The 56,350-nt window shown below is 71.3% G+C and carries 56 protein-coding genes (2 of these 56 cut by a window edge); 34 read left to right on the forward strand and 22 right to left on the reverse strand.

Going from position 1 to position 56,350, the window contains the following annotated elements:
• Positions 1-196, forward strand: the final stretch of a protein-coding gene (locus ABD333_RS05565; protein WP_344538258.1) for an IclR family transcriptional regulator. Its footprint begins 509 nt before the window's first position; the window shows 196 of its 705 coding nt (coding positions 510-705); its start codon lies off the left edge, out of view; it ends in the stop codon at positions 194-196.
• A 32-nt stretch (positions 197-228) separates the two neighbouring features.
• Here ABD333_RS05565 and ABD333_RS05570 read toward each other — a convergent pair whose 3' ends face one another.
• Entirely contained in the window at positions 229-1,443 is a 1,215-nt protein-coding gene (locus tag ABD333_RS05570) for a hypothetical protein (RefSeq protein WP_344538260.1), read from the reverse strand.
• A 156-nt stretch (positions 1,444-1,599) separates the two neighbouring features.
• Here ABD333_RS05570 and ABD333_RS05575 point away from each other — a divergent pair, with 156 nt between their 5' ends.
• Positions 1,600-2,154 carry a hemerythrin domain-containing protein gene (locus ABD333_RS05575; protein ID WP_344538261.1) on the forward strand — a complete coding sequence of 185 codons (555 nt, stop codon included), beginning with the start codon at positions 1,600-1,602 and terminating at the stop codon, positions 2,152-2,154.
• Between the two features lie 15 nt (positions 2,155-2,169).
• Here ABD333_RS05575 and ABD333_RS05580 read toward each other — a convergent pair whose 3' ends face one another.
• A complete protein-coding gene (locus tag ABD333_RS05580) occupies positions 2,170-2,328 on the reverse strand; it encodes a hypothetical protein (RefSeq protein ID WP_344538876.1) in 159 nt (52 codons plus the stop codon).
• 18 nt (positions 2,329-2,346) lie between these two features.
• On the opposite strand from ABD333_RS05580, the gene ABD333_RS05585 reads away from it, so the two are divergent.
• Positions 2,347-2,982, forward strand: coding sequence for a hypothetical protein (locus tag ABD333_RS05585; protein ID WP_344538263.1), 636 nt, complete (start codon positions 2,347-2,349; stop codon positions 2,980-2,982).
• Positions 2,983-2,990: 8 nt separating this feature from the next.
• Here the strand turns inward: ABD333_RS05585 and ABD333_RS05590 are convergent, their stop codons facing one another.
• The gene (locus ABD333_RS05590) at positions 2,991-3,584 is read right to left on the reverse strand and encodes a DUF4126 domain-containing protein (protein ID WP_344538265.1); all 594 of its coding nucleotides are present in this window, start codon (positions 3,582-3,584) and stop codon (positions 2,991-2,993) included.
• A gap of 145 nt (positions 3,585-3,729) precedes the next feature.
• Here ABD333_RS05590 and ABD333_RS05595 point away from each other — a divergent pair, with 145 nt between their 5' ends.
• Positions 3,730-5,196, forward strand: coding sequence for an SGNH/GDSL hydrolase family protein (locus ABD333_RS05595; protein ID WP_344538267.1), 1,467 nt, complete (start codon positions 3,730-3,732; stop codon positions 5,194-5,196).
• Here ABD333_RS05595 and ABD333_RS05600 read toward each other — a convergent pair.
• The 4 genes from ABD333_RS05600 to ABD333_RS05615 are packed head-to-tail and all read right to left on the reverse strand — an operon-like array spanning position 5,180 to position 8,964.
• Positions 5,180-6,334 (reverse strand): NAD(P)H-dependent flavin oxidoreductase, encoded by a 1,155-nt coding sequence (locus tag ABD333_RS05600; protein ID WP_344538269.1) that lies wholly within the window; start codon positions 6,332-6,334, stop codon positions 5,180-5,182. The genes ABD333_RS05595 and ABD333_RS05600 overlap by 17 nt on opposite strands.
• Before the next feature lie 46 nt (positions 6,335-6,380).
• On the reverse strand, positions 6,381-6,779 hold the full coding sequence (locus tag ABD333_RS05605; RefSeq protein WP_344538271.1) for a Zn-ribbon domain-containing OB-fold protein: 399 nt from the start codon (positions 6,777-6,779) through the stop codon (positions 6,381-6,383).
• A gap of 3 nt (positions 6,780-6,782) precedes the next feature.
• Entirely contained in the window at positions 6,783-7,949 is a 1,167-nt protein-coding gene (locus ABD333_RS05610; RefSeq protein ID WP_344538272.1) for a thiolase family protein, read from the reverse strand.
• A 31-nt stretch (positions 7,950-7,980) separates the two neighbouring features.
• Positions 7,981-8,964 carry a GlxA family transcriptional regulator gene (locus ABD333_RS05615; protein ID WP_344538274.1) on the reverse strand — a complete coding sequence of 328 codons (984 nt, stop codon included), beginning with the start codon at positions 8,962-8,964 and terminating at the stop codon, positions 7,981-7,983.
• 70 nt (positions 8,965-9,034) lie between these two features.
• Between ABD333_RS05615 and ABD333_RS05620 the strand changes: the two genes are divergently transcribed.
• Positions 9,035-9,688 carry an HD domain-containing protein gene (locus tag ABD333_RS05620; protein WP_344538276.1) on the forward strand — a complete coding sequence of 218 codons (654 nt, stop codon included), beginning with the start codon at positions 9,035-9,037 and terminating at the stop codon, positions 9,686-9,688.
• Between the two features lie 79 nt (positions 9,689-9,767).
• Here ABD333_RS05620 and ABD333_RS05625 read toward each other — a convergent pair whose 3' ends face one another.
• The 10 genes from ABD333_RS05625 to pip form a co-directional block, all read right to left on the reverse strand.
• Positions 9,768-10,373: an RICIN domain-containing protein gene (locus ABD333_RS05625; RefSeq protein ID WP_344538278.1), complete on the reverse strand. Its 606-nt coding sequence runs from the start codon at positions 10,371-10,373 to the stop codon at positions 9,768-9,770.
• A 167-nt stretch (positions 10,374-10,540) separates the two neighbouring features.
• Positions 10,541-11,407, reverse strand: coding sequence for an ectoine/hydroxyectoine ABC transporter ATP-binding protein EhuA (gene ehuA, locus ABD333_RS05630; protein WP_344538280.1), 867 nt, complete (start codon positions 11,405-11,407; stop codon positions 10,541-10,543).
• Positions 11,394-12,047 (reverse strand): ectoine/hydroxyectoine ABC transporter permease subunit EhuD, encoded by a 654-nt coding sequence (gene ehuD / locus ABD333_RS05635; RefSeq protein ID WP_344538282.1) that lies wholly within the window; start codon positions 12,045-12,047, stop codon positions 11,394-11,396. Before ehuD ends, ehuA begins: the two co-directional genes overlap by 14 nt.
• A complete protein-coding gene (ehuC, locus tag ABD333_RS05640; protein WP_344538284.1) occupies positions 12,044-12,772 on the reverse strand; it encodes an ectoine/hydroxyectoine ABC transporter permease subunit EhuC in 729 nt (242 codons plus the stop codon). Before ehuC ends, ehuD begins: the two co-directional genes overlap by 4 nt.
• 5 nt (positions 12,773-12,777) lie before the next feature.
• Positions 12,778-13,671, reverse strand: a complete 894-nt coding sequence (gene ehuB, locus ABD333_RS05645; protein ID WP_344538286.1) for an ectoine/hydroxyectoine ABC transporter substrate-binding protein EhuB — start codon at positions 13,669-13,671, stop codon at positions 12,778-12,780.
• 165 nt (positions 13,672-13,836) lie between these two features.
• Positions 13,837-14,745 carry an ectoine hydroxylase gene (thpD, locus tag ABD333_RS05650; protein WP_344538288.1) on the reverse strand — a complete coding sequence of 303 codons (909 nt, stop codon included), beginning with the start codon at positions 14,743-14,745 and terminating at the stop codon, positions 13,837-13,839.
• Positions 14,742-15,149, reverse strand: a complete 408-nt coding sequence (locus ABD333_RS05655; protein ID WP_344538290.1) for an ectoine synthase — start codon at positions 15,147-15,149, stop codon at positions 14,742-14,744. Before ABD333_RS05655 ends, thpD begins: the two co-directional genes overlap by 4 nt.
• An 11-nt stretch (positions 15,150-15,160) precedes the next feature.
• Positions 15,161-16,423 carry a diaminobutyrate--2-oxoglutarate transaminase gene (gene ectB / locus ABD333_RS05660; RefSeq protein WP_344538292.1) on the reverse strand — a complete coding sequence of 421 codons (1,263 nt, stop codon included), beginning with the start codon at positions 16,421-16,423 and terminating at the stop codon, positions 15,161-15,163.
• 44 nt (positions 16,424-16,467) lie between these two features.
• Positions 16,468-17,004 carry a diaminobutyrate acetyltransferase gene (gene ectA, locus ABD333_RS05665; RefSeq protein WP_344538293.1) on the reverse strand — a complete coding sequence of 179 codons (537 nt, stop codon included), beginning with the start codon at positions 17,002-17,004 and terminating at the stop codon, positions 16,468-16,470.
• 412 nt (positions 17,005-17,416) lie between these two features.
• Positions 17,417-18,385 carry a prolyl aminopeptidase gene (pip, locus tag ABD333_RS05670; RefSeq protein WP_344538294.1) on the reverse strand — a complete coding sequence of 323 codons (969 nt, stop codon included), beginning with the start codon at positions 18,383-18,385 and terminating at the stop codon, positions 17,417-17,419.
• Positions 18,386-18,503: 118 nt separating this feature from the next.
• Here pip and ABD333_RS05675 point away from each other — a divergent pair, with 118 nt between their 5' ends.
• The 14 genes from ABD333_RS05675 (at position 18,504) to ABD333_RS05740 (ending at position 31,571) form a co-directional block, all read left to right on the forward strand.
• On the forward strand, positions 18,504-20,072 hold the full coding sequence (locus tag ABD333_RS05675) for a coiled-coil domain-containing protein (protein ID WP_344538296.1): 1,569 nt from the start codon (positions 18,504-18,506) through the stop codon (positions 20,070-20,072).
• 283 nt (positions 20,073-20,355) lie between these two features.
• Positions 20,356-22,026: a CTP synthase gene (gene pyrG / locus ABD333_RS05680; RefSeq protein ID WP_344538297.1), complete on the forward strand. Its 1,671-nt coding sequence runs from the start codon at positions 20,356-20,358 to the stop codon at positions 22,024-22,026.
• Positions 22,027-22,124: 98 nt separating this feature from the next.
• On the forward strand, positions 22,125-22,739 hold the full coding sequence (locus tag ABD333_RS05685; RefSeq protein WP_410557275.1) for an NUDIX domain-containing protein: 615 nt from the start codon (positions 22,125-22,127) through the stop codon (positions 22,737-22,739).
• 56 nt (positions 22,740-22,795) lie between these two features.
• Positions 22,796-23,842 (forward strand): site-specific tyrosine recombinase XerD, encoded by a 1,047-nt coding sequence (gene xerD / locus ABD333_RS05690; RefSeq protein WP_344538300.1) that lies wholly within the window; start codon positions 22,796-22,798, stop codon positions 23,840-23,842.
• Between the two features lie 142 nt (positions 23,843-23,984).
• Positions 23,985-24,851 (forward strand): ParA family protein, encoded by an 867-nt coding sequence (locus ABD333_RS05695; protein WP_344538862.1) that lies wholly within the window; start codon positions 23,985-23,987, stop codon positions 24,849-24,851.
• Positions 24,833-25,216 (forward strand): hypothetical protein, encoded by a 384-nt coding sequence (locus ABD333_RS05700; RefSeq protein ID WP_344538302.1) that lies wholly within the window; start codon positions 24,833-24,835, stop codon positions 25,214-25,216. Before ABD333_RS05695 ends, ABD333_RS05700 begins: the two co-directional genes overlap by 19 nt.
• 101 nt (positions 25,217-25,317) lie before the next feature.
• Positions 25,318-26,184: a segregation and condensation protein A gene (locus ABD333_RS05705; RefSeq protein ID WP_410557246.1), complete on the forward strand. Its 867-nt coding sequence runs from the start codon at positions 25,318-25,320 to the stop codon at positions 26,182-26,184.
• Complete coding sequence (gene scpB / locus ABD333_RS05710) at positions 26,177-26,755, forward strand: SMC-Scp complex subunit ScpB (RefSeq protein WP_344538304.1); 579 nt, start codon at positions 26,177-26,179, stop codon at positions 26,753-26,755. The genes ABD333_RS05705 and scpB overlap by 8 nt, the downstream gene beginning before the upstream one ends.
• Positions 26,752-27,483, forward strand: coding sequence for a pseudouridine synthase (locus ABD333_RS05715; RefSeq protein WP_344538306.1), 732 nt, complete (start codon positions 26,752-26,754; stop codon positions 27,481-27,483). Before scpB ends, ABD333_RS05715 begins: the two co-directional genes overlap by 4 nt.
• 12 nt (positions 27,484-27,495) lie before the next feature.
• Complete coding sequence (aroH, locus tag ABD333_RS05720) at positions 27,496-27,858, forward strand: chorismate mutase (RefSeq protein ID WP_344538308.1); 363 nt, start codon at positions 27,496-27,498, stop codon at positions 27,856-27,858.
• Positions 27,859-27,905: 47 nt separating this feature from the next.
• Positions 27,906-28,988 (forward strand): prephenate dehydrogenase, encoded by a 1,083-nt coding sequence (locus ABD333_RS05725; RefSeq protein ID WP_344538309.1) that lies wholly within the window; start codon positions 27,906-27,908, stop codon positions 28,986-28,988.
• 79 nt (positions 28,989-29,067) lie between these two features.
• The gene (gene cmk / locus ABD333_RS05730) at positions 29,068-29,760 is read left to right on the forward strand and encodes a (d)CMP kinase (RefSeq protein WP_344538311.1); all 693 of its coding nucleotides are present in this window, start codon (positions 29,068-29,070) and stop codon (positions 29,758-29,760) included.
• Between the two features lie 114 nt (positions 29,761-29,874).
• Positions 29,875-31,266: a ribosome biogenesis GTPase Der gene (gene der / locus ABD333_RS05735; RefSeq protein ID WP_344538313.1), complete on the forward strand. Its 1,392-nt coding sequence runs from the start codon at positions 29,875-29,877 to the stop codon at positions 31,264-31,266.
• A 104-nt stretch (positions 31,267-31,370) separates the two neighbouring features.
• Entirely contained in the window at positions 31,371-31,571 is a 201-nt protein-coding gene (locus ABD333_RS05740) for a hypothetical protein (protein ID WP_344538315.1), read from the forward strand.
• Between the two features lie 22 nt (positions 31,572-31,593).
• Here the strand turns inward: ABD333_RS05740 and ABD333_RS05745 are convergent, their stop codons facing one another.
• Complete coding sequence (locus ABD333_RS05745; protein ID WP_344538317.1) at positions 31,594-32,247, reverse strand: hypothetical protein; 654 nt, start codon at positions 32,245-32,247, stop codon at positions 31,594-31,596.
• Positions 32,248-32,430: 183 nt separating this feature from the next.
• Between ABD333_RS05745 and ABD333_RS05750 the strand changes: the two genes are divergently transcribed.
• From ABD333_RS05750 to soxR, 9 genes are all read left to right on the forward strand, one after another.
• Positions 32,431-33,543 carry a nitric oxide synthase oxygenase gene (locus ABD333_RS05750; RefSeq protein WP_344538319.1) on the forward strand — a complete coding sequence of 371 codons (1,113 nt, stop codon included), beginning with the start codon at positions 32,431-32,433 and terminating at the stop codon, positions 33,541-33,543.
• Between the two features lie 100 nt (positions 33,544-33,643).
• Positions 33,644-34,039, forward strand: coding sequence for a TOBE domain-containing protein (locus ABD333_RS05755; RefSeq protein WP_344538321.1), 396 nt, complete (start codon positions 33,644-33,646; stop codon positions 34,037-34,039).
• Between the two features lie 16 nt (positions 34,040-34,055).
• Complete coding sequence (gene modA, locus ABD333_RS05760; RefSeq protein ID WP_344538323.1) at positions 34,056-34,838, forward strand: molybdate ABC transporter substrate-binding protein; 783 nt, start codon at positions 34,056-34,058, stop codon at positions 34,836-34,838.
• 4 nt (positions 34,839-34,842) lie between these two features.
• Entirely contained in the window at positions 34,843-35,661 is an 819-nt protein-coding gene (locus ABD333_RS05765) for an ABC transporter permease (protein WP_344538325.1), read from the forward strand.
• Positions 35,658-36,710 carry an ABC transporter ATP-binding protein gene (locus ABD333_RS05770; protein WP_344538327.1) on the forward strand — a complete coding sequence of 351 codons (1,053 nt, stop codon included), beginning with the start codon at positions 35,658-35,660 and terminating at the stop codon, positions 36,708-36,710. The genes ABD333_RS05765 and ABD333_RS05770 overlap by 4 nt, the downstream gene beginning before the upstream one ends.
• 180 nt (positions 36,711-36,890) lie before the next feature.
• On the forward strand, positions 36,891-38,708 hold the full coding sequence (locus tag ABD333_RS05775; RefSeq protein WP_344538329.1) for a phosphoenolpyruvate carboxykinase (GTP): 1,818 nt from the start codon (positions 36,891-36,893) through the stop codon (positions 38,706-38,708).
• A gap of 212 nt (positions 38,709-38,920) precedes the next feature.
• Positions 38,921-39,514, forward strand: coding sequence for an HdeD family acid-resistance protein (locus ABD333_RS05780; protein WP_344538331.1), 594 nt, complete (start codon positions 38,921-38,923; stop codon positions 39,512-39,514).
• A gap of 120 nt (positions 39,515-39,634) precedes the next feature.
• The gene (locus tag ABD333_RS05785) at positions 39,635-42,181 is read left to right on the forward strand and encodes an ATP-dependent Clp protease ATP-binding subunit (protein WP_410557277.1); all 2,547 of its coding nucleotides are present in this window, start codon (positions 39,635-39,637) and stop codon (positions 42,179-42,181) included.
• Positions 42,182-42,235: 54 nt separating this feature from the next.
• Complete coding sequence (gene soxR / locus ABD333_RS05790) at positions 42,236-42,793, forward strand: redox-sensitive transcriptional activator SoxR (protein ID WP_410557252.1); 558 nt, start codon at positions 42,236-42,238, stop codon at positions 42,791-42,793.
• 23 nt (positions 42,794-42,816) lie between these two features.
• Here soxR and ABD333_RS05795 read toward each other — a convergent pair whose 3' ends face one another.
• Positions 42,817-45,228 carry a glycoside hydrolase family 65 protein gene (locus ABD333_RS05795; RefSeq protein WP_344538336.1) on the reverse strand — a complete coding sequence of 804 codons (2,412 nt, stop codon included), beginning with the start codon at positions 45,226-45,228 and terminating at the stop codon, positions 42,817-42,819.
• Positions 45,225-45,992, reverse strand: coding sequence for a beta-phosphoglucomutase family hydrolase (locus ABD333_RS05800; protein WP_344538338.1), 768 nt, complete (start codon positions 45,990-45,992; stop codon positions 45,225-45,227). Before ABD333_RS05800 ends, ABD333_RS05795 begins: the two co-directional genes overlap by 4 nt.
• 167 nt (positions 45,993-46,159) lie before the next feature.
• Here ABD333_RS05800 and gndA point away from each other — a divergent pair, with 167 nt between their 5' ends.
• Positions 46,160-47,587 carry an NADP-dependent phosphogluconate dehydrogenase gene (gene gndA, locus ABD333_RS05805; RefSeq protein WP_344538339.1) on the forward strand — a complete coding sequence of 476 codons (1,428 nt, stop codon included), beginning with the start codon at positions 46,160-46,162 and terminating at the stop codon, positions 47,585-47,587.
• Positions 47,588-47,608: 21 nt separating this feature from the next.
• Here the strand turns inward: gndA and ABD333_RS05810 are convergent, their stop codons facing one another.
• Positions 47,609-48,457: a hypothetical protein gene (locus tag ABD333_RS05810; protein WP_344538341.1), complete on the reverse strand. Its 849-nt coding sequence runs from the start codon at positions 48,455-48,457 to the stop codon at positions 47,609-47,611.
• 127 nt (positions 48,458-48,584) lie between these two features.
• Here ABD333_RS05810 and ABD333_RS05815 point away from each other — a divergent pair, with 127 nt between their 5' ends.
• The 5 genes from ABD333_RS05815 to ABD333_RS05835 all read left to right on the forward strand — a co-directional run bounded on the left by ABD333_RS05815 (position 48,585) and on the right by ABD333_RS05835 (position 56,021).
• A complete protein-coding gene (locus ABD333_RS05815) occupies positions 48,585-51,098 on the forward strand; it encodes a DEAD/DEAH box helicase (protein WP_344538343.1) in 2,514 nt (837 codons plus the stop codon).
• A gap of 2 nt (positions 51,099-51,100) precedes the next feature.
• Positions 51,101-51,901 carry a class I SAM-dependent methyltransferase gene (locus tag ABD333_RS05820; RefSeq protein WP_344538345.1) on the forward strand — a complete coding sequence of 267 codons (801 nt, stop codon included), beginning with the start codon at positions 51,101-51,103 and terminating at the stop codon, positions 51,899-51,901.
• Positions 51,902-51,984: 83 nt separating this feature from the next.
• Entirely contained in the window at positions 51,985-53,094 is a 1,110-nt protein-coding gene (locus ABD333_RS05825; protein WP_344538347.1) for a sensor histidine kinase, read from the forward strand.
• Positions 53,095-53,097: 3 nt separating this feature from the next.
• Positions 53,098-53,814, forward strand: a complete 717-nt coding sequence (locus ABD333_RS05830; protein WP_344538349.1) for a response regulator — start codon at positions 53,098-53,100, stop codon at positions 53,812-53,814.
• A 92-nt stretch (positions 53,815-53,906) separates the two neighbouring features.
• Entirely contained in the window at positions 53,907-56,021 is a 2,115-nt protein-coding gene (locus tag ABD333_RS05835) for an MMPL family transporter (RefSeq protein WP_344538351.1), read from the forward strand.
• Between the two features lie 47 nt (positions 56,022-56,068).
• Here ABD333_RS05835 and srmL read toward each other — a convergent pair whose 3' ends face one another.
• Positions 56,069-56,350, reverse strand: the end of a protein-coding gene (srmL, locus tag ABD333_RS05840; RefSeq protein WP_344538353.1) for a PheS-related mystery ligase SrmL. 897 nt of this gene lie beyond the right edge of the window; only the last 282 of its 1,179 coding nucleotides appear in the window; the start codon falls outside the window, past its right edge — the gene reads right to left on this strand; the stop codon is at positions 56,069-56,071.

The raw sequence follows: 56,350 nt of genomic DNA on the forward strand, positions 1-56,350 counted from the left end.
CGAGCTCCGCGCGGGCGTCAGCGGCATGGCCGCCCCGGTCTTCTCGCCCGCCGGAGTCGAGGCCGCCCTCAGCGTCGTAGTCCCGGTGAGCCGCGACAAGGACCTCACCACCTGGCTCCCCGCCCTCACCACCGCAGCCCGCAAAATCACAACCCGCCTAGGAACTGAGACGTACGAGCGCAGCTCCGCGGTGTGACTCTCCAGCGTGGCGAGGCAATGCCGGCGGTGTCAGACGCCCGTGCTGACCTCCTCGCGCAGGCTCCTGACCGGGTGCGGGCCGTCGGGCTCGGAGCGGTACTCGTGGCCGAAGACCTCGCGGTGCTCGTCGATGACGCGTTCGCTCGGCGGCTTCTGCCCGCCCATGAGCTCCTGCTGCATCCGCTCGAAGCGCTCGTGGGCCTCGCGCACGTACCCGGCGCCGAGCGTGGTGAGGTCGATCTGCGTGGCCAGGAGCTCGCGCAGGTACTCCTTGTTGGGCTCGAACGTGACCGGCGCGGGCAGCTCGGGGGCGAGGATGCTCTCGGGGTCGCGGCCGTCGTGCCTGCGCATGAGGTCGCAGGCGAGCCGGAGGTGTTCGAGTTCCATGTTGAGGTGGAGTTCCCAGATCGCCTTCACCTTGGGGTCGGACTCGGTCTCCATGAACGAGTGGTAGAGGTAGCACTCGTTGTACTCGTGGTTGACCAGCCGCTCCCACCACGTCTCGCCGGGGTCGACGAGGGATTCGTAGTGGGTGACGTGCTCCTCCTCGATGAGCCCGATCTCCTGGTAGAGCTGCCGGGCGATCGGCTCCATGTAGAGCGGGCCGACGTTCATGTAGAAGTTCATCGTCTGCTGCTCGGCCGACATGACGGTCAGCGCGTGCAGCTTGGACACCGGCTGGGCGGTGTTCTTGTCGTAGGGATCGCGGACGTTGTCGGCCGGATGCCGGTGCTCCACCACGGTCGGACGGCCGGGCATGATCTCGGTGAGCTCCCCGACGATCTTCTCGGCCTTGCGGTGCTCGATCATCTCGTAGAGGTTGGCGTACCGGTAGAGGTGGTCGAAGTCCTCCAGCACGCCGAACTCGTACGCCTGCTTCAGGTACGCGTCGGGCTCCATCCGGGCGATCCAGGCGGTGAGGTCCACGGCGACCTGCTCGTAGGAGATCGTCGTCTCCAGCGTCGAGGCCTGCCCGGGGAGCAGCCAGTTGACGACCTTCTGCTGTTGCTGCTCGATGTAGCGGATCTCGGCCATCTGGCGTCTGATCTCAGGGTCGGGACAGACGCGGTTGAAGTGGTGGCTGAACATGATCGCCTCCACCTCGATGCCGTTCATCGTGATGATCCGGCACTTGGTGTACGGGTCGCTCTTGTCGGGGTCGACCGGCTCCACGTCGAGCTCGCGCCAGTTACGCACCTGGCGTTCCAGCGGAATGCCTCTGTGTTCGAGTGGATTGAAAGACATTGCTCCCCTGACCTCTCCCTGGATGAATGTCTCTCGCCTACCCGCGAAGCGTGCGGACACTCACGTCCACCCCAAGAAACAGGCACATTCCTGGCCGAGAGATTGGTCCGATATGACGTGGGTAGGCCTCCCGCTGCCTAATCAGTTGGGGGAGACATGAAGACGGCGATGGAGCAGGACGTCATCGATCTGCTGCGCGAGCAGCACGGCGAGATCAGGGATCTCTTCGATCTGGTCCGCACGTGTGAGGGAGGCGAGCGCAGGGAGGCCTTCCAGCGTCTCGTGCGGCTGCTGGCCGTGCACGAGACCGCCGAGGAGGAGATCGTTCATCCCGCCGCGCGGCGGAGCCTGCCAGGTGGCGACGGCATCGTGGACGACCGGCTGGCGGAGGAGCGTTCGGCGAAGGAACTGCTCTCCGAGCTGGACGGTATGGACACCGACGACCCGCAGTTCATGGTCAAGCTCGACAAGCTGCGCACGGACGTGCTGACGCACGCCCGCGCCGAGGAACGCTACGAATTCGCGAAACTCCAGGCCGAGTTCAGCGAAAAGGAACGCCGGTCACTCGCCGCGGCCGTCAAGGCGGCGGAGGCGACGGCTCCCACGCACCCGCACCCGGGCACGGAGTCGGCGGCCAAGAACCTGCTCGCCGGCCCGCCGATGGCGATCATGGACCGCGTCCGCGACCTGATCCGGAACGCCAGGAAGTGACAGAGCGAGCAGGCGTCAGCGGGACTCCGGCGGCTCGTTCACACGCTCGTGGAGGCGCCGCCTGATCTCGTCCGGCGTGTAGGAGCGGCGGCGGCGCTCGTTGCGCGCGATCACGACTCCGGTCGCGGCGACTCCGGCCAGTCCGGCCGCACCCAGCACCTTCCACCAACGCATATGCCTAGGCTAACGGCCATGAGCGGCACGAGCATCCCACTGGCCAAGGCGGTGGACCTGACCCGGACCGGCGACGTCTGGCTCTTCCGGGGCCGCACCGTCGCCGACCGCGCGATCCAGACGATGACCAACAGTCCCGTCAACCACGTCGGCATGGCCATCGTGGTGGAGGACCTGCCGCCGCTGATGTGGCACGCGGAGCTGGGCAGATCCCTGCCCGACCTGTGGTCGGGCGGTCACCATCGGGGCGCCCAGCTGCACGACCTGCGCGACGCGGTCCTGGTGTGGGCGGGACGGTACGGGCAGCGCGCGTGGCTCCGCCAGCTCGATCCGCCCGCCTCGCGTGAGATGGAGAACGCGGCGCTGCGCGCGGTCGCGCGGCTCGACGGCACGCCCTTCCCCTCAACGTCGCGGATGGCGTCCCGCTGGATTCGCGGCCGGATCCCGTTCCGCCGTCCCGCCGAACGCGACCCCGACCTGGAGACCGCGTTCTGCGCCGAGATCGTGGCCGTGACCTACCAGGCCATGGGGCTGCTGCCGAAGGGGCGCCGGCCCAGCTGGTTCGACCCGGGCCGTTTCTGGAGCGGCGACGACCTGGACCTGGACCTGGGCGCCCGCCTGGGCGGCGAGATCCGCGTCGACCTTCCCGGCTGACCGAACGATCAGGCGCCGGAGCGCTCGGCTCTCCGGCGTCTGCGGCGGAGCGTCCTGAGCATGCGGAACGAGACGAACGCCAGCATCACGACCCCGATCAGCGCGATGACCGGGGCCAGGATCGCCAGGACGCTCATCCCGAGGGAGACGGTGTCCTCGACCATGCTCACGACCGGCGCGCCGGTGCCGAGGGTGCCGGCGTTGACGATCGGGCGGATGGAGGTCTTGGTGAGGTGGACGACGAGGGCGACCACGATCCCGAGGACCCAGCCGATCCACGGATGGTCGGTCATGAACGACGACGAGTCGAGCCGGCCGGCCGCGTCGGTGGCGGCGAACACGGCGCCGCCCGCGGCCGGCCGGACGAACGTCTGCACCGCGTCGTTGACGCTGTCGACGACGGCGACCTTGTCCAGGACGACCTCGGCGGCGAGCAGGACGCCCAGGAGCGCCAGGACCCAGCCGTTGGTGAGCCAGCCGAACTCGGCCGGCAGCCGAACGAGGTCGGTGTGGCGGTCCAGCAGCCCGACCACCAGCATCGGGATGTAGGCGTTGAGGCCCGCCGCCGCGGACAGCCCGAGACCGGTCAGCACCGCCAGCATGATTCCCCCGGAAGTATCGTGTCCCCCTTGGACGTGAGATTCCCCGTTCGTGTTCCGCCAGACATTGATCTACAACGTAAAGGTGGGAACCCAGGGGAACCCATGAACGTCTGCACATTCGGGCGGCGGGACGGAAGGGCGAGCGATGACGGGGCCGGGACCGGAGCTGGGACCCGACGACACACCGGAGCCGCGCATCGAAACGACGCCGGAACCGGCAACGACGGCACCCCCGAACACCGCCACGGCAGAGCAGGCGGCGGCCGGGACGACGGCGCAGCCGGGCGTCGGGACGACGGTACGGCCGGACGCAGGGACGGCCGCGCAGGCCGGTGCGGCGGTGCAGCCGGGCGCAGGCGCGGCGGCGCAGCCGGGCACCGGCACGGTAGAGCAGGCGGCCGGGACGACGGCGCAGCCGGGCACGACGGCGCAGCCGGGTGCTGGGACGGCAGTGCAGGCCGGCGCGGCGGCGCAGCCGGGGGCGGCGGTGCGGTCGGGCACCGGGGTCACGGTGGTTTTGGAGCCGGATGATGTGGTCGGGCGTGGGAGCGTTCGTGGCCTTGTTACGGGGCTGCCCGGGCGGGCGCGGGAACGGTTCGGTGATCGGGGGGTGGCGCTGGGAGTGCTCCTCGGGCTGGTCCTGATGATGGTCGTTCCGCTGGTGGCGCTGCCCGCCGTCCGGTGCGAGACGTTCGGGGACGGCAACGGCTGCCGGCCCAGGGTCCACGAGCCGCGGGCCGAGCCGGTGCGGGGAGCTCCGCAGGTCAGCCCCGCCCAGGTCGCCGTGCAGGGGGCGTACGTGGCGTTGGGCGACTCGTACTCGGCGGGCGTGGGGGCCGACCTCACCGCCGCCGACCTCAACCCGCTCAACCGCTGTCACCGCACCGGGCAGGCTTACTACCACGCGGTCGCCAAGTCGTTCGGCTTCGCCCGGGGGAGTGCGTTCTGGGCGTGCTCCGGCGCGACGACGGGCGACGTGATGCAGGGCAAGTCGGGCGAGCCGCCGCAGATCGGCCGGATCGACCAGAACACCAGCCTCGTCACGATCAGCATCGGCGGCAACGACGTCGGCTTCTCCAAGGTGCTGGCCGGTTGTGTGATCAAGCTGCCATGGAGCAAGGGCTGCCAGGACCAGGGCCGCGGCATCGCCGACCGGATGGCCGGGTTGCGGCGCGACCTGCCCACGGTGCTGAGGGAGATCCGCGCCCGGGCGCCGCAGGCCCGGGTGATCGTGCTCGGCTATCCGCGCGCGTTCAAGGAGACGTCCGGCACCGACGGCGACAACATCAGCGTCGCCGACCAGCAGTGGCTGAACGCACGGGCCCGCGACCTCAACGAGCTGATCCGCCAGGCGGTCACGGAGGCCGACGCCCACATCGCCGGCGCCCGCGCGCCGGGGAGCGTGGAGTTCGTCGACGCCTACAGCGCGTTCGCCGGGCACGAGGTGGGCACCGCCGACCCGTACATGAACGGGCTGGCGGTCAACCTGGCGGCGCTGGCCCCCGAGTCGCGCAGCTACCACCCCACGGCGAACGGCTACAAGGCGCTCGCCAGGCTCTTCGTCGACCAGATCAACCGGGGTCCCGGACGTCCGCTCAATCCGCCCCGGTGATGGCGTTGAGGCGTTCCACGGCCTCGGCGAACTCCTCGATCATGTCGTAGACGACCTGGCGCGCGGGCCGGACGGTGTTCATCAGCCCGACGCACTGGCCGACGAAGTAGTTGGCCAGCTCGCGGGCGCCCTCGTTGCCGCTCTCGGCGACCTTGTTGATCTGCCGCATCGCGCCCTCGGCGACGATCATCTGCAGCGGCATGCCGAGGGCCCCGGGGCTGGCGGGGCCCTCCCACTCGTCGGTCCAGGCGGACTTCAGCTGCCGGGCGGGCTTGCCGGTGCGCGACCGCGACCGGACGGTGTCGCGCGAGGTGGCGGCGAGCATCTTCGCCTTCACGTGCGGCGGCGTCTCGGCCTCCTCGGTGGTCAGCCACACCGAGCCGCACCAGACGCCGGAGGCGCCGAGGGCCATCGAGGCCGCCATCTGGCGGCCGGTCGCGATGCCGCCCGCGGCCAGCACGGGGATCGGGGCGACGGTGTCGACGACCTCGGGCACCAGGACCATGGTGGAGATCTCGCCGGTGTGGCCGCCGGCCTCGCCGCCCTGGGCGACGATGAGGTCGACGCCCGCGGCGACCTGGCGGCGGGCGTGTTCGGCGGTGCCGACGAGGGCCGCCACGGGAACCCCGGCGGCCTTGGCCTTGTCGACCATGAGGGGCGGCGGCGTGCCGAGCGCGCTGGCGATGAGGCCGATGGGGTGGCCGAGCGACACGTCGATGAGCGCGGTCGCGCCCTGCGAGGTCACCTGCGCTCCGGCGCCCTTGGCGTCCCGGGTCTTCTTGGCCTTCTCGAAGTCGGGCAGCGGCACCCCGTACTTCTCGAACAGCTGGAAGAGGAACGTCCAGTGCTCCTGGGGGACGGCGGCGAGCATGGTGTCGAGCCCGCCCTCGCCCCGTCCGGCCTTCTCCGCGGACTCATCGATCTTGCTGGGCACGAGGACGTCCACGCCGTACGGGCGGCCGCCGACGTGGTCGTCGATCCAGCGGAGTTCTTCTTCCAGCCGGTCGGGGGTGTAGGCGACGGCCCCGAGCACGCCGAGGCCTCCGGCGTTGGTGACGGCGGCGACCACGTCGCGGCAGTGGCTGAAGGCGAACAGCGGGAACTCGATCCCGAACCTCTCACACACCTCGGTACGCATGCCCCGACGCTAATGGACCGAACGTCATTCGGTCCATAGTGCCGGCTCACACGGGCCGGAACAGCACGTACGCCTCGCCCTCGGCCGGATGCTCGAACGTCACCCGCAACGGAAGGCCCTCACGCAGTGTCCCGGTGTCCACGCCGTTCAGCCGCGCGTGCAGCCACGGTCCTTCGGTGAGCTCGACCAGCGCCAGGTAGGCGGGCGGTGGCGCGTTCCCCTCCTCGTCGGGGCGGCCGTGCGTGACCGTCCAGGTCACCAGCGTCGCGTCCCCGGCGGCCTGCGCCCAGGTCAGCTCCTCCTCGCCGCAGCCGGGGCAGCCGCCCGCGTCCGGCGCGAACCACAGGTCGCACGCCTCGCACCGCTTGATCATCAGGCGGTCGGCGGCGGTGCCGTCGAAGAACGGGTCGGTACGGCCGTCGCGCCGCAGGATGCCGATCTCCATGGGTCAGGCCCCCTTCGCGTGCGGACTGAGGATCAGCGTCGAGTGGTGGTCGAGGATGCCGCCGTTGCCGCTGACGAGGATCACGTCGTTCGTGGCCGCCTGGCGTTCGCCGCCCTGCCCGCGGGCCTGGATCACGGCCTCCGACAGCGGCGTCATGCCCCACATGTAGTAGGCCGACAGCTGGCCGCCGCCGGTGTTGGTCGGCAGCGCGCCGCCGGGGCCGAGCGCGCCGGACGCGGCGAACGCGCCGCCCTCGCCCTTGGCGCAGAAGCCGTAGTCCTCCAGCGACACCAGGACCGTGTAGGTGTAGCAGTCGTAGAGCTGGCACACGTCGATGTCGTCGATGGTCACGCCCGCCATCTTCATCGCGATCGGCCCGGACGTGGCCGCGCCGGTGGTCAGGCCGAACTCGCTCCCGCGTTCCTTGCGGTGGCCCGGATGCCCCTGGCCCCAGCCCCACAGGTGCACGGGCGGCTGGGCGAGGTCGCGGGCGCGTTCCGCGGCGGTGACGACGACGGCGATGGCGCCGTTCGAGACCAGGCAGCAGTCGAGCAGGTGCAGCGGCTCGGCCACCCATCGCGAGTCCTGGTGGTCGGCGAGCGTGATCGGCTCGCGCATCTGCGCGAGCGGGTTGCGCGTGGCCCACTCGCGCGTGCTGACCGCGATCGCGCCGAGCTGCTCGCTGGTGGTGCCGTAGTGAGCCATGTGCCGCTGCGCCGCGAGCGCGTAGAACGCGTTGACGCTGCGGAAGCCGAGCGCGGCCGTCATGCCGCCGAAGCCGTACCATTCGGGCGCGTCGCGGTGGTAGGCCGAGCCAGCCGACTGCTTGGGCTGGAGGGGCGCGTCGGCGAAGACGCACACCACCGTGGACGCGGCACCGCTGAGCACCGACAGCGCCGCGTACGACACCATCGCGCCCGCCGTGGCGCCGAAGGCGTCCATCTTGGTGAGCAGCTGGAGGTCGCGCAGCCCGAGGGTGTCGGCGAGCTCGATGCCGGGGGAGCCGCCCATCCCGTGGCTGACCAGCAGCCCGTCCACGTCGTCGAGGGCCAGGCCCGCGTCGGCGACCGCGAGCCGGACCGCGTCGGCCGCCAGCCGGCGCGGGCTGCGCCCGTACACCCGGCCGAGCTCGGTCATGCCGAGCCCCACGATGCTCGCGCCGTCAACCATGGATCACCGCCACCTCCCGATGAGTGACGCCCTACGTTACCGAACCCGATTCGGACTCGTCCGCGCGGGTGCGGAAGGCGTGGCGGTAGGCCAGCGGCGAGGCGCCCACCATGCGGGCGAAATGCGCCCGCAGCGTCACCGGCGAGCCGAACCCGGCCTCCGCCGCGACGCGTTCGACCGGCAGGTCGGTGCTCTCCAGCAGCTGCTGCGCACGATGGATGCGCGCACGCAGGAGCCACTGCAGCGGCGTCGTGCCGGCCTGCGCCCGGAACCGCCGCGTCAGCGTGCGGACGCTCACCGCCGCCTCCCTGGCGATCTCCTCCAGGGTGAGCGGCCGGTGCAGGTTGGCCTCCATCCACGCCATGGTCGGCTGCAGGGCCGTCCCGGTGTCCTGCGGGTCCTCGTGCTGGATGAACTGGGCCTGCCCGCCGTCCCGCTGCAACGGCATGACGATGCCCCGCGCCGTACGCGCAGCCACGGCCGACCCGTTGTCGCGGCGGACGATGTGCAGGCACAGATCGATGCCCGCCGCGACCCCGGCCGCGGTCAGCAGGGAGCCGTTGTCCACGAACAGCACCGCGGGGTCGACCTCGATGCGCGGATGGCGGCGTGCCAGCTCGGCCGCCTGCATCCAGTGCGTGGTCGCCCGCATGCCGTCCAGCATCCCGGTCGCGGCCAGGACGAACGCGCCGACACAGATGGAGGCGATCCGCGATCCGCGCCCGGCGGCCTCGCGCAGCGCTTCGAGCACCTCGGCGGGCGGCTCGTCCAGGAACGTGTCGTGGGCGGGGATCACGATGGTGTCGGCGGTGGCCAGCGTCTCCAATCCCCACGGCGTCTCCAGCCTCATCTGCCCGAAGAAGCCCGTGGTGATCGCCTTGCCCGGCACCGTGCAGACCCGCGTCTCGTACAGCGGTTCGCCGTTCTCCCCGACGGCGGACCCGAAGACCTGGCAGGGCACCGTCAGCTCGAAGGCGACGGCGCCCTCAAGGGCGAGAACGGCCACAACATGCATGGCCAGAATCTAGCGCACCCCGGCATTCTGGACACTGTCGGGTGCCTCCCGGAACGCCGACGATCTACGCATGGCAGATCACTTCACCGACTTCGACATGCCCGACACCGAGCTGACCCGCAAGGCGCTGGCGTTCGCCGAGGAACTGGAGACACCGGCCCTCGTCAACCACTGCGTGCGGACCTATCTCTTCGGGCGGGCCGCAGGGGAGGCGCAGGGCCTGCGTCCTGGCGCCGACTACGACGACGAGCTGCTCTTCCTGGCCGCCGTGCTCCACGACGCCGGCCTCAGCGAGCGCGGCGACGGCGACCAGCGCTTCGAGGTGGACGGCGCCGACGTGGCCGCTGCGTTCCTGCGCGACCAGGGTGTCGCCGAGGACCGGATCGACATCGTCTGGCAGGCGATCGCGCTGCACACCACCCTCGGGGTCGCCCACCGCCTGCGCCCGGAGATCGCCCTCACCCACCTCGGCGCCGGGGCCGACGTCGTCGCCCAGGGCATCGAGGCGTTCCCCGAAGGTCTCGTCGACCGGGTGCACGCCGCCATCCCGCGGTTGCTGCCGGACGCGGGCCTGGGCGACGCCATCCTCGACCAGGCGCTCCGCAACCACGACAAGGCGCCGCCTGCGTCGCTGGCCTTCGAGCTCCTCCGCAAGGTCAAGCCCGACATCCCCGTCCCCAACTTGCGCGAAGAGGCCGCCGAGGCCTGGCCAGGAGTCGCCTAACGGCCGCCGCGAAGATTCATCCCGCTCGGCGTCGCGGCGGCGCCGGCCTCCGCCCGACGCCGCCGCGCCCCACTCGGGCTCAGACAAGCGTGGCGTAGATGTACTGGTTCTTGACTCGCTTGACGGTCCAGACGACGACCGGCGCGTTGTCGGCCTTGGAGCCGCCCGTTACGTCCAGCGCGTAGTTCTTGAAGGACCTGATCCAAGGATTCATGAGGGCGAACTTCTGGTTGTTCTTGCCATGGCACTTCCACTGCCAGAGCTTTGTGCCCTTCTTGCCGCCGCGGCCCAGGTCAAAGCACTTGCCGCTGTGGGCATTGCGGATGACCCCGAAGAAGCCGGCGACACGTTCGAACTGCCACTGCTGGTTGCGCCGCCAGAGGCATCGGTACTGGTTGATGTACGCCCCGTTCCTCTTGCTGGCGCCCATGACGGTCAGGCACTTGTTGCTGTGCTTGAACCGCAGATAGCTCCACCTGCCTGGAGCCTTCTTGGTGCCGTTGGCCGGGATCAGCTCAAGCTCGCTGAGGTCATTGCCGGTGCGTGCCCATCCGGGGTCCTGCGCAGCCGTTGCGGCTCGGTCGGTGTCCGCCGGTGGGGAGGTGGCCGCGTTCACCGGACCGGCCGGGACGAGTGCCGCGAGCAGTGCCGCCGCTCCGGTGGCGGTGGCCAGGGACCTGTTCATGGTCCTCCTCGGGAGGGTTTCCTGATGGACGCCCCATGAAAGACCAGGCACGTCTCCGGCACGTCGCCGGATCGTCTCCGCCCCGTCTCCCGGGGGGAACCGCGATGATCGGGCCCGCACCCGGCCGGAACGGAGTGCGGGCCCCGGAGAGCCGGCAGCGGGAAGTCTCAGGAGGCGAGGATCGCCTGGAGGAAGTCCTTGGTGCGCTGTTCGGTGGGCTCGCCGAAGATCTGGTCCGGCGGGCCCTCCTCGACGATCTGGCCCTGGTCGAACATCAGGACCCGGTCGGAGATGTCCCTGGCGAAGTGCATCTCGTGGGTCACGCAGAGCAGGGTCAGATCGCTCTCGCGGGCGATGTCGCGCAGCAGGTCCTGGACGCCCACCACCAGCTCGGGGTCGAGCGCCGAGGTGACCTCGTCCAGCAGCAGCACCTTGGGCTGCATGGCCAGCGCCCGGGCGATCGCCACGCGCTGCTGCTGGCCGCCCGACAGCTGCGACGGGTGTGCATCGATCTTGTCCGACAGGCCGACCATGTCGAGCAGCCCGCGGACACGCTCCACGGCCTCGTCCTTCGACAGTCCGAGGACCCGGACCGGCCCCTCGATGAGGTTGCGCAGCACGTTCATGTTCGGGAACAGGTTGAACTGCTGGAAGACCATGCCGACCTGCTTGCGCATCTCGTGCAGGTGCTTTTCGTTGGCGGGCGCGAGGCTGCCGCCGCGGTCCATGTGCCACAGCGGCCGGTCGCCGATCCAGATGACACCGCCGTCGGGCTTCTCCAAGGTCATCAGGAGCCGCAGGATCGTGGTCTTGCCCGAGCCGCTCGGCCCGATCAGCGTCACCCGTTCCCCGGCCGAGACGGTGAAGTCCAGCTCTCGGAGCACGACGTTGTCGCCGAACCGCTTGACCACCTTCTCGAACAGGATGCCGGGCGCCGTGCCGTGCGGCAGCGGTGAGCCGGTCGCGGTCGTGGCCGTGGCCTCGGGGGAGTCCTCCGGTGTGGGGGCCTCGGGTGTGGCGCTAGATGGCGGCATAACGCCCCTCCATGCGTCGGATCAGAACAGATGACAGGATGCTCACGATGACGAAGATCGCGGCCGCGATGGTGAGCGGTTCGAGGTATTGCGCGGTCTTCCCGCCCTCGGTGGTCGCCACGGACATCATCTCCGGGACGGTGATCACAAGCATCAGCGGCGAGTCCTTGAACAGCGCGATCAGGTAGTTGCCCAGCGTCGGGATCACCTTGCGCACCGCCTGGGGCAGTACCACTCCGAACCAGACCCGGCCGCGCGGGAGGTTGAGGGCGGTGCACGCCTCCCACTGCCCGCGCGGCACGTCCTCGATGCCCGCGCGGTAGACCTCCGAGATATAGGTGGAGTAGTGCACACCGAGTCCGATCACGCCGGTCCAGAAGGCGCTGAACTGGATCCCCGCCTGCGGCAGCGCGTAGAACAGGAAGACCAGCTGCACCAGCAGCGGTGTGCTCCGGACGAACTCGACCACCCAGCGGACCACCTGGTTCAGCAGGATGTTGGGCGACCGGCGGAGGACCGCCCAGACGAGGCCGAGCACCAGCGCCAGCACGTAACCCAGCACGGTGGCGCCCAGCGTGTACCTCAGGCCATCCAGGAGCGGCGACACCAGGTCGCCCGCGTAGTTCCAGTCCCAGGTCATGTGCCCGTCCTTCCTACGCCGGTCAGGCCGCCCGCGCCCGCGGTGCCCGCGATGGCCGTCGCGGCACGCCGCTGCGGCCGGCGGCCGAGGATGCGCTGGCTACGACGCTCCAGGAAACGGACGAGCAACTGGAGCACCTGCGCGATCACGAAGTAGACGACCAGCACGATGAGGTACACCGTGACGCTCTTGCCGGTGGAGGCGCGCAGCTTCTCGGCCCCGAACATCAGGTCGCTGATGCTGATCAGCGAGACGATGGCGGTGGCCTTGAGCAGCTCGATCAGCAGGTTGCCGAAGGGAGGCAGCATGAGCGGGAACGCCTGGGGCAGCAGAACCCGCCACATGCGCTGGTGCGGTCGCATGTTGAGCGCGATGGTCGCCTCGAACTGGGCCTTGGGCACGGCGTTGATCGAGCCGCGCACCACCTCGGCGCCGTAGGCCCCATAGTTGAGCGCCAGCGCCAGCACACCGCAGAACAGCGTCTCGATCTTGAAACCCACGAGCGGGAGGGAGTTGAAGAACCAGAACATCAGGACCAGCGCGGGCAGGCCGCGGAAGAACTCCACGTAGGTCCGGCCTGCCGCACGGGCCGCGAGGTGGCTCGACGTGCCCATCACTCCGAAGACGAAGGCCAGGACCAGCGCGATGACCGCCGAATACAGCGTGAGCTGCAAGGTCTTCACCGCCCCGTCCCACAGGAGCGGGCTCTTGAGGATCTCCGACACGAGGATCAGGCCTTGCAGAACTCAGCGGCCGTACGGTCGCCGGGCATCTCGGCCTGGCTGAACCCGAACGGCTGGAGGATCTGCAGCAGGCGGCCGCTCTTCTTGAGCTCGGCGAGCTTGCCGTTGAACGCCTGGACGAGATCGGTGTCGGCCTTGCGGAAGCCGAAGCCGCCCGCACCGGACTGCTCCTTGCCGTTGATGATCACGTCGAACGCCGGCGTGACCTCGAACGGGTCGTTCTTGTGCTTGGACAGCAGGTCCATGAGCGAGATACGGGTGAGCGCGATGCAGTCGCAGCGGCCGGCCCTGAGGCCGTCGAAGGCGCCGGGCCCGTCGGGGAAGGGCTTGATGTTGCCTTTCGCGACACCGAGCTTGGCGGCGTAGTCGGCCTCGGCCGCCCCCTTCATCACGCCGACCCTGACCTTCTGCTTGATGGCGTCGTCGAAGTTCTTGAGCCCCTTGGGATTGCCCTTGGGGACCATGAAGGCGGTCTTGGCGATGTACTCGGGGTCGGCGAAGATGATCTTGCTGCACCGATCAGGGTTGATGAACATGCCCGCCGCGATGGCGTCGAAGCGTCTGGCCTGGACGGCGGGGATGAGCCCGTTGAAGTCCACCTGGACGCCGCGGACCTCGTTGATGCCGAGCTCCTTGAAGATCACCTTGGCGAGTTCGGGGGCCTCGCCGGTCAGCTTGCCGTCGCTGGTGGTGAAGCCGTACGGCGACTCGTTGGCGTAGCCGACCTGGATGTAGCCCTGCTTCCTGGCCCTCTCCAGCGTGCCGCCGCTGGCCTTCTCCTTCTTGGGGTCGGTCGTGGTACACGCGGTGGCGCCGAGGACGGGGACCGCGCCGGCGAGCAGGACGCCGTTGCGCAGGAAATCGCGACGGGAGGAAGTCATCTTTGAACTCCTGTGAGTTGCGCCGCCGCGCCCGCCGGGGGCTCGGAGCCTCCGGCGGGCGCGGGGATGGGGTGGTGGGGATCGGGGGGACGGGGGTCGGGCCGGGGACTGGGAGCGGGGGGAGCGGCCGGTCCCCGGGATGGCCGGATCAGTAGGGCGGTCGGATCAGTCGGTGATGGGGGTGAAGTCGCGTGCCCCGATGAACGAGGGGCGCGGCGAGGGTGCGGAGAACGGTTCCACGCAGGTGTTCTCGACGCTGTTGAAGACGATGAAGACGTTCGAGCGCGGGAACGGGGTGATGTTGCCGTTGGAGCCGTGCATGCAGTTGCAGTCGAACATCGTGGCCGAGCCGGCCGGGCCGGTGAACAGCTCGATGCCGTGCTTGTCGGCGAGGATCGACAGGCTGCCCGGGTCGGGGGTGCCGACCTCCTGGGACTTCAGCGAGGCCTTGTAGTGGTCGGCCGGGGTCTCGCCGACGCACGCCACGAAGGTCTTGTGCGAGCCGGGCATGATCATGAGGCCTCCGTTGTGCACGAAGTTCTCGGTGAGCGCGATGGAGATGCTCACCGCGCGCATGCGGGGCATGCCGTCTTCGGCGTGCCAGGTCTCGAAGTCCGAGTGCCAGTAGAAGTCCTTGCCAGTGAAGCCTGGCTTGTAATTGACCCGGCTCTGGTGGACGTAAACATCGGAGCCCAGGATCTGCCGTGCCCTGCCGACCACGCGCGGATCGCGGACCAGGCGGGCGAAAACGTCGCTGATCCTGTGCACCTCGAAGATCGAGCGCACCTCGTCGGAGTCGCGCTCGGTCACCGTGCGCTCGTCGGCGAGGATCGCGGGGTCGGCGGCCATCCGGCGCAGCTCGGCGCGGTAGGTCTCGACCTCCTCGGGGCCGATCAGCTGCTCGACGCTCAGGTAGCCGTTGGCCTCGAACGAGTCGAGCGTCGCGGCGTCGATGGGGCCGTCCTCGGGGCCGCCGTAGACCACCGGGTCCTGCCGGTAGAGCAGGGTGGGCTCGGTGGACACCCGCGTCGGATACGCGTCGGCGAGCGTGGGGTGGGACTCCATGAGACTCATGCGTTCTCCTTCTCTGTGGGCTCGGTCAGCAGCGGGTAGACACCGTTCTCGTCGTGGACCTCCCTGCCGGTGCAGGGCGGGTTGAAGACGCAGACCGTACGCACGTCGGTGTGGGCGCGCAGCGTGTGGTGCTCGTGCCCGTCGAGCAGGTACATCACCCCCGGCTCGATCCGGTGCTTCTCACCGGTCTCGTCATTGATCAGCTCGCCTTCGCCCTCGATGCAGTAGACCGCCTCGATGTGGTTGGCGTACCACATGCGCGTCTCCGTGCCCGCGTACAGAACGGTGTCGTGCAGCGAGAAGCCGACCTTCTCCTTGGCCAGCACCAGGCGGCGGCTGCACCAGGTCTCGGCCTGGACGTCGCGCTCGGTGCCGACGATCTCCTTCAGCGATCGGACGATCATTGACTCTCTCCTCAGACGGTGACGGCGGCGCGGACGGCGCGCACCGACTCGGCGATGATCTCCAGGCCCCGGGCGAGCTCGGCCTCGGTGACGGTGAGCGGCGGCAGCAGCTTGACGACCTCGCCCTCGGGCCCGGAGGTCTCCATGAGCAGGCCGCGCTCGAACGCCTCGGCGCAGATCCTGGGAGCCAGCTCGGGGTCCTTCATGACCATGCCCCAGACCAGGCCGCGCCCGCGGACGGTCTCGATCGCGCCGGCGTGCTCCAGCGCGATCTCCTGGAGGGCGCGCTCGACCTGCTCGCCCTTGGCCAGGGTCTGCTTCTCCAGGCCCTCACCGGACCAGAACTCCTCCAGCGCGGCGGTCGCGGTGACGAAGGCGGGGTTGAACCCGCGGAACGTGCCGTTGTGCTCGCCCGGCTCCCACACGTCCAGCTCGGGCCGCATGAGCGTCACCGCGAACGGCAGGCCGTAGCCGCTCAGCGACTTGGACAGGCAGATGATGTCCGGCGTGATGCCGGCCTCCTCGAAGCTGAAGAACGGGCCCGTCCGCCCGCACCCCATCTGCACGTCGTCGACGATCAGCAGGATGTCGTGGCGCCGGCACAGGTCGGCCAGCCCGCGCAGCCATTCCGGGGTGGCCACGTTGATCCCGCCCTCGCCCTGCACGGTCTCGACGATCACGGCGGCGGGCTTGTCCAGGCCGCTGCCGCTGTCGTCGAGCATCGTGTCCAGCAGCAGGAAGTCGGGGGTGCGGCCGTCGAGGTAGTTGTCGTACGGCATCGCCACGCCGTGGCCGAGCGGCACGCCCGCCCCGGTGCGCTTCATCGAGTTCCCCGTCACCGCCAGCGCGCCGAGCGTCATGCCGTGGAAGGCGTTGGTGAAGCTGACGACGGTCTCGCGGCCGGTGTATTTGCGGGCGAGCTTGAGGGCGGCCTCCACGGAGTGGTTGCCCGCGGGGCCGGGGAACTGCACTTTGTAGTCGAGTCCGCGTGGCGCGAGCACCACATCGTTGAATCGTTCCAAGAACGTGCGTTTGGCGTCGGTGTACATGTCGAGGCTGTGCACGATGGAGTCGGCGGCGAGGTAATCCATCAGCGGGCGTTTCAGAACGGGGTTGTTGTGCCCGTAGTTCAGCGTGCCTGCGCCGGCGAAGAAGTCGAGGTAGGTCGTGCCGTTCTCATCGGTGATCTGGCTGTCCCGGGCGGTGGTGAACACCGTGGGCCAGCCCCTGCAGTAGCCGCGGACTTCCGATTCGAGACGTGCGAAAACGTCCATGTGTTCCTCCGGCATCGAGTGGGAGCGAAACAGGGCGGGAGTGATCAGGCCGGCAACGGGCCGATGCGGAACAGCACCTCGGGATCGTGGCCGTGACCTGGCGGGAAGTGTTCGGAGCCGAAGAGGGGGCGGCGGGCCAGGGCGCAGCCGCGGGCACGCGCGAACGACTCGAACATCGCGGTGGAGGCGGTGTTGGCCGGGGTCACCGTGGCCTCCAGGAACCGGCAGCCGCGGGCGGCCATCCGGTCGCCGAGACGGTCCAGCATGCGCCGGGCCAGCCCCCGCCCGCGGTGGTCGCGGTCCACGGCCACCTGCCACACGAAGAACGTGTCGGGCTGCTGGGGGCGCACGTATCCGGTGATGAATCCGCACGCCTCGTCGCCGGATTTGGCGACCACCGAAGTGTCGGCGAAGTCGCGGCACCAGAGTGTGTAACTGTAGGGCGAGTTGACATCGAGAACCTGCGACTCCCGTGCCATCCGCCACAACTCCCGGCCGTCCTCCAGGCTCGGCTCCAGGAGTCGTACCGTCGGGTCGTCGTCAGTTCGCCGTGGTCGTGATTGCAGGGGTCGCGGTGCCATGCCCAGGCAACTTAGCGAACTTCGCCGATGCCCCAATCGCGATTGTTATCAAGGGGATGTTTGGCGGTCAGAGGGCCGGGTAGGGGTAGTCGATTACTCGGTTCCGGGCATCAAATTCACACCGCCGTGCCATCCGGAAAGTCATGTAGACCCCGTCTACCTGGGCCTTTCGGGGTCATCTCCGTGGGTGACCGGGAAGCACCCCACGGTGATGACAGAGCGTGAGACGTGACAACACCTGTCCTGGCGTCACATTACATTTGTGTGAGCTGAATCACGCAGATTTAACGTCAACTGGATACCGCCGTGAGGCGTCTGGTGACACGCTGCACGCCCGCAAGCCGAGGGCGTGGTGAACACTCGCGGTCCGGCGGGCGTACGCGGCGCCCGGCCCGCCGGACCTCGGGTCGCGTCAGGACCTCTTGGCGAAGCGGTCGGTCGCCTCGATGAGGCGGTGGGTGATGCCCGGCTCGGTGAAGGCGTGCCCGGCGTCGTCCACCAGGTGGAACTCCGCCTCCGGCCAGGCGCGGTGCAGGTCCCAGGCGGTCGCGGCCGGGGTGCAGACGTCATAGCGCCCCTGCACGATGACGGCCGGGATGTGCCGGATCTTCTCGACGCCCTCGATCAGCTGCTCGCCGTCGAAGAACCCCTCGTTCACGAAGTAGTGGTTCTCGATCCGGGCGAACGCGACGGCGCTCTCCTCCTCGCCGGCCTCCTCGATCGAGGCGGCGTCGGGGACCAGCCGGATCGTCGCGGCCTCCCACTGCGTCCAGGCCTTCGCCGCCGGGATCCGCACGGCGGGGTCGGGGGAGTTGAGCCGCTCCTCGTAGGCGCTCATCAGGTCCTCGCGCTCGTCCTCGGGGATCGGCGCCAGGTACTCCTCCCACCGGTCGGGGAAGATCAGCGAGGCGCCCTCCTGGTAGAACCAGTAGAGCTCGAACGGCCGCAGCGTGAAGATCCCGCGCAGCACCAGCTCGGTCACCCGGTCCGGGTGCGTCTGGGCGTAGGCGAGCGCGAGGGCGCTGCCCCAGGAGCCGCCGTAGACCAGCCAGCGGTCGATTCCGAGGTGCTCGCGCAGCACCTCCATGTCGGCGACCAGATGCCAGGTGGTGTTGGCCTCCAGCGAGACCTCCGGGTCGCTCGCGTGCGGGGTGCTCCGGCCGCAGTTGCGCTGGTCGAACAGCACGATCCGGTACGCCTCCGGATCGAACTGGCGCCGGTGGTCGGCGTTGCAGCCGGCGCCGGGGCCGCCGTGCAGCATCACGAGGGGCTTGCCGTCGGGGTTTCCGCAGGCCTCCCAATAAATGTGATTGCCGTCGCCGACGTCGAGCTGCCCGGAGTCGTACGGCTCGATCGGCGGGTACAGGGTGCGAAGCTCCATGAGCTGTGATTCTTCCACGCCCACCTGCGGCCGGACCTGGCCGAAGACATCGTGCGGATCAAGAAACTAAACCCCAAACTGGGCAAACGCCGTCCGGGTCCCCACTAGAGTGCTTTCCGTGAGCGATCTCAACGGATCGGGTGGTTCGCGTCCCGTCCCGGACGCCGGCTCGCCCTGGCCGATCCCGGGACGTGATCCGGGGCCGCAGCCCGACGTGCCCATCAAGGCGACCCACAAGGCGGAGCGGGCGGGCGGCGAACCCGCCCGGCAGGCCGAGCCCGAACGACCCGAGGCGCAGCCCTGGGACATCGTCGAGCGGCTGCGCCAGATGGCCGATCTCATCGGCGACGCGCTTGCCGCCGGTGAGCGCAAGGTCTCCGAGGCGCAGACCGACGCGGCCTCGCAGGTGGCCACCGTCCAGTCGGAGAAGGAGGCGGCGCAGCGCGACGCCGCCGCGGCTTGGGGTGAGGTGCAGCGTGCGCGCGGTCAGGCCGAGCAGGCCGACCGCCGGGCGATGGAGGCCGAACGCCGCCTCGCCGACGTCCAGAACGAGTCCGCCGCGCAGATCAACGCGCTGCAGGCCGAGAAGGAGTCCGCCCAGCGCGACGCCGCCGCGGCCTGGGGTGAGGTGCAGCGGGCCCGCGGCCAGGCCGAGCAGGCCGAGCGCCGCGCCATCGACGCCGAGCGCCGCCTCGCCGAGGCCGAGCACCGCGCCGCCGAAGTGCAGAACGAGGCCGCCTCGCAGGTCGCCGCGTTGCAGGCCGAGAAGGAGTCGGCCCAGCGCGACGCCGCCGCCGCCTGGAACCAGGCTCAGCAGGGCCGCGTCCAGGCCGACCAGGCCCGCGGCCAGGCCGAGCAGGCCAGAGCCCAGGCCGAGCAGGCACGGGTCCAGGCCGAGCACGCGCGCGCCCAGCTGGAGCAGGCCCAGGCCCAGGTCGAGCAGGTCGAACGCAGGATCGCCGAGGCCGAGGCGACCGTCCGCCAGGCCGTCACCCAGCGTGACGCGATGAGCGAGGCGCGCGACGACGCCAACCGCGCGCTCGAAGACGCCATCGGCGCCCGCCGTTCGGCCGAGGCCGAGCGCGACCGGGTCGCCGAGCAGGGCGGGGAGCTGTCTCGGGCTCTGGAGAAGGCGCACAGCGAGCTGTCGGCGCTGCGCGCCAAACTCACCGACGCCGAGATGACCGCCCAGAACCTCCAGCATTCCGCGGCCACCGCCGCCAAGGACGCCGAAGACGCGCGGCGCCACGCCCAGGAGGCCGAGAACGAGCGGCAGCAGGCCCTCGACACCGCCGCGCAGTCCCTGGAGGCCGCCAAGAAGGCCGAGCAGGCCAGGGAGGCCGCCGAGCGGGCCCGCGAGGCGGCCGTCCAGGCCCAGGCGCGCGTCGAGTCCGAGCGCACGCTCGACCGCGGCCGGGCCGACAAGGCGACCCGCGAGCTCGACAAGGCCACCGCGGGCCTGCGCCAGCTGGCCGCCGAACGCGACGCCATCGCCGAGAAGCTCGCCGAACGCGACCAGTGGGTCGACCAGCTCGCCCAGGCCGTCACCGAGCAGCGCGCCGCCATCGCCGAGCTCTCCCAGGAACGCGACCAGGCCCGCAACGCCGCCGACCAGGCCCGCTCACTGATCGACGAGCTCACCCGCCAGCTGCGCACGATCATGCCGACGGCGGCCCCCCGGCTCTGAGACGCCCCGGCGCCTCCGAGCCGCCCGCGCGCGGCCGATCTACTCGGTCGCGTCACGTCGATCGCGCCCGGCCGCCCGTCATCGACCGCGGCGCCGAAAGCGGTGCTGAAGCCCCGCGCACACGACGATTTCGGCCGTGGGCGCGGCGGTGCGGCCCCTGACCAGGGGCGCGACACACCCGATGGGCCCCCTCCCGGACGCCGCAGGTCCCGTCGGCTGTTATCCTGGTGGCCCGTGGACAGTGCGGTAACGTCCGCCTCGCAACGACCACGGGAGCGTCTTCTTGCCTTCGGCAGCCACTGGTAGATCACGTCCTACCAAGCACCTCTTCGTCACCGGCGGTGTCGCCTCCAGCCTCGGCAAGGGACTGACGGCGTCCAGCCTCGGGCGGCTTCTCGCCCTTCGCGGCCTCCGCGTCACCATGCAGAAGCTGGACCCCTACCTCAACGTCGACCCCGGCACCATGAACCCGTTCCAGCACGGGGAGGTCTTCGTCACCGACGACGGGGCCGAGACCGACCTCGACATCGGCCACTACGAGCGGTTCCTCGACACCGAGCTGCACGGCTCGGCCAACGTCACCACCGGCCAGGTCTACTCCAACGTGATCGCCAAGGAACGCCGCGGCGAGTACCTCGGCGACACCGTCCAGGTGATCCCGCACATCACCAACGAGATCAAGGACCGCATCACCGGCATGGCCGAGGGTGACGTCGATCTGGTGATCACCGAGGTGGGCGGCACGGTCGGCGACATCGAGTCGCTGCCCTTCCTGGAGTCGGTCCGGCAGATCCGGCACGAGATCGGCCGCGACAACTGCTTCTTCCTGCACGTCTCGCTGCTGCCCTACATCGGCCCGTCCGGCGAGCTCAAGACCAAGCCGACGCAGCACTCGGTGGCCGCGCTGCGGTCCATCGGCATCCAGCCCGACGCGATCGTGTGCCGCTCCGACCGGCCGATCACCGACGGGCTCAAGCACAAGATCAGCCTGATGTGCGACGTCGACCGCGAGGCCGTGGTCTCGGCCGTGGACGCCGCCAGCATCTACGACATCCCCAAGGTGCTGCACTCCGAGGGCCTGGACGCCTACGTGGTGCGCCGCCTCGGCCTGCCGTTCCGCGACGTCGACTGGGGCGCGTGGGACGAGCTGCTGCGCCGCGTCCACCGGCCCGCCCGCGAGGTCACCATCGCGCTGGTCGGCAAGTACATCGACCTGCCCGACGCCTACCTGTCGGTCACCGAGGCGCTGCGCCACGGCGGGTTCGGCAACGACGCCAAGGTCCACATCCGCTGGGTCAAGAGCGACGACTGCGAGACACCCGAGGGCGCCAAGCGCGAGCTCGACGGCGTGGACGGCGTGCTGATCCCGGGCGGCTTCGGCGTGCGCGGCATCGAGGGCAAGCTCGGCGCGATCAGGCACGCCCGCGACAACCGTGTCCCGCTGCTCGGCATCTGCCTCGGCCTGCAGTGCATGGTCATCGAGTCGGCCCGGACGCTGGCCGGGCTGGCCGACGCCGGCAGCGTCGAGTTCGACCCCGCCACCCCGCACCCGGTGGTGGCCACGATGGCCGACCAGGTCGACGTGGTGGCCGGTGAACGCGACATGGGCGGCACCATGCGGCTCGGCCTCTACCCGGCCGACCTGGCCGAGGGCTCGATCGTCCGCGAGCTCTACGGGGAGGCCAAGGCGTCCGAGCGGCACCGGCACCGCTACGAGGTCAACAACTCCTACCGCGACGAGCTGGAGCGGGCGGGCCTCCGGTTCAGCGGCCTGTCGCCCGACGGCCGCCTGGTGGAGTACGTGGAGCTGCCGCGCGAGGTCCACCCGTTCTTCGTCGGCACGCAGGCGCACCCGGAGTTCCGCTCGCGGCCGACCCGCCCGCATCCGCTGTTCACCGGCCTCATCTCGGCCGCGCTCGACTACGCCGACAGCCGCGCCGGCGCGGCGTCGTGACCGGCCCCGTCACCGGTTCCGCGACGGGCTCCGCGCCCGGTGCGGCGACCGGCTCCGCGACCGGTTCCGCGACCGCCCACGGGCTCGGCCCGCGGGACGTGCGCGACCGGCCGGAGCACTGGGAGGTCACCGGCAGCAGCGAGGAGTTCGACGGGCACGTCTTCAGCGTCCGCCGCGACTCGGTGCGCATGCCCAACGGCGCGGGCACCGAGATCGTCCAGCGGGACGTCATCGAGCACCTCGGCTCGGTCGGCATCCTCGCCCTCGACGAGCACGACCGCGTGCTTCTCGTCCGGCAGTACCGGCACCCGGTCGGCCGCCTGCTGTGGGAGGCGCCCGCCGGGCTCCGTGACAAGGCGGGCGAGCCGCTCCAGCGGCTCGCCGAGCGCGAGCTGCTGGAGGAGGCGGGGTACCGGGCCGACCGCTGGGACACGCTCGTCGACCTCTTCCCGTCCTCGGGGATGTCGGACGAGCGCACCCGGATCTTCCTTGCCCGCGAGCTGACCGAGGTCCCCGCCGACCAGATCGACTTCGAGCGGGTGCACGAGGAGGCCGACATGCCGGTCGTCTGGGTGCCGCTGGCCGAGGCGGTGCGCAAGGTGTTCGCCGGAGAGATCCACAACATGATCGCCGCGACCGGCATCCTCGCGGCGCACGCCGCGCACGCGAGCGGCTTCCGCGACCTGCGCCCGGCGGACGCGCCGGAGGACTGACGCGGCCCGGCCCGGCCGCCGGGGCGTCCGCGTCCGTTCCGGCGGCGGGAGAAGGCATGATGGGGCACGTCCCCTGTCCGCCGCCTCGCCCGGAAGAGGTGCCGCAACTGTCACCGAGCACGACCGGCCGGTACGCCGAGCGAACCCCCGCCGGTCCGGAGACCGGGCTGGCCTCCGCCGTGCGCACCTACCTGGGTCACCTGGCCGTGGAACGGGGGCTGGCGGCCAACACCCTCAGCTCCTACCGGCGCGACCTGCGCCGCTACGTCACGGTGCTGGCCGGCCGGGGCCGCGACGCCCTCGACCAGGTCACCGAGGACGACGTCCGGGCGTTCCTGGTGGGCCTGCGGGAGGGCGACGAGGAACACCCGCCGCTGGCGGCGGGCTCGGCGGCCCGGGCGGTCGTCGCGGTCCGCGGCCTGCACCGGTTCGCGCTCCGCGAGGGTCTCGCGCCGGGCGACCCTGCGCGCGACGTCAAGCCGCCCACCCCGCCCCGCAGGCTGCCCAAGGCCATCTCGCTCGACGACGTCGAGCGGCTGCTGGCGGCGGCCGGGGCGGCGGGAGACTCCGGCGGGCCCGCCGAGGCCGCGCGCGGGCTCCGCGACAGCGCCCTGCTGGAGCTGCTGTACGGCTCGGGCGCCCGCATCTCCGAGGCGGTCGGCCTCGACGTCGACGACCTCGATCTGGACGAGGGGTTCGCCCGGGTGTCCGGCAAGGGCGGCAAGACGCGCGTGGTGCCGATCGGCGACTACGCCCGGCGCGCCGTCGAGGCCTATCTCGTCCGTGCCAGGCCCGAGCTCGCCAAGGCCGGACGCGGCGGGCCCGCGCTCTTCCTCAACGCGCGCGGCGGGAGACTGTCGCGGCAGGGCGCCTGGATGGTGCTGCGCGCCGCCGCCGAACGGGCCGGGCTGTCGGACGTCTCGCCGCACACCCTCCGGCATTCGTTCGCCACGCATCTGCTGGACGGCGGAGCGGACGTCCGGGTCGTGCAGGAGCTCCTGGGTCACGCCTCTGTGACCACGACCCAGGTCTACACGCTGGTGACGGTCCAGTTGCTGCGGGAGGTGTACGCGACCTCCCACCCGCGAGCACGAGATGGATGAATCCCGGCCTACGGCGCGCGTCGGCTTGAGACGCACGGTGTCAAGCCCTAGAGTCGCCGTTCTGGATGGCATTTTCGGGCCGCCCGGGAGGGATCTGGTGACCAGCACACACGCTGCGGAGGGCGTTCTGTCCTCCGCCACCATAGAGACCGATCCGCGTCGAGCCCTCGGGCCGACTCAACGCCCTGTGCCGACGCTCCCCGATCCGGAGCCGCTGGCCGAGCACGGGCCGGCGCGGATCGTGTCGATCTGCAACCAGAAGGGCGGGGTCGGCAAGACCACCACGACCATCAACCTGGGGGCCGCGCTCGCCGAGTACGGACGCAAGGTCCTGCTGGTGGACTTCGACCCGCAGGGCGCGCTCTCGGTCGGCCTCGGCAAGGGCGACCCGCGCCAGCTCGACGTCACGATCCACAACCTGCTGCTCGAACGGGACACCGAGTGGGAGGACGTCGTCATCGACACCGGTGTCGACGGGCTCGACCTGCTGCCGAGCAACATCGACCTGTCGGGCGCCGAAGTGCAGCTCGTGCACGAGGTCGGCCGCGAGTACATCCTCGCCGGCGTGCTCAAGCCCGCCGTGCCCCACTACGACTACATCCTCATCGACTGCCAGCCGTCGCTCGGCCTGCTCACGGTCAACGCGCTGGCGGCCAGCGAGGGCGTGCTCATCCCGCTGGAGTGCGAGTACTTCGCCATGCGCGGTGTCGCGCTGCTGATGGAGACGATCGAGAAGGTGCAGGGGCGGATCAACCCGGGCCTGGAGATCGACGGCGTCCTCGGCACCATGTACGACTCCCGCACACTGCACACCCGCGAGGTGCTCAGCAGAATCGTCGAGGCCTTTGGTGACCAGGTCTTCCACACGGTCATCAATCGCACGGTACGGTTTCCTGACGCGACCGTCGCCGGGGAACCGATCACGTACTTCGACCCCAACTCGATGGGGGCGAACGCATATCGTGGTCTCGCGCGGGAGGTGCTCGAAAGGTGGCGTCACGTCGGGTAAGGCTGCCCGGAGCGGATGAGATCTTCCGTCCCACCGCACCGAAACCGCCCGGCGTCGCGCCGAGACCGCCCGCCAAGGCCGCGGCGCAGCCCGTGGCCGCCGCCCCGCCCGTGCCAGCCGCCCCGCCCGTGCCCGCCGCCCGCCGTCCCACCGGCCGCCAGCGCCACGACACCAAGATCACGGTCTATGTCTCCGCGGCGGAGCTGCTGGACCTGGAGCGCCTCCGGCTCACCCTGCGCGCCGAGCACGCGCTGAGCGTCGACCGCGGCCGGATCGTCCGCGAGGCGGTCGCCGCGATCCTCGCCGACTTCGAGGTGCGGGGCGAGGGCAGCACCCTGGTCCGCCGCCTCCGCGACGGCGGCTGACGGCCGGCCCGGTCACCCCTCCGGCCATGGGACCATCACTTTGATCGATCAGACGGCCGGAACAGGGGGATGTCGCGTTGGCCTCCGCTAGCGTGAGCGGCGTGGACGAGACGTCGGCAGCGCCGGGCGCCGAACAGACAGAGCCCGGGGCCGAGCAGGCACGGGGCTTCCAGGTCCACCTGGACAACTTCGAGGGGCCGTTCGACCTGCTGCTGGGGCTCATCTCCAAGCACAAGCTCGACATCACCGAGGTGTCGCTGCACAAGGTCACCGACGACTTCATCGCGTTCATCCGCTCGCACGGCAAGGAGTGGGACCTCGACCAGGCCAGCCACTTCCTGCTGGTCGCGGCGACCCTGCTGGACCTCAAGGCCGCCCGCCTGCTGCCCTCGGGCGAGGTGGACGACGAGGAGGACCTCGCGCTGCTGGAGGCCCGCGACCTGCTGTTCGCGCGGCTGCTGCAGTACCGCGCCTACAAGGAGGTCGCCAAGGTCTTCACCGGGCGGATGGCCGAGGAGGCCAGGCGCTTCCCGCGCATCGTCCCGATGGAGCCGAGGTTCGCCAACCTTCTCCCGGAGGTGCTGCTCGGGCTCGGTCCGGCCGAGTTCGCCCGCCTGGCGGGCAAGGTCTTCGCGCCCAAGGAGCCGCCGTCGGTCTCCGTGCAGCACATGTACCAGCCGAAGGCCAGCATCAAGGAGCAGGCCGCGATCGTCGTCGAACGCCTGCGGCGGATGGGCACCGCGACGTTCCGCGAGCTCACCGACGACGTGGACGGCACCTACCAGGTCGTGGCCCGGTTCCTGGCGCTGCTGGAGCTCTACCGGGACCTGTCGGTGTCGTTCGAGCAGGCCGAGCCGCTGGGAGAGCTGCACATCACCTGGACCGGCCCCGACGAGGGCGATGTCGAGGTCGACGAGTACGAGGGCTCGCCCGAGCCCGCCAAGGACGGGAAAGACGACGATGACTGAGGAACCCGCGGCCGCCGTCGCCGACGATCTTCCGGGGCTGCGCGCCTCGGTCGAGGCGATCCTGCTGGTGGTGGACGAGCCGGTGACCGAGCTCACGCTGGCGCAGATCCTGGAACGGCCGCGCGACGAGGTCGTGGCCACCCTGCGCGAGCTGGCCGCGGAATACACCGAGCAGGGCCGGGGGTTCGATCTGAGGGAGATCGCCGGCGGCTGGCGGTTCTACACGCGCGACGTGTGCGCCCCGGTGGTGGAGCGTTTCGTCACCGACGGGCAGCAGGCCCGGCTGACGCAGGCCGCCCTGGAGACGCTCGCCGTGGTGGCCTACCGCCAGCCGGTGAGCCGGGCCAGGGTGTCGGCGATCCGCGGCGTCAACAGCGACGGGGTCATCCGGACCCTGACGCTGCGCGGCCTCATCGAGGAGGCGGGCCAGGATCCCGAGACGCAGGCGCACCTCTACCGCACCACGGGGTACTTCCTGGAGCGGCTGGGGTTGCGCAGCGTCGAGGACCTGCCCGACCTCGCCCCCTACCTGCCCGACGACCTACCTGAAGAGATCATCGAGGGACATTGAGCGACAACGAGGGCGTACGCCTGCAGAAGGTCCTGGCCGAGGCCGGGATCGGCAGCCGCCGCCACTGCGAGGAACTGATCGGCGAGGGCCGGGTCACCGTCGACGGCAAGGTGGTGTTCCGGTTCGGTGAGCGGGTCGACCCCGAGCGGGCCGTCATCCACGTCGACGGCCGCCGGGTCCAGACCCGCGCCGAGATGCGCTACTACATGATCAACAAGCCGCGCGGCGTGGTCAGCACGATGAAGGACGAGCGCGGCCGCAAGTCGCTGGCCGACTACGTGGAGGTGCCCGAGCGGCTGTTCCACGTCGGGCGGCTCGACACCGACACCGAGGGCCTGATCCTGCTCACCAACGACGGTGAGCTGGCGCACCGGCTGACCCACCCGAGCTACGGCGTGGAGAAGACCTACCTGGCCGAGATCCACGGCCCGATCCCGCGCGACCTCGGCAGGCGGCTCAAGGCCGGTGTCCGGCTGGAGGACGGCCCGGCCAAGGCCGACCGGTTCCGGATCTTCGATCAGGTGGGCCGCCGGGTGCTGGTGGAGATCACGTTGCACGAGGGGCGCAAGCACATCGTGCGGCGCCTGCTCAAGGAGGTCGGTTTCCCCGTCCAGCAGCTGGCGCGCATAGAGTTCGGACCGATCAAGCTCGGGCTCCTCAAGCCGGGCAACATGCGGGCGCTGACCGTCAACGAGGTCGGCGAGCTGTACAAGGCCGTGGACCTGTAGGAGGGGACGCAAGTGGCGGTACGCGCGATCCGGGGGGCGACGCAGGTCGACGCCGACGTCCGGGACCAGATCCTGGAGGCGACCACCGAGCTGGTCACCGAGGTCATGGCCCGCAACGAGCTGACCACCGACGACGTCATCAGCGTGATCTTCACCGCGACGCCCGACCTGACCGCCGAGTTCCCGGCGCTCGCCGCCCGCAAGCTCGGCTTCCACGACGTTCCGCTGCTGTGCGCGAGCGAGATCGCCGTGCCGCACGCGCTGCCCCGCGTGATCCGGCTGATGGCGCACGTCGAGGTCGACCGCCCGCGCTCGGACGTCCAGCACGTCTATCTGCGCGGGGCCACCGCGCTGCGCCTCGACATCGCCCAGTGACCCGGTGACCGTCAGGCGGGGCGGGTACGGGCCGATAGGCTGGCCCGGTGGTTGAAGTCAGGCGGATCGTCGTCGTCGGGACCGGGCTGATCGGCACCTCGATCGCGCTGGCCATGCGCAAACGCGGCACCGAGGTCCTGCTCACCGACCGTGACGCGGGCGCGTTGCGGATGGCGGTGGAGCTCGGCGCGGGCGAGGCGCTCGCGGACGGGGACGCCGCGGAGCCCGCCGACCTCGCGGTGCTCGCGGTGCCGCCCGCCGCCGTCGCGGTCACCCTGCTGGACGCGCAGAAGCGCGGGCTGGCCAGGGTCTACACCGATGTCGCCAGCGTGAAGGCCCTGCCCTTGGCCCAGGCCGCGCAGCTGGGCTGCGATCTCAGCGTGTTCGTTGCCGGGCACCCGCTGGCCGGGCGGGAACGGTCCGGACCCGCCGCCGCGCAGGACGATCTCTTCCTGGGACGCCCGTGGGCGCTGTGCGCGCCGCCCGAGGCCGGGCCCGAGGCGGTCGCGGCCGTGACGGCGCTCGCCGAGGCCTGCGGCGCCGAGCCGGTGACCGTGGACGCCGAGGAACACGACCGGGCCGTCGCGCTCGTCTCGCACGGCCCGCATGTGGTGTCGGCCGCCGTCGCGGCCCGGCTCACCGCCGCCGACGACGTCGCCCTCGGCCTGGCGGGCCAGGGCGTCCGGGACGTCACCCGGATCGCCGCCAGCGACCCCCGGCTGTGGATCGGCATCCTGTCGGCCAACTCCGAGCCGGTCGCCGAGGTCCTGGAGGCCGTCGCCACCGACCTGGCCGTCGCGGCCTCGCTGCTGCGCGACGGCAGCGAGGGCGCCGCGGCGCACGTCGCCGACCTGCTCCTGCGGGGCAACGCGGGCCGGGCGCGCATCCCCGGCAAGCACGGCGGCGACCAGAAGACCTACGCCGTGGTGCCGGTGATGATCCCCGACCGCCCGGGCGAGCTCGCGATGATCTTCCAGGCGGCCGGGATCGCCGGGGTCAACATCGAGGACGTGTCGATCGAGCACTCGCCCGGCCGGCCGCTGGGCGTCCTGGAGATCTCGGTCAGGCCCGAGGCCGCCGACCGGCTCGCCACCGAACTGCGGGCGCGCGGCTGGTCCGTCCCGGGCTGAGCCCCGCGCCCGGTAGCCTGAGGGGCCGGGGCCTCCACGAGGAGCACGAGGGCGGCGCGGTTTCGCCGCCCGTTTCCGCATGTCCGCATCGCAACGAAAGGCAGCGATCGTGTCGCTCGTCATCGCCATGGACGGCCCTTCCGGGTCCGGCAAGTCCAGCGCCTCCAAGGGAGTCGCCCGCGCACTCGGGCTGCGCTACCTCGACACCGGCGCCATGTACCGGGCCATGACGTGGTGGATGCTGGAGCACGGCGTTCCGGTGGAGGACGCCGCGGCGGTCGCCGCCAAGGCCGGCGAGCCCGTGCTGGAAAGCGGCACCGATCCCGGCGCGCCCACGATCAGCGTGGACGGCACCGACGTCTCCGGGCCGATCCGGACCCGCGAGGTCACCAACGCCGTCAGCGCGGTGAGCGCCGTACCGGAGGTCCGGGCGCGGCTGGTGGCCCTGCAGCGTGAGATCATCGGTAGTGGGGGAATCGTGGTGGAGGGCCGCGACATCGGCACGGCCGTCGCGCCGGACGCCCCGGTCAAGGTCTACCTCACCGCCAGCGAGGAGGCCCGGGCGGCGCGGCGCGCCAAGGACCTCGCCGCCGACCCCGGCGCCACCGTGACGGTGACGCGGGCCGAACAGGCCCGCCGCGACCGGCTCGACTCCACCCGCAAGGCGTCCCCGCTGACCAGGGCGGCGGACGCACACGAGATCGACTCGACCGAGCTGAGCCTCGGCGAGGTCATCGAGGCGGTCGTCCGCCTCGCGAAAGAGCACAACTGAGCATGCCGGAGGGGGCGCGGTGCAGCCTGGACTGAGGAGCGCCGGGAGCTTGCGACCAGAGCGACGAGGGAAGGCGGCGCCGAAAGGCGCCCCCGGCGGTATGCGGAGAACACAGTGAGCAGCAGCGAATACGAGCTTGAGACAGTGACCGTCGACGAGGACGGGCTGGCGCCGGACGCGCCGCCCGCCCCGGTGGTGGCGGTGGTCGGCCGGCCGAACGTCGGCAAGTCGACCCTGGTCAACCGGATCCTCGGCCGCCGGGAGGCGGTCGTGGAGGACGTGCCCGGGGTGACCCGCGACCGGGTCGCCTACGACGCGACCTGGAGCGGGCGCCGGTTCACCGTCGTCGACACCGGCGGCTGGCTGCCCGACGCCCAGGGCTTGGCGGCCGCGATCGCCGAGCAGGCCCGGCTGGCGGTGGAGCTGGCCGACGTGGTGATGTTCGTGGTCGACGCGACCGTGGGCGCCACCGACGTCGACGAGGCCGTGGTGGAGATCCTGCGCCGTTCCGGCAAGCCGGTCGTGCTGGTCGCCAACAAGGTCGACGACGCGGGCGCCGAGGCCGACGCGGCGGCGCTCTGGTCGCTCGGCATCGGCGAGCCGCAGCCGGTCAGCGCGCTGCACGGGCGCGGCAGCGGCGACCTGCTCGACGCGGTCCTGGAGGCGCTCCCCGAGGAGGCTCCCGCCGAGACGTTCGGCGAACTGGGCGGCCCGCGCCGCGTCGCCCTGCTGGGACGCCCCAACGTCGGCAAGTCCAGCCTGCTCAACAAGGTCGCGGGGGAGCAGCGGGCGGTCGTCGACTCGGTCGCCGGCACCACCCGTGACCCGGTGGACGAGCTGATCGACCTGGGCGGCAAGACCTGGCGGTTCATCGACACCGCGGGCATCCGCCGCCGGCACCGGGAGAACCAGGGCGCCGACTTCTACGCCACCCTGCGCACCCAGTCCGCGCTGGAGCGCGCCGAGGTCGCGGTCGTGCTGGTCGACGCGAGCGAGACGCTGACCGAGCAGGACCTGCGGATCGTCTCTATGGTGGTCGACTCCGGCCGGTCACTGGTGATCGCGTACAACAAGTGGGACCTGCTGGACGAGGAGCGCCGCCACTACCTGGACCGCGAGATCGACCGCCAGCTCCACCACGCGCGCTGGGCGCCCCGGGTGAACGTCTCGGCCAAGACCGGGCGTCACATGGAGAAGCTCGTCCCCGCGATCGAGACGGCGCTGGAGGGCTGGGGCACCCGCGTGCCGACGTCCAAGCTCAACCAGTTCTTCGCCGATCTGGTCAACTCGCACCCGCACCCGATCCGCGGCGGCAAGCAGCCGAAGATCCTCTTCGCCACCCAGGCGGGGGTGCGGCCGCCCCGCTTCGTGCTGTTCACGTCGGGCTTCCTGGAGGAGGGCTACCGGCGCTTCATCGAACGGCGCCTGCGCGAGGAGTTCGGCTTCGAGGGCACCCCGCTCGACATCACCATGAAGATCCGGGAGAAGCGCGGCAAGAAGAAGTGACCTTCCCGTCGCGCCTCTCCCGCCTGTAAGCTCTCTCTTACTCGTTGACCACACAACGAGGGTCTGTCTCTGTTGACGTCTGGCGCGGGTCGGGGAGTGCGAACGTGAAGCTTCTGCTGCTCATGTCCGTGGCGGCCGTGTGTGTGGCCCTCAGCTTCGTGTGGAAGGAGCCCTGGATCGGCGGTGTCGGCCTCCTGGTCGCCTTCGTCGCCATGTTCACCGACCGCGACGATGTGCGCGTGGACGAGAAACAGACCTACGAGACGGACAAGTCCGTCCGCAACATGAGGAGCAGGCACCGCTGACGCCGTGCCGCCGGCGGTCCTGCTAGCGCCGCCCGGTTCCCTGCTCCCCGGCGACCTGCTGGTCCTCGGGAGAGGTGGCCGGAGGCGGCGGAGGCGGGGTGCCCGCCGAGTCGCGCGCGTAGCGGCCGAACGACGACCGCGACATCGGCCGCGTCGTCTCGTCGTCGTGGTCACCGGTGTGCCCGGCTCGCTCCTCGTCGCCCGTCTCGTTCAGCCGCGCCTCCTTGACGCCGACCACCGCGAAGCGGCCGAGCGCGAGCGCGGCGAAGAACACCGCGACGACGCCGAGCCCGGTGAAACCGGCGAGCTGTTCGGCCACCTGCTGCCCCTCGTCGCTGCCCAGAGGCGCACCGACGCCCTCCACGTCCCAGAGCGAGGCCACGATGCCGCCCACCGCGAACCATCCGCCGCCCAGGACGGCGATCCACGCGCCGACCATGGCGAACGCGCGGTTGGCGCTGAGCAGCACGATCAGGCCGCCCAGCCCCACGGCGACCGCGGGCGCGACGCTCAGCTGCAGGCGGTCGGTGTCGTAGACCCAGGGGTCGTCGGGCGCGAAGCCGAAGTCGGCGTACGGGCCGGCGAACGGCAGCAGCCCGCCCCACAGCCCGAGCAGCACCAGCATCGTGCCGCTCAGAACGCCCCGGGTACGCGGAACATGCATTGTCCCAGCCATGATCGGTCCTCCTGACCGGGCTTATGTGATTGTTTTGGGGGGCGTTTACCCCGGAGAGGCCGGTCCAAGCACGCCGAGCGGAGCACACGGACCAATCTCCGCAAAGTACGGCCGTTCCCACCGCACCGTGGCATCATGTGACGACTTGTGATCAATCAGTTGCGAGCGGTCACGGATGTGCGGATGGGTGGAGAGCTCGAACGGGCGGCCGAGGAGTTCCTGGGCGCGTTCTACGCGGAGAACCCGGCGGAGGGTGCCGCGGAGGGTGCGGTGGCGGCACGGTCGCGTCAGGTCCGGGAGGAGATCCGCCGCACCGGGACGTACCGGCACACGGCGGCGGAGCTGCGGTTCGGCGCGCGGGTCGCCTGGCGCAACAGCAGCCGCTGTATCGGCCGTCTCTACTGGCGCAGCCTGCGGGTCCGCGACCGGCGTGACGTGCGCGCGGCCCGGGACGTCGCGGCCGAGTGTCTCGCGCACCTCGGGGAGGCGACCGGGTCGGGGCGGATCAGGCCCGTCGTGACGGTGTTCGCTCCCGACCGGCCCGGTGAGCCCGGGCCGCGCATCTGGAACGACCAGCTGATCCGGTACGCCGGGTACCGCAGGGACGGCCGGACCGTCGTGGGCGATCCGCAGAACATCGAGCTGACGCGGACGGCTCGCGCGCTCGGCTGGACGGGCGGGCGCGGCACGGCCTTCGACGTGCTGCCCCTCGTGATCGAGACGCCGGGCGAGCCGGTCAGGTTCTTCGACGTGCCCGGACGGGCCGTGCTGGAGGTGGAGCTCACGCATCCGGACTTCCGCTGGTTCGCCGGCCTGGGGCTCCGCTGGCACGCCGTCCCGGCGGTCTCCGACATGACCCTGGAGATCGGCGGCATCTCGTATCCGGCCGCTCCGTTCAACGGCTGGTACATGGGCACCGAGATCGGCGCCCGCGACCTTGGCGACGAAGGCCGCTACGACCTGCTGCCACGGGTGGCCGAAGGGCTGGGCCTGGACACGTCGGACGAGGCGACGTTGTGGCGCGACCGGGCGCTGGTGGAGCTGAACGTCGCGGTGCTGCACTCCTTCCGGCAGGCGGGGGTGACCATCACCGACCACCACACCGAGTCGCGGCGGTTCCTCGCGCACGTGTCGAAGGAGGAGTCGGCCGGGCGGACGTGCCCGGCCGACTGGAGCTGGATCGTGCCGCCCATCTCCGGTTCGGCGACCCCGGTGTTCCACCGGCTGTACAACGACCGCGATCTGCGGCCCAACTACGTCCGCAAGGCGCGGGCGCACCGTACCCCGGCACGCTGAAGTCGCTTGGAGCATCTGCCAAGAGAAGGTCGCTTTCAGCTTGTATCTTCCGGCGTTAGTGCCATACAGGCCTCGCATCTGCGGCAGGTAACCTTGCCCCGTGACGACGTTCCGCATCAGTGAGGCAGCGGGCCTGCTCGGCGTCTCCGCCGACACCGTCCGCCGGTGGGTCGACGGCGGGCGGCTGGCGGCCGTCCGCGACGAGCACGGGCACCGGCTGGTGCCCGGCGTGGAGCTCGCGGCGTTCGTGCGTTCCCAGGCCTGGCGGAACGAACCGGGGGAGCACCGGGCCTCCTCGGCACGCAACCGGCTGCGCGGCATCGTCACGGACGTCATCCGCGACGGGGTCATGGCGCAGGTCGAGATCCAGGCCGGGCCGTTCCGGGTGGTCTCGCTGATGAGCCGGGAGGCGGCCGACGAGCTCGGGCTCGACGTCGGGGTGGTCGCCGAGGCCGTCGTGAAGTCCACCAACGTCGTCGTCGAGCTGGCCGGCTGACCTGAGGGGAGCACGCATGCCTGAGCGTGTCGGTGTGTCGAGGCGCGCCCGTGTCGCGAAGCGCCTCGCGGCCGTCGCGGCTCTGCCGCTGCTGGCCGCCGGTTGCGGTGACACCGGAGGGCCGCCGGGCGGTGGCACGACCCTCACGGTGTTCGCCGCGGCGTCTCTGACGGAGTCGTTCACCTCGCTCGGCAGGACGTTCGAGGCCTCGCACAAGGGCGTGCGTGTCCGGTTCAACTTCGGTGGCAGCTCCGGGCTGGCGCAGCAGATCGGGCAGGGCGCCCCGGCCGACGTCTTCGCGTCCGCCAGCCCTGCCACCATGAGGCAGGTCAGCGCGGACTCCCAGGTCTTCGCCAAGAATCACCTGGTGATCGCGGTGCCGAAGGACGGCGCGGGTACGGTGACGAACCTGGCCGACCTGGCTCGGCCAGGGCTCAAGGTCGTGGTGTGCGCGCGCCAGGTGCCCTGCGGGGCCGCCGCGACGAAGGTGTTCGAGGTGGCGGGGGTGCGGGTGCGGCCGGCTTCGCAGGAACAGGACGTCAAGGCCGTCCTGACCAAGGTAGGGCTGGGCGAGGCCGACGCCGGGCTGGTCTACCGCACCGACGTCAAGGCCGCCGGCGCCAAGGTGCGGGGCATCGAGTTCCCCGAGTCGGCCAAGGCGATCAACGACTATCCGATCGTGGCGCTGCCCAAGGCTCCGCACTCCGCGCTGGCCAAGGAGTTCGTCCGGCTCGTGCTGTCCGCGCAGGGCCAGGCGGTGCTGAGCCAGGCCGGTTTCGAGTCCGCGAGGCCCGGCTGATCCCATGCTGAGTACCAAGCCCGCCCGAACGGCCGAAACGCTTCCGGGCCGTCCACCCTGGATTCTGATCCTCCCGGCGCTGGCGGGGCTCGCTTTCCTGGTGCTGCCGCTGGCGGGACTGCTGGTCCGGGCGCCCTGGTCGACGATCGGCTCACGGCTGGCCGAGCCACAGGTCCTGGAGGCCCTGCGGCTGTCCCTGGTCACCGCGACCCTCGCCACCGGGCTGTGCGTTCTGCTGGGAGTCCCGCTCGCCTGGGTCCTGGCCCGGGTGCCGTTCCCGGGGTCGCGGCTGGTCCGCGCGCTGGTGACGGTGCCGCTGGTGCTGCCGCCGGTGGTGGGCGGCGTGGCGCTGCTGCTGGTCCTGGGCCGCCGCGGCCTGATCGGCGGCCCGCTGTACGAGACGTTCGGCGTTTCGCTGCCGTTCAGCACGGCCGGGGTCGTGCTCGCCGAGACGTTCGTGGCGATGCCGTTCCTGGTGATCAGCGTGGAGGGCGCGCTGCGGGCGGCCGACCCGCGCTACGAGGAGGCCGCCGCCACGCTCGGCGCCACCCGCTGGACGACCTTCCGCCGGGTCACGCTGCCGCTGGTGGCGCCCGGCATCGCGGCCGGAGCGATCCTGTGCTGGGCGCGGGCGCTGGGCGAGTTCGGCGCGACGATCACGTTCGCGGGCAACTTCCCGGGCCGCACCCAGACCATGCCGCTGGCCGTCTACCTGGCCCTGGAGACCGACCCGCAGGCCGCGATCGTCCTCAGCCTGGTCCTGCTGGCGGTGTCCGTCCTCGTCCTCGCCGCGCTGCGGGACCGGTGGGTGAACACCACGTGAGCGGCGCACCGGGGCTCGACGCGCGGCTGGTCGTCCGGCGCGGCACGTTCGACCTGGACCTGGAGCTCACGGCGGAGCCGGGAGAGGTCGTGGCGCTGCTCGGGCCCAACGGCGCGGGCAAGTCGACGGCGCTCCGGGCGCTGGCGGGCCTGGTGCCGACGCACGACGGGCACCTGCGCGTCGACGGGACGGACCTGCTCCCGCTGCCCCCCGAACGGCGCGGCATCGGGATGGTGTTCCAGGACTACCTGCTGTTCCCGCATCTGAGCGCGCTGGAGAACGTGGCTTTCGGCCCGCGCAGCCAAGGGACGCGCAAGCGGGAGGCGCGGCGCCGGGCCGCCGAGTGGCTGGCGCACGTCGGCCTGGCCGATCATGCAGGAGCGCGGCCCCGGACGCTGTCGGGCGGGCAGGCGCAGCGGGTGGCGCTGGCCCGCGCCCTGGCCGTGCGGCCGCGGCTGCTGCTGCTCGACGAGCCCCTGTCGGCGCTCGACGCCCACACCCGGCTGGAGATCAGGGCCGCGCTGCGCCGCCATCTGGCCGGGTTCGACGGCGCCGCCGTGCTCGTGACCCATGATCCGCTGGACGCGATGGTCCTCGCCGACCGGCTGGTGGTCCTGGAGCAGGGGCGGCTGGTGCAGGAGGGGCCGCCCGCCGAGGTCGCGCGGCGGCCCCGGACGGACTACGTGGCGCGGCTGGTCGGACTGAATCTTTACCGAGGTCATGCCGCCGGCGGAAGCGTCCTGATCGATGATGGTGCTATCAAGTTCGACATAGTGGACCAACTTGAAGGCCAGGTCTTCCTGGCTTTCGCGCCATCCTCGGTGGCGCTCTACCGGAGCCGTCCGGACGGCAGCCCCCGGAATCTCTGGCGGGCGCGGGTCGAGGCGATAGAAAGGCACGGCGACCGCGTCAGGATAAGGCTGGAAGGCCCGCCACTGGGAGCCGCCGCTGATGTCACGCCGGGGGCCGTCGCCGAGCTCGGGCTGAGCGAGGGCAGCGTCGTATGGGCGGCCGTCAAGGCCACTGAAACCCATGTCTACCCAGCTTGACGGGCTGTATGTCGAGGTAGGGGCGCATCCGGGGGAACGGGGCGCGGCACTGGGTGATTTCTCTCACAAAATCACCCCGCAACGCCTAATAGAGGGCTCTGAGTGGTCCAGACCAAATGGCAAAAACGCGGGTCCTTGTTCATGATGCAAAGATCCTGCGAACAGCTGAAGGAGTTGCCCGTGTCCAACCAGGTCGTCCCCGGCCTCGACCAGGCCCCGACCAGTCACACCGAACTGATTGACTGGGTGCGGGAGATCGCCGAGCTGACCCAGCCTGACCGAGTCGAGTGGTGCGATGGCTCGCAAGCCGAGTGGGAGCGCCTCACCGGCCTCCTCGTCGAGCAGGGCACTTTCAGACGCCTCAATGCCGAAAAGCGTCCCAACAGCTTCTACGCCGCCTCTGACCCCAGTGATGTGGCGCGAGTAGAAGACCGCACGTTCATCTGCTCCGAAAAGGAAGAGGACGCCGGTCCCACCAACAACTGGATCGCCCCGGCGGAGATGCGCACGACCTTCGACGGTCTCTTCAAGGGCTGCATGAAGGGCCGCACCATGTACGTGGTGCCGTTCTGCATGGGACCGCTGGGCGGCAACATCTCCCAGCTGGGCGTCGAGATCACCGACTCGCCGTACGTCGTGGTATCGATGAAGATCATGACCCGGATGGGCGAGGGCGCGCTGCGGCTCATCGAGGAGCGCGGCCAGTTCGTCAAGGCGGTGCACTCCGTCGGCGCCCCGCTGGAGCCCGGTCAGGCCGACGTGCCCTGGCCGTGCAATTCCGAGAAGTACATCTCGCACTTCCCCGAGACCCGGGAGATCTGGTCCTACGGTTCCGGCTACGGCGGCAACGCCCTGCTGGGCAAGAAGTGCTACGCGCTGCGCATCGCCTCGACGATGGCGCGGGACGAGGGCTGGATGGCCGAGCACATGCTCGTCCTCAAGCTCACCCCGCCCACCGGTGAGACCCGGTACGTGGCCGCCGCGTTCCCGTCGGCCTGCGGCAAGACCAACCTCGCCATGCTGGAGCCGACCATTCCGGGCTGGAAGGTCGAGACCATCGGCGACGACATCGCCTGGATGCGGTTCGGCGAGGACGGCCGCCTCTACGCGATCAACCCTGAGGCCGGGTTCTTCGGCGTGGCGCCGGGCACCGGCGACTCCACCAACGCCAACGCCGTGAAGACCCTGTGGGGCAACAGCATCTTCACCAACGTCGCGCTCACCGACGACGGCGACGTCTGGTGGGAGGGGCTCACCGACGAGCCGCCCGCCCACCTCACCGACTGGAAGGGCAACGACTGGACGCCGGAGTCGCAGACTCCGGCGGCCCACCCGAACGCCCGCTTCACCACCCCGGCCGGGCAGTGCCCGATCATCGCGCCGGAGTGGGAGGACCCCAAGGGCGTGCCGATCTCGGCGATCCTGTTCGGCGGGCGCCGCGCCACCGCGGTGCCGCTGGTCACCGAGTCGTTCGACTGGCAGCAGGGCGTGTTCCTCGGCGCGAACGTGGCGTCGGAGAAGACCGCCGCGGCCGAGGGCACGGTCGGCGAGCTGCGCCGCGACCCGTTCGCCATGCTGCCGTTCTGCGGCTACAACATGGGCGACTACTTCGGCCACTGGCTCAAGATCGGCAAGTCGGCCGACGCCGAGAACCTGCCCCGGATCTACTACGTCAACTGGTTCCGCAAGGACGCCGATGGCCGGTTCATCTGGCCCGGCTTCGGCGAGAACAGCCGCGTCCTCAAGTGGATCGTCGAGCGTCTCAACGGCCAGGCCGACGCGGTCAAGACCGCGATCGGGCACCTGCCCACCAAGGACGCCCTGGACACGAGCGGCCTGGAGATCGACGAGGCCGACCTCGACACGCTGCTGTCGGTCGACACCGAGGTGTGGAAGCAGGAGGCCGCCCTCGTCCCGGACCACTTCAACACCTTCGGCGACCACCTGCCCAAGGAGCTGTGGGACGAGTACAACGCACTGGTGAACCGCCTCGGCTAGTTCGCAGGAGCTGAGGAGGCCAAGGGGCCGCGTCCGCCGGGCGCGGCCCCTTGGTGTGTGCGGAGCGGTGTACGGGAGCGGGTGCCGCTGACTTTGCCCAACCCGGGATGAGGGCGACGTTTTGGGACGGTCGCTCAGGGCTACCAGTGGGTTACGGCCCCGCACCGACGCGCGGGGCGGGCAAGGAGCCGTCGATCCCGCGGGAGGTAGCGATGTTCGACCTCATGGCTCGCAACTGGTGGGTCCTGGCGCTGCGCGGCGCGTTCGCCGTCCTGTTCGGGCTGGTGGCCTGGATCTGGCCGGGCATCACCGTCTGGGCACTGGTCATCTTGTTCGGCGCGTACGCCCTGGTCGACGGGGCCTTCGCGCTGGTCGCCGCGTTCCGAGGCGGGACCGCGCAGTCCCGCGGCTGGCTGGCGCTGACCGGCGTCTGCGGCATCGCCCTCGGCATCGTCGCGATGGTCTGGCCCGCCATCACCGGCTTCGCGCTGCTGATGCTGATCGCCTCCTGGGCGATCGTCACCGGCATCTTCGAGATCTTCACAGCGTTCAGCCTGCGCAGGCAGATCGAGAACGAGTGGATGTACGTGCTCACCGGCGCCGTGTCGGTGCTGTTCGGTGTGCTGCTCTTCGTCTGGCCCGTCTCGGGGGCGCTCGCGGTGGTCTGGATGATCGGGTTCTTCTCGATCCTGTTCGGCGCGTTCATGATCGGCGCGGCGTTCCGCATCCGCAAGCTCGGCCAGGAGGCCGAGCGGCGCGGCGGGATGACCGCCGGAGGCGGCGCGTCGGCGGCCCCTTCCGGCTGAGGTGCGGACTTTGCCCAACCTGGGGGCGGTAGGGGGATTTCTCGCCGGTGCGCCCGGCTACGGGTGAGGTACCGACGCCGCAGAGGGGGTACCGCCGTGGCCAGCACGCCGTTCGGCTCCATGTTCAACGACCCGTTCCGGGGTTTCGAGCACCTGACGGGACGGATGTTCGGGGCACCGGAGTCCTGGCCGCCGCGGTCGGGCGGCGTGCAGCGGGTCGACATCGGGCGGCTGCTGAGCGAACCCGGCCGCGAGCTCATGGCTCAGGCGCTCGAACGCGCCGCGCACCGCGGCGCCGCCGACCTCGACGTGACGGATCTCCTCGGAGCCGCCGCGCAGACCGACCCGGCGCGCGGGCTGCTGAGCGTGGCGGGAGCCGACCCGGACGGCCTGCTGGCGCGGATCTCCGATCTCACCGGGGACGGTGTCCCCGGCGAGCCGCCGTCAACGTTGACCCCGGCCGCCAAGCGGGCCCTGCTGGACGCCCAGCGCGTCTCGCGCGCGCTGGAGAGCAGCTACATCGGGCCCGAGCACCTGCTGCTCGCCCTGGCCGCCAACCCCGGCTCCACCGCCGCGCGGCTGCTGGGCGCGCAGGGGGTGAGCGCCAACGAGATCCAGAACGCGGTGCTCGCGCAGCCCGACCAGGCGGGGGCCGTACGGGCGCCCGGCCAGGGACCGTCCGAGACCCCGACGCTGGACGAGTACGGCCGCGACCTCACCGAGGAGGCGCGCCAGGGCGCCCTGGACCCCGTCGTCGGCCGCGAGGAGGTGATCGAGCAGGCCATCGAGGTGCTGTCGCGGCGGACGAAGAACAACCCGTGCCTCATCGGGGAGCCCGGCGTGGGCAAGACCGCGGTCGTGGAGGGCATCGCCCAGCGCATCGTCAACGGCGGCGTGCCCGAGAGCCTCAAGGGCAAGCGCGTCGTCGCCCTGGACCTGACCGGCATGGTCGCCGGGTCCAAGTACCGCGGGGAGTTCGAGGAGCGCATCAAGAAGGTCATCGACGAGATCCGCGCGCACTCCGACGAGCTGGTGATCTTCATCGACGAGGTGCACACGCTGGTCGGCGCGGGCTCCTCGGAGGGCGGCATGGACGCCGCCAACATCCTCAAGCCCGCGCTGGCCCGCGGCGAGCTGCACGTCGTCTCGGCCACCACGATCGACGAGTACCGCAGGTACATCGAGAAGGACGCCGCGCTGGAACGGCGCTTCCAGCCCGTCTTCGTGCCCGAGCCGACCGTCGAGGAGACCGTCGCGATCCTGGCCGGGCTGCGCGACAAGTACGAGGCGCACCACCAGGTCCGCATCACCGACGAGGCGATCGACGCCGCCGCGCGCCTGTCGGACCGCTATGTCTCCGACCGTTTCCTGCCCGACAAGGCCATCGACCTGATGGACCACGCGGCCGCCCGGGTACGGCTGCGGTCGTTGTCGCCGGACGAGGACGCGCGCCAGCTGGAACAGCGGCTCGAAGCCCTGCACCGCGACAAGGACCAGGCGGTGGCCAGCGAGAACTTCGACCGTGCCAAGCAGCTGCGGGAGGAGATCGAGCAGCTCCGGCCGGAGCTGGAGCGGGCCAGGCACGGCCACGACGACGTTCCGCAGGTCGCCGCCGCCGACATCGCCGAGGTGGTGTCCAGGCTGACGGGCATCCCGGTCGCCCAGCTCACCGAGGAGGAGCGCGACCGGCTGATGCGGCTGGAGGAGCACCTGCACGAACGGGTGATCGGCCAGGACGAGGCGGTCGACGCGGTCGCCGAGGCCGTGCGGCGCGCCCGCGCCGGCCTGTCGGACCCGGACCGGCCCCAGGGCAGCTTCCTGTTCCTCGGCCCGACCGGCGTCGGCAAGACCGAGCTGGCCCGGGCGCTGGCGGACGTGCTCTTCGGCGGCACCGACCACATGGTGCGCATCGACATGAGCGAGTTCCAGGACAAGCACACGGTCAGCCGCCTGATCGGCGCGCCGCCCGGATACGTCGGCTACGAGGAGGCGGGCCAGCTGACCGAGGCCGTCCGCCGCCGCCCGCACGGCGTCGTCCTGCTCGACGAGATCGAGAAGGCGCATCCCGACGTGATGAACATCCTGCTGCAGATGCTCGACGACGGCCGCCTCACCGACGGGCAGGGCCGCACGGTCGACTTCAGCAACACCATCGTGATCATGACCAGCAACGTCGGCGCCCAAATGATCCTGGAGTCCGGTGAGGACACCCCCGAGCTGCGTGACCAGATCATGGACCTGCTGCTGCGCACGCTGCGCCCCGAGCTGCTCAACCGGATCGACGAGGTGATCATCTTCACCCGGCTGGACCGGGACCAGCTCCGCGAGATCGTGGACCTGCTGCTCGCCCGGACCCGGCAGCGGCTGGCCGGCCAGGACGTCGCCATGGAGGTCACCGACGAGGCCAAGGACTGGCTGGCCGAGGTCGGCCACAAGCCCGAGTTCGGGGCCCGGCCGCTGCGCCGGACCATCCAGCGGGAGCTGGACAACCGGCTCTCGCGCCTGCTCCTGGGCGGTGACATCGAGGGAGGCGACACCGTCACCGTCGACCACCGGACCGGCGACGACGGCCTCGACGTGCGGACCGGCGGCGACGCCGTGGGCTCCGTGGCGTCGGCGGGCTCGGCGACTTCGGCGGCTTCGGACGGCTCTGCCGCGCAGCTCTGATCATCGCCGCCCGGACGGGCGGGATCGGCGTTCCGGCGCAATAGCATGCACGGCATGACGCGGTTGGAACACAGGGTGCACGAACTGACCGTCGGCCAGCTGGCCGAGCGGAGCGGCGTCGCCGTCTCGGCGTTGCACTTCTACGAGTCCAAGGGCTTGATCAGCAGCCGCCGGACGGCGGGCAACCAGCGCCGGTTCACGCGGGACACGCTGCGCCGGGTCTCGTTCATCCGGGTCTCGCAGCGGGTCGGCATCCCGCTGAGCCAGATCAAGGAGGCCCTGTCGACCCTTCCCGAGGGGCGCACCCCGACCGTGGACGACTGGGCGCGGCTCTCGGAGACCTGGCGCGAGGAGCTCGACGAGCGCATCGCCCAGCTCCTCAACCTGCGCGACAGCCTCACCGAGTGCATCGGCTGCGGCTGCCTGTCGATCAACAAGTGCGCGCTCGCCAACCCGTACGACCGGCTCGGCGACGAGGGGCCGGGGCCGCGCCGCCTGCTCGTCCGGCACACGGACGCTCCCGGCCGCGCCCGGTCCGGCGGCGACGGCAACGGCGACGGCACGGAGGAGCACCACCGGGGCGGCAATTGCGACGCCGGCTCCTGTACCTAGCGCGCCCCAGCTGGCGGGCTCCCCTAGTGGCGCGGGCCGCCCGGTCCCTGGAACGACGGGTCGGTGCGGCGGGGCTGGGGCTCGCGGCCGTGCGGCTGGGTGGGCCGGGGCGGTGCGGGCGCGACGGGCATGTCCAGCTCGACGGGCTTGTCGCCCAGGGTGAACTGCTCGCCGTAGTGGACCAACGTCAGCTCCGGGCCTTCGAGCAGCTCGTACGACGTCGTGCTCGCCGTCACCGTCACGCGCAGCCGGCTGCCCCGGTAGCGCAGCCGGAACGCCAGGCGGCTGATCCCGCCGGGCAGGCGGGGCGCGAAGCTCAGCCGGCCCGCGCCGGCGCGCATCCCGCCGAACCCGGCGACCAGGCCGCTCCAGGCCCCCGCCATCGAGGCGACGTGCAGGCCGTCGCGGGTGTTGCGCGCGAGGTCGTGCAGGTCCATGAGCGCGGTCTCGGCCAGGTAGTCGTGCGCGAGGTCCAGATGCCCGACCTCGGCCGCGATCACCGCCTGCGTCTGGGCCGACAGCGAGGAGTCGCGCACGGTCAGCGCCTCGTAGTAGGCGAAGTTGCGCGTCTTCTCCTCGGCCGTGAACGCGTCGCTGCACAGATGCATCGCCAGGACCAGGTCGGCCTGCTTGATGACCTGTTTGCGATAGAGGTCGAAATAGGGGTAGTTGAGCAGCAGCGGGTAGTTCTCGCGCGGGGTGCCGGCGAAGTCCCAGCGGGCGTGGTTGGTGAAGCCCTCGTTCTGGGGATGCACGCCCAGGCGTTCGTCGAACGGGATCAGCATGGACCCGGCCGCGTCCCGCCAGGACGCCGCCTCCTCGGTCGTCACGCCGAGCTCCTCGGCGAGGTCGGGGTGCCGCATCGCCATCGCCGCCGCCTCCCGGAGGTTACGGCGGGCCATGAGGTTGGTGTAGACGTTGTTGTCGACCACCGCGCTGTACTCGTCCGGGCCGGTGACGCCGTCGATCCGGAACACGCCCTCCACGTCATGGTGGCCGAGGCGCCGCCACAGCCGCGCGGTCGCCACCAGCAGCTCCAGGCCGACCTCGCGTTCGAACTCCTCGTCCTGCGTGGCGTCCACGTACCGGACGACGGCGTCGGCGATGTCGGCGTTGATGTGGAAGGCGGCCGTGCCCGCGGGCCAGTACCCCGAGCACTCCTGGCCCCGGATCGTGCGCCAGGGGAACGCGGCGCCCTCCAGCCCGAGCCTGTCGGCGTGCTCGCGGGCGAGCGGCAGCGTCATGTGCCGCCAGGCCAGCGCGTCGGCCGCCGCGGACGGATGGGTGTAGGTGAGCACCGGCAGGACGAACGTCTCGGTGTCCCAGAACGTGTGCCCGTCGTAGCCCGGCCCGGTCAGGCCCTTCGCCGGGATCATCCGGCGTTCGGCGCGGGCTCCGGCCTGCAGGATGTGGAACAGCGCGAACCGCACCGCCTGCTGCACCTCGGCGTCACCGTCGACCTCGACGTCCGCGCCGCACCAGAACTCGTCGAGGTAGGCGCGCTGCTCGGCCAGGAGCCCGTCCCAGCCCGCGTGCCGGGCACCCGCGAGCGCCGCGACGACCTGGTCGTGCAGCGCGGGCCGCGACCGCTGGCTGGACCAGCCGTACGCCAGGAACTTGACGATCCGCAGCTTCTCGCCGGGCTCCAGCCGTGTCGCGATCGTCATCCGCCCGACGTCGGGGAAGCTCTCGCAGTCGACCGCGATCCGGTCGCGTCCCTCGATGTGGTGGGCCATCCCGGCGGCCATCCGCAGGCCGCTGGCCTTGGTCCGGTGGACCAGGATCGCCTTGGTGCCGTTGGTCTGGTGTTCCTCGCTCACCAGCGGCGACTCCAGCGCCGCCGCCACGCGCGGGTCCTTGCCCATGTCGGGCAGCGACTCGTTGGCCACGAGCTCGGACTGCACCACGATGCGGACGGGATGGCCGACGGGCTCGACCTCGTAGCAGATGGCCGCGACCGCCCGCTGCGTGAGCGAGACCAGCCGCACCGAGTTGATCCGGACGGTGCGGTCGGCGGGGGACGTCCACTCGACGGTGCGGGTGAGGGTCCCGGCGCGCATGTCCAGGGTGCGCTCGTGCGCGTGCAGGCGGCCGTAGCGCACGTCGAACGGCTCGTCGTCGACCAGGAGCCGGATGAGCTTGCCGTTGGTGACGTTGATGACGGTCTGGCCGGAGTCGGGATAGCCGTAGCCGGCCTCGGCGTACGGCAGTGGCCGCTGCTCGTAGAACGAGTTGAGATAGCTGCCGGGCAGCCCGTGCGGCTCGCCTTCGTCGAGGTTGCCGCGTAGGCCGAGATGCCCGTTCGACAAGGCGAAGACGGACTCGGTCTGGGCGAGGCGGTCCAGCCGTAGCTCCGGCTCGCGCACGCACCACGGCTCTACCGTGAAGACGGGCCGGTCGATGGCGGGGCCGTCCTCCTGTTTCCGGTCGCTCAACGGCCCCCCTCGGGCTGGTCGGTCTCCACCAGTTCGGACAGGTCCGACACTACGACGTCGGCGCCGTGTTCGGCCAAGGCCGCCGCGTGCCCGGGACCCACCCGGTTGACCCCGACCACCATGGCGAACCGGCCCGCGCGTCCCGCCTCCACGCCGGCCAGCGCGTCCTCGAACACGGCCGCCCGATCGGGCGCGACTCCGACCGCCTCCGCGCCGGCCAGGAACATGTCGGGGGCCGGCTTGCCCGGCAGGTCGCGTTCCTGCGCCACCACGCCGTCGACCCGGGCGTCGAACAGGTCGGTGATCCCGACCGATCTCAGCACCTGGAGGGTGTTGGCGCTGGACGAGACGACGGCGGTCCGCAGGCCCGCCTTCCGGGCCGCCCGCACGTAGTCGAGCGAGCCCTCGAACACCTCGACGCCCTGCTCCTCGATCAGCTTCAGCACCAGCACGTTCTTGCGGCGTCCGAGCCCGTACACGGTGTCGGCCGCGGACGGGTCGTCCGGCGTGCCCTCGGGCAGCGTGATGCCCCGCGACGCCAGGAACGAGCGGATGCCGTCCTCGCGGCGCTTGCCGTCCACGTACTCGACGTAGTCGGTGCCGGGATCGAACGGCACGAACGGCTCGCCGGTCACGGCGGCGCGCTCGCGCAGGAAGGCGTCGAACATCTCCTTCCAGGCCGCCGCGTGGACCGAGGCCGTCCGGGTCAGTACCCCGTCCAGGTCGAACAGGCAGGCCTCGACCTGCTCCGGCAGTCCCAGCACGCCGTCTCCCTCCCGTTCGGATGGCCGCCCCACGATCTGACTTCTCCCCAGGGAAGACAAGGCCATGCACCGGGGTTGATCAATTTCGCGGCGTGTCGAACGACGGCGCCGCCGGCACGCGTACGTTGGGGTACGGCGTGAGAGGCCACTACGGAGGGATCATCCCCATGGCACAGCAGGCGCGCATCGGTGTCACCGGGCTGGCGGTGATGGGCCGCAACCTGGCCCGCAACCTGGCCCGGCACGGACATCCGGTGGCGGTGCACAACCGCACCTCGGCCAAGACCAAGGCGCTGGTGGAGGAGTTCGGCGACGAGGGCACGTTCCTGCCCGCCGAGACCCCCGAGCAGTTCGTCGCCTCGCTGGAACGGCCGCGCCGACTGGTGATCATGGTGAAGGCGGGCGGGCCGACGGACGCGGTGATCGACGAGTTCGCGCCGCTGCTGGAGCCGGGCGACATGATCGTGGACGGCGGCAACGCGCACTTCGCCGACACCCGCCGCCGGGAGGCCGCCTTGCGCGAACGCGGCGTCCACTTCGTCGGCACCGGCATCTCCGGCGGCGAGGAGGGCGCGCTGAACGGCCCGAGCATCATGCCGGGCGGCTCGGCCGAGTCGTACGAGGCGCTCGGCCCGCTGCTGGAGGACATCTCCGCCAAGGTCGACGGCGTCCCCTGTGCCACCCATGTCGGCCCGGACGGCGCCGGGCACTTCGTCAAGATGGTGCACAACGGCATCGAGTACGCCGACATGCAGCTCATCGCCGAGGCCTACGACCTGCTCCGGTATGCCGCCGGGCTCTCCCCGGCCGAGATCGCCGAGGTCTTCCGCACCTGGAACACCGGGCGCCTGGAGTCCTACCTCATCGAGATCACGGCCGAGGTGCTCGCGCACACCGACGCCGCCACCGGCAAGCCGTTCGTCGACGTCGTCCTTGACCAGGCCGAGCAGAAGGGCACCGGCCGCTGGACGGTGCAGACCGCCCTGGACCTGGGCGTCCCGGTGGGCGGCATCGCCGAGGCCGTCTTCGCCCGGTCCGTCTCCGGCCACGCCGACCTGCGGGAGGCCTCGCGGAACCTGCCCGGCCCGTCCCGCGCCAAGGTCGAGGAGTCCGGCTTCGCCGACGCCGTGGAGCAGGCCCTCTACGCCTCCAAGATCGTCGCGTACGCGCAGGGCTTCCACGAGATCCAGGCGGGCAGCGCGGAGTACGGCTGGGGCATCGACCCCGGCGCGATGGCCACGATCTGGCGCGGCGGCTGCATCATCCGCGCCCGCTTCCTCGACAAGATCCGCGAGGCGTACGACGCCGACCCGGGCCTCCCGACCCTCCTGCGGGCCGAGCACTTCGCCGAGGCCGTCGGCGCCGCCCAGGACGCCTGGCGGCAGGTGATCACCACCGGCGTGCGGCTGGGCATTCCCACGCCCGGGTTCTCCGCCGCCCTCGCCTACTACGACTCGCTGCGGGCCGACCGGCTGCCCGCCGCGCTCACCCAGGGCCAGCGGGACTTCTTCGGCGCCCACACCTACCGCCGCACCGACCGCGACGGCTCGTTCCACACCCTCTGGGGCGGCGACCGCACGGAGACCGGTGCCTAACGACCGGCGCCTAGCCGCCGGTCACCGCACCGCGCGTTCGCGGAACTTCACCGTGATCTCTGACAGCTTCTTCTGCGGGGTGCTGGGCCCGATGATGAGGCCCAGCATCGAGCTGTCCGCCCATGCGCAGATCTGCATGGCGATCCCGTCGGCCTTGGTCTTGCCGCATCGGAGCAGGCCGCCGAGCCGGCCTGCGGGGTAGTTCTTGGTAGCGGAGACGCCTCCGCCGGCGAACGCGCCATCGAGGGCCACCGCCGGAGACTGTGCCGTAGAGGGAAGGCCGGCCACGTCGGCGTAGGAGAACCCCACGAAGATGAGTTGCTCGCCGCCCTTGGAGTAGAGCCCGGCCTTCACCTTGTCCGCGCCTGCCTTGGCCAGGGGGCGGCTCAACATCGCCTTGCGCACGCTGTCGGTGAGGCTGCGCGCCTCGCTCCCGGTATCACGGTCGAAACCGGCCACCGACCTGGGCAGGGTGAGGGAGCGTCTGGGGGCGGCGGCGGACGTCTGAGGCGCTGGCGTGGTCGGCGACTGGCCGTCCGCGGCCGGGGGCGCCGCGCTCCGGTTCGGCCGCGGCGCCTCCTCGTCGCCCGAGAGGGCCACCGCGCCGACGACCGCGCCGCCGACGGCGAGCACCGCCACGGCGACGGACGCACCGATGATCAGGCCGATCGGCCGCCGTGGGGGCGGCGGGGTCGGTGGGGGCGGTGGACCCCAGGCTCCGGGCTGGCCCCAGGCTCCGGGCTGCTGGGGGTGGCCGGGCGGTGGCCACTGCGGGGTGAACGGAGGCGCCGGGCCGGCGGGCGGCGGCGCTTGCGGACCCTGGCCGGGGGCGGCCCAGCCGGGGGGCGGTGGCGGCTGGTCGTCGCTCATGAGCACCTGCTCCCTTCCGTGGAGCCGCCGTCCGTCCGGCGGCTTCTCGCGGCTTACTGATCATTGGACGCGCGGTCCCCGCCGCCGGATGGCATGAGCAGGGGGCGATCAAGGGCAGGATGGAGGGGTGACGAGCCTCATCGACCGCCTGCCCGCCGAGCCCGCCGATCCCGACGCCCTCTTCGAAGCGTTCGAGGGGTGGGTGTCCGAGCGCGGGATCACGCTGTACCCGGCGCAGGAGGAGGCGCTGATCGAGGCGGTCTCCGGGTCGAACGTGATCCTCGCCACCCCGACGGGGTCGGGCAAGAGCCTGGTGGCGGCCGGGGCGCAGTTCGCGGCGCTGGGGCGCGACGAGGTCAGCTTCTACACCGCGCCGATCAAGGCGCTGGTGTCGGAGAAGTTCTTCGACCTGATCGAGATGTTCGGCAGCGACAACGTCGGGATGATGACCGGCGACGCGAGCGTCAACGCCGACGCCCCGATCATCTGCTGCACGGCCGAGGTGCTGGCCAACATCGCGCTGCGGGACGGCGCGGACGCCGACATCGGGCTCGTGGTGATGGACGAGTTCCACTTCTACTCCGAGCCCGAGCGCGGGTGGGCATGGCAGATCCCGCTGCTGGAGCTGCCGCAGGCGCAGTTCGTGCTGATGTCGGCGACGCTCGGCGACGTCGCGCGGTTCGAGACCGACCTGAAGCGGCGGACGGGACGCCCGACCGCGGTGGTGTCGTCGGCGGAACGGCCCGTGCCGCTGAAGTACGAGTACCGGGTCACGCCGCTGCACGAGACCATCGAGGAACTGCTGGCGGACCAGAAGGCTCCGGTCTACCTCGTGCACTTCACGCAGGCGGCCGCGATCGAGCGGGCGCAGTCGCTGATGAGCATCAACGTGTGCAGCAAGGAGGAGAAGGCCAAGATCGCCGACCTGATCGGCAACTTCCGGTTCACGACGAGGTTCGGGCGCAACCTGTCGCGGTTCGTGCGGCACGGGATCGGCGTGCACCACGCCGGGATGCTGCCCAAGTACCGGCGGCTGGTGGAGCGGCTGGCGCAGGCCGGGCTGCTCAAGGTGATCTGCGGCACCGACACGCTCGGGGTGGGCGTCAACGTGCCGATCCGGACGGTGGTGTTCACGGCGCTGTCGAAGTACGACGGGCACCGGGTGCGGCGGCTCCGGGCGCGGGAGTTCCACCAGATCGCGGGCCGCGCGGGACGGGCCGGGTTCGACGTGGTCGGCTATGTCGTCGCTCAGGCGCCCGAGCACGTGGTCGAGAACGAGAAGGCCCTGGCCAAGGCGGGCGACGACCCGAAGAAACGGCGCAAGGTGCAGCGGAAGAAGCCCCCGGAGGGCTTCGTGGGATGGGACGAGGAGACGTTCGTCAAGCTGCAGACCGCCGAGCCCGAGCCGCTGAAGTCCCGTTTCCAGGTCAGCCACGCCATGCTGCTGTCGGTGATCGCGCGTCCGGGCAACGCGTTCCAGGCGATGCGCAAGCTCCTCACCGACAACCACGAGGAGCGGCCCCAGCAGCGCCGCCACATCTCCCAGGCGATCGCCATCTACCGCTCGCTGCTGGCCGGGGGAGTGGTCGAGCAGCTGGAGGTGCCCGACGAGCACGGCCGCTGGGCGCGGATCACCGTGGACCTCCAGCAGGACTTCGCGCTCAACCAGCCGCTGTCGACGTTCGCGCTGGCCACCTTCGAGCTCCTGGACCCCGCCTCCCCGACGTACGCGCTGGACGTCCTGTCGGTGATCGAGTCGACCCTGGACGATCCGCGCCAGATCCTCGCCGCCCAGCTCAACAAGGCCCGCGGCGAGGCGGTCGCGGAGATGAAGGCCGAGGGCATGGAGTACGAGGAGCGCATGGAGGCGCTCCAGGACGTCGACTACCCCAAGCCCCTCGAAGAGGAGCTGGAGGCCGCGTACGAGATCTACCGGCGCGGCCACCCCTGGGTCGGCGACCACCCGCTGCGCCCCAAGTCCGTCGTGCGGGACATGTACGAGCGGGCGATGACGTTCACCGAGTACATCGGGTTCTACGAGCTCGCCCGCGGCGAGGGCCTGGTGCTGCGCTACCTGTCGGGCGCCTACAAGGCCCTCCAGCAGACCGTGCCCGAGTCGATCAAGAACGACGACCTGATCGACCTCATCGAGTGGCTCGGCGAGCTGGTCCGCCAGGTCGACTCCAGCCTGCTGAACGAGTGGGAGCAGCTGGCCAACCCGTCCGACGAGACCCTCGCCGAGGACCTGGAGGAACGGGTCACCAAGGTCACGGCCAACGCCCGCGCCTTCCGGGTGCTGGTGCGCAACGCGATGTTCCGGCGGGTGGAGCTGGCGGCGCTCGAACGGTACGCGGAGCTCGGTGAGCTGGACCCCGAGTTCGGCGCGGGCGCGTGGGCCGAGGCCATGGACGCCTACTTCGAGGAGCACGACGAGCTGCCGACCGGCCCCGACGCGCGCGGTCCGAAGCTCCTCCAGATCGAGGAGGTGCCCGAGGACTCGCTGTGGCGGGTGCGGCAGGTCTTCGACGACCCGGCGGGCGACCGCGACTGGGGCATCAGCGCGGAGGTCGACCTGGCGGGGTCCGACGAGGCGGGCGAGGCCGTGCTCCGGGTGACCGCCGTCGACCGCCTGGGAGGCTGAGCGTGGACGTCGACGCCTTCGAGCGGGCCGCCTGGGAGGGCCGGGCCGCGGCCTACGACCGCGGGTTCGCCCGGCTGACCGCCCACACGGTCGAAGCCGTCCTCAACAGCGCCGCGGCCGGCCCACGCACCCGCCTGCTCGACATCGGGTGCGGCCCGGGACCGGTCACCGCCGCCGCGCTCACCCTCGGCGCCCAGGTCACGGCGGCCGACGCCGACCTCGACATGGTCGAGCTGGTCGCCCGCCGCCACCCGCACGCCCAGGTACGCGTCGCGGCGCTGCCGGGCCTGCCGTTCCCGGACGAGTCGTTCGACGCCGTGGCCGGCAACTTCGTCATCGAGCACACCGGCGACCCGGTGGCCGCCGCCGCCGAGCTCCACCGCGTTCTGCGGCCCGGCGGGACGATCGTGCTCACCTGCTGGACGTATCCGGGCAACCGGGCCGTCGCGGTGTTCTCCGAGGCCCTCCGCGCGGCAGGCGCCGAACACCCGGCCGGCGTGCCGGCCGAGACCCCGTTCTCCGCGCACGCCGAGCCGAAACCGTTCGCGCGCCTGCTGACCGAGGCCGGCTTCGAGGGCGCCGCCGCCGACATCCTGCGCTGGACGCACCGTGTCGACCCCGACGCCTGGTGGGCCGATGTCCTGGCCGGAACGACCCGCACCGGTGCCGCCATCACCGGGCAGGACGCCGCGACCATCGACCGGATCAAGGCCGAGTACGACCGTGCCGCCGCCGGATACGTCACCGCGGGCGACGAGGTCGCCCTCCCCGCCTGCGCCCTCCTCGCCCACGCCGTCCGCTAGACCCCGCGCCTCCCTCTTGGGAGTGAGGACTGAGGACGGCACGCGCTCGATACTGGTGGCGGTCCAGGACGTGGGGTGAGCACGTGTCGATCGTCGAGCGGGCGCGGGCGTTGCCGCGGCGCGAGGTGGACGCGGTGATCACCATCGTGTGCTCCGTCCAGATCCTCCTCCAGGCGGGGGTGGACGAGAGGCTCGAATGGTGGGTGCCGCTCATGGTGACGGGCTACGCGCTGCCGCTGATGTGGCGGCGGCGTTTCCCGTTCGCGGTGACGTTCGTCTGCGGCATCGGCACCTCCCTGATCGCGCCGACGGAGCTGCTGGGGCAGTTCCCGTCGGTCCAGCTGGTCGCCACCTACACCTTCGCCGAGCTGTGCCCGCCGGTGAAGAGGGCGCTCGCCGTCGCAGGCACCGTCGTCGGCATCACCGCCTCGATCCTGATCCCCAGGGACGAGCCCCTGAACCTCGGGCTCGTCGGCATCGCGTTCGCGGTGGCGTACGCCCTCGGCACGGGCGCGCGGGCGCGGCGCGACCGGATCGCCATGCTGGAGGAACGCGCGCGGCGGTTCGCCGAGGAGCAGGACGCCGCCGCGACCCGGGAGCGGGAACGGATCGCCCGCGAGATGCACGACATCATCGCCCATTCCATGAGCATGATCGCCATCCAGGCGGAGGGCGGCTCGGCGGTGGCGCACCGCGATCCGGCCAAGGCCGCGCAGGTCTTCGAGACCATCTCGGACACGTCCCGGGAGGCGCTGGCGCAGCTGCGGCGGGTGCTCGGCGTGCTGCGGGCGGAGGGCGCGGCGCGGCGTCCGCAGCCGGACCTGGCGGAGTTGCCCGCCCTGGTCGACGGGGTGCGGAAGACGGGCCTGACCGTCACGCTGGAGGAGACGGGCGAGGCGCGGCCGGTGCCGCCCGGCCTGGGCACGACCGCCTACCGGATCGTTCAGGAGTCGCTCACCAACACCGTCAAGCACGCGGAGGCCGCCGGTGTCCGGGTGCGGCTCGGGTGGGAGCGCGACACGCTGCGGCTGCAGATCTGCGACGACGGCCGCGGGCCGGGTGACGCCCCGGGCGGCGGGCACGGCCTGGCCGGGATGCGCGAACGCGTCGCGGCGGCCGGGGGAGAGCTCACGTTCGGCCCGGCGACCGGCGGATCGGGCTTCCGTGTCGAGGCCCGCTTGCCCTTGAATTAGCCCGTGCCGACCAACGAGACGATCCGTGTGCTCATCGCCGACGACCAGGCGCTGGTGCGCGACGGCTTCGGCATGATCCTTTCCGAGGAGCCCGACCTTGTCCTGGTGGGAGAGGCCGCGGACGGGGCCGAGGCGATCCGCGCGGCGCGCGAGCTGTCCCCCGACGTCGTCCTCATGGACGTGCGCATGCCCAACGTGGACGGCATCGAGGCGACCGCGGCGATCTGCCGCGACACGTCCGCCAGGGTGCTGGTGCTCACCACGTTCGACCTCGACGAGTACGTGTACGACGCGCTGCGGGCCGGGGCCAGCGGCTTCCTGCTGAAGGACATGCGGCGCGCCGAGCTGGTCGAGGCGGTACGCGTGGTGGCCAGGGGGGAGGCGCTGCTCGCGCCCACCGTGACCAGGCGGCTCATCGCCGACGTGGTCGCGCGGAGCGGCGGATCGCCCGGATCGCCCGGGTCGCCGCGGCCGGACGCGCTCCTGGCGACGCTGACCGCCCGGGAGGCCGACACGCTGCGGCAGGTCGCCAGGGGCCTGTCGAACGCGGAGATCGCGCGGGAGCTGTACGTCACCGAGCACACCGTCAAGACCCACGTCAGCAGCGTGCTGAGCAAGCTGGCGCTGCGCGACCGGGTGCAGGCGGTGGTCCTGGCGTACGAGTCGGGACTGGTCCGGCCCGGCGAGGCTCCGTCTCCAGAGGGAGGCGCTCGCTCCTGAGAGCGGGCCGTCATTCCGCTCCTCACGGCGATTCGTGACAGCGGGTCCGCGGCCGACCATCGAGGCAGCTCGCAACCCCCTGGGAGGCTGTCATGGTCCGCACCGTCAGCGGATTCTCGATCCGCCGGCCGTTCGTCGTCATCGTGGTCTGGCTGGCCGTGCTGGTCGCCGGCTTCGGTGTCGGCACCGGCGTCTTCGAACGGCTGACCTCCGAGGTCGGCAAGGTCTCGGGCAGCGAGTCCGCTCGCGCCGAGAAACGGCTCGACCGGGCCGAGCCCCGGCCCGAACGGCTCACCGCCGTCATCACCGGCAAGCAGGCCGCCGATCCCGCGCTGCGGTCCGCGCTGGCCGCCGTACGCGCCGTCCCGGGCATCGCCGGGGTCACCGACCCGGTGCCGTCGGCCAGGGGTGACGCTTCGCTGGTCGAGGTCATGGTCGCGCCGGGCGACACCGAGGAGGACGCCTCGGAGGCCGCCGCGGACCGGCTGCGCGGCCTCGCGGGGGCCGAGGTCACCATCGCGGGCGGCCCGCTGTCGGACGCCGAGTTCGACGACCAGGCCCAGAAGGACGTGGCCCGCGCCGAGATGCTGAGCATGCCCGTGGTCCTGATCCTGTTGCTCGTCGTCTTCGGCGGGCTGCTCGCGGCCGGGCTGCCGCTGCTGATCGCGGTGGTCGGCATCGGCTCGACGTTCGGCATCCTGTACGCGTTCAGCACCGTCACCGACGTCTCGGTGTACTCCATCCAGATCACCACGATGCTCGCCGTCGGGCTCGCGGTCGACTACGCGCTGCTCATGGTGAGCCGGTTCCGGGAGGAGCGGCGCACGGCGCCGGACGTCGCGGCGGCCGTCACGCGGACCACGGCCACCGCGGGACGCACGATCGTGTTCTCCGGCCTGACCGTGATGGTCGCGTTCGCGGGCCTGCTGGTCTTCCCCGACCCGTTCCTGCGCTCGATGGGCATGGCGGGCGCCGCGGTCGTCCTGGCCGACATGCTCGCCGCCCTGACCCTCCTGCCCGCGCTCCTGAGCCGCTTCGGCCACCGGATCTCCCCGGCCGGGGAGCGCTCGGGGCGCGGTGTCTTCGCCCGCGTCGCCCATGGGGTGCAGCGCCGTCCCGTCCTGACCATGGTGGCCACGCTCGGGGTGATGGCCACGCTCGCCGGGCCCGTGCTGGGCATGCGGATCTCGCAGGGCGACCCGCGGATGCTGCCCGAGTCGACCTCCACCCGCCAGCTGTGGGACAAGCTGTCGGTGCACTACCCCGAACGGGCCCAGTGGGCGGGCCGGATCCAGGTGCTCGCCGACGCCCCGGCCGGGAACCACGACCTCGCGCGGATGCGCCGGGCCATCGAGGCCATGCCGGGCGCCGCCGAGGTGGACGAGGTGAGGCTCGGCCCGTCCCAGACCGTGTTGCTGGCGACGGCCCAGGGCCAGGGAGACAAGCCGGCCGAGGACGCGGTCAAGGCGATCCGCGACCTGCCGGTGCCGTTCAAGGTCGAGGTGACGGGCGACTCGGCCCGCATGGTGGACTACCGCGCGATGCTGGCCGAGCGCGTCCCGTGGGCCGCGGCGCTCATGATCCTCGGCACCCTGCTCCTGCTCTTCGCGTTCACCGGCTCGGTCGTCCTGCCGGTCAAGGCCGTCCTGACCAACGTCCTCAGCATCGGCGCCGCCCTCGGCCTCGTCGTCTGGGTGTTCCAGGACGGCCACTTCGCCGGGCTCCTCGGCACCGAGGGCCTCGGCTACCTCAACCTGACCGTCCCGGTGCTGGTCGGGACCATCGCGTTCGGGCTGTCGGTGGACTACGAGGTGTTCCTGCTGTCGCGCATCCGGGAACGCTGGCTGGCCGGTGCCGGGCCGCGGGATTCGGTGGCGGAGGGCCTGCAGCGAACCGGCGGCATCGTCACCGCCGCCGCCCTCCTGATCGGCGTGGTGTTCGCGGGGTTCGTGTTCGGCGGCTTCGCCCCGATCAAGGCGATCGGGCTGGGCCTGGTCCTGGCGATCGTCCTGGACGCGACGATCGTGCGGATGTTGCTCGTCCCCGCGACCATGACGCTCCTCGGCCATCGCAACTGGTGGCTGCCCCGGCCGCTGCGCCGCGTTCACGCCCGGATCGCCCTCGCGGAGCCGGCCACGGCCGGGCCGGCCGAGCCAGAGCGCGCCTCAGCCGACCCGGCCGCGCCTGAGCCGGAGGCCGTCCGCTGAGGAACGGACACGGGCGAGGGCGGATCTCGCGATCCGCCCTCGCTCCGTCATGTCCCCGGACGTCCGGTGGCCGCCCACTGCCGGGCCGTGCCCTGGTGGACGGCCTCGTAGACGCGGTCGCGCAGGGCGTTCGCCTCACCGTCCGACAGAGTGCGGGCCGGGTCCCGGAGAACGACGCGAAGCAGCACGTTCTTCTGGCCGGGCATCGCTCCGAGACGTTCGACCGCGGCCGGCGGCAGGTCCTCGACCGGGGTCTCGGAGATGACGCGGACCTCTTCGAGCGGGCCGTCGCCGAGCGCGTCGCGCACCGTGCCGCCGAGGGTCTCGGC

The organism is Actinomadura fulvescens (genome assembly GCF_039533225.1).
In the GTDB taxonomy this organism is placed as follows: Bacteria; Actinomycetota; Actinomycetes; order Streptosporangiales; family Streptosporangiaceae; genus Spirillospora; species Spirillospora fulvescens.

Excerpts from the sequence above, each read along its gene's own strand:
- ABD333_RS05570 (WP_344538260.1), bottom strand. The coding sequence starts at position 1,443 with ATGTCTTTCAATCCACTCGAACACAGAGGCATTCCGCTGGAACGCCAG.
- ABD333_RS05575 (WP_344538261.1), top strand. The coding sequence starts at position 1,600 with ATGAAGACGGCGATGGAGCAGGACGTCATCGATCTGCTGCGCGAGCAG.
- ABD333_RS05580 (WP_344538876.1), bottom strand. The coding sequence starts at position 2,328 with ATGCGTTGGTGGAAGGTGCTGGGTGCGGCCGGACTGGCCGGAGTCGCC.
- ABD333_RS05585 (WP_344538263.1), top strand. The coding sequence starts at position 2,347 with ATGAGCGGCACGAGCATCCCACTGGCCAAGGCGGTGGACCTGACCCGG.
- ABD333_RS05590 (WP_344538265.1), bottom strand. The coding sequence starts at position 3,584 with ATGCTGGCGGTGCTGACCGGTCTCGGGCTGTCCGCGGCGGCGGGCCTC.
- ABD333_RS05595 (WP_344538267.1), top strand. The coding sequence starts at position 3,730 with ATGACGGGGCCGGGACCGGAGCTGGGACCCGACGACACACCGGAGCCG.
- ABD333_RS05600 (WP_344538269.1), bottom strand. The coding sequence starts at position 6,334 with ATGCGTACCGAGGTGTGTGAGAGGTTCGGGATCGAGTTCCCGCTGTTC.
- ABD333_RS05605 (WP_344538271.1), bottom strand. The coding sequence starts at position 6,779 with ATGGAGATCGGCATCCTGCGGCGCGACGGCCGTACCGACCCGTTCTTC.
- ABD333_RS05610 (WP_344538272.1), bottom strand. The coding sequence starts at position 7,949 with ATGGTTGACGGCGCGAGCATCGTGGGGCTCGGCATGACCGAGCTCGGC.
- ABD333_RS05615 (WP_344538274.1), bottom strand. The coding sequence starts at position 8,964 with ATGCATGTTGTGGCCGTTCTCGCCCTTGAGGGCGCCGTCGCCTTCGAG.
- ABD333_RS05620 (WP_344538276.1), top strand. The coding sequence starts at position 9,035 with ATGGCAGATCACTTCACCGACTTCGACATGCCCGACACCGAGCTGACC.
- ABD333_RS05625 (WP_344538278.1), bottom strand. The coding sequence starts at position 10,373 with ATGAACAGGTCCCTGGCCACCGCCACCGGAGCGGCGGCACTGCTCGCG.
- ehuA (WP_344538280.1), bottom strand. The coding sequence starts at position 11,407 with ATGCCGCCATCTAGCGCCACACCCGAGGCCCCCACACCGGAGGACTCC.
- ehuD (WP_344538282.1), bottom strand. The coding sequence starts at position 12,047 with ATGACCTGGGACTGGAACTACGCGGGCGACCTGGTGTCGCCGCTCCTG.
- ehuB (WP_344538286.1), bottom strand. The coding sequence starts at position 13,671 with ATGACTTCCTCCCGTCGCGATTTCCTGCGCAACGGCGTCCTGCTCGCC.
- thpD (WP_344538288.1), bottom strand. The coding sequence starts at position 14,745 with ATGAGTCTCATGGAGTCCCACCCCACGCTCGCCGACGCGTATCCGACG.
- ABD333_RS05655 (WP_344538290.1), bottom strand. The coding sequence starts at position 15,149 with ATGATCGTCCGATCGCTGAAGGAGATCGTCGGCACCGAGCGCGACGTC.
- ectB (WP_344538292.1), bottom strand. The coding sequence starts at position 16,423 with ATGGACGTTTTCGCACGTCTCGAATCGGAAGTCCGCGGCTACTGCAGG.
- ectA (WP_344538293.1), bottom strand. The coding sequence starts at position 17,004 with ATGGCACCGCGACCCCTGCAATCACGACCACGGCGAACTGACGACGAC.
- pip (WP_344538294.1), bottom strand. The coding sequence starts at position 18,385 with ATGGAGCTTCGCACCCTGTACCCGCCGATCGAGCCGTACGACTCCGGG.
- xerD (WP_344538300.1), top strand. The coding sequence starts at position 22,796 with ATGATGGGGCACGTCCCCTGTCCGCCGCCTCGCCCGGAAGAGGTGCCG.
- scpB (WP_344538304.1), top strand. The coding sequence starts at position 26,177 with ATGACTGAGGAACCCGCGGCCGCCGTCGCCGACGATCTTCCGGGGCTG.
- cmk (WP_344538311.1), top strand. The coding sequence starts at position 29,068 with ATGTCCGCATCGCAACGAAAGGCAGCGATCGTGTCGCTCGTCATCGCC.
- ABD333_RS05745 (WP_344538317.1), bottom strand. The coding sequence starts at position 32,247 with ATGGCTGGGACAATGCATGTTCCGCGTACCCGGGGCGTTCTGAGCGGC.
- ABD333_RS05750 (WP_344538319.1), top strand. The coding sequence starts at position 32,431 with ATGGGTGGAGAGCTCGAACGGGCGGCCGAGGAGTTCCTGGGCGCGTTC.
- modA (WP_344538323.1), top strand. The coding sequence starts at position 34,056 with ATGCCTGAGCGTGTCGGTGTGTCGAGGCGCGCCCGTGTCGCGAAGCGC.
- ABD333_RS05765 (WP_344538325.1), top strand. The coding sequence starts at position 34,843 with ATGCTGAGTACCAAGCCCGCCCGAACGGCCGAAACGCTTCCGGGCCGT.
- ABD333_RS05780 (WP_344538331.1), top strand. The coding sequence starts at position 38,921 with ATGTTCGACCTCATGGCTCGCAACTGGTGGGTCCTGGCGCTGCGCGGC.
- ABD333_RS05785 (WP_410557277.1), top strand. The coding sequence starts at position 39,635 with ATGTTCAACGACCCGTTCCGGGGTTTCGAGCACCTGACGGGACGGATG.
- soxR (WP_410557252.1), top strand. The coding sequence starts at position 42,236 with ATGACGCGGTTGGAACACAGGGTGCACGAACTGACCGTCGGCCAGCTG.
- gndA (WP_344538339.1), top strand. The coding sequence starts at position 46,160 with ATGGCACAGCAGGCGCGCATCGGTGTCACCGGGCTGGCGGTGATGGGC.
- ABD333_RS05810 (WP_344538341.1), bottom strand. The coding sequence starts at position 48,457 with ATGAGCGACGACCAGCCGCCACCGCCCCCCGGCTGGGCCGCCCCCGGC.
- ABD333_RS05835 (WP_344538351.1), top strand. The coding sequence starts at position 53,907 with ATGGTCCGCACCGTCAGCGGATTCTCGATCCGCCGGCCGTTCGTCGTC.